Origin of the sequence: Polynucleobacter sp. MG-27-Goln-C1 (assembly GCF_018881905.1) — a bacterium.
Classification (GTDB): Bacteria; Pseudomonadota; Gammaproteobacteria; order Burkholderiales; family Burkholderiaceae; genus Polynucleobacter.
In genome coordinates, this window is sequence record NZ_JACVPM010000001.1 from 625,096 (window position 1) to 682,766 (window position 57,671).

Below are 57,671 nucleotides of genomic sequence, written 5' to 3' on the forward strand. Positions count from 1 at the left end.
CATTTCATGTAGATACTTTCTAAGAGGTTGAGCTAAGGGTTAATATAAACCTGATGCTCTTGCCGACTGGGAAATACCCAAAAAGCAAGCAATAGAAATGCCAGTCCAGCGCAAGACCCTGAAAACAAAAAAGCATAGCTAGGGTTAAAGGATTCGTAAAGCCACCCAAAGATCAGCGACGCTGGTAGCAACATCAATCCCGAGATGAGATTGAACCAACCAAAAGCAGTTCCTGCCATCCCTTTTGGAGCGAGATCTGCCACTAAAGCTTTCTCTACACCTTCGGTTGCGGCTTTAAACAATCCGTAAATGGCAAATAGCCCACAAAGCATCCATAGAGTGATGCCAGAAAAACTCATTGCAATATAAAAGAATGCAAATGCAGCCCAAGCAATCAGAATAAAGTTTTTACGACTGAATCGATCCGAGAGTGCAGATAGCGGCGTTCCAAAAATAGTTGTGATCAAGGAGATGGCAGCCCACAGCAAAGGAATTTGCTCTTGAGGAACCCCTAACTCTCTCGCCCTTAACAATAAGAACATGTCAGATGAATTTGCTAAAGCAAAAATTCCAGCAACCAAAATATAGCGCTTGAACTGAGGCGGCAGGCCTATGAGTGACCACGAGAATGGTTTCACCACTGCTTGCTCGCGAGCTGGCTCTTTAAGGCAGAGAGCCAAAGTCACAGTAATAATGCCAGGCACTATTGCCCATAGAAAGATATCTCGCAATGGAATTTCCATCCATAACAAGTATGCTGCCATCAGAGGTCCAAAGACTGCGCCTGCGTTATCCATCGAACGATGTAGGCCAAATGTAATGCCACGTTTATTGGGCTCAACGCTCTCCGCTAGCAATGCGTCCCGTGGAGAACTTCTCAATCCCTTACCAAGGCGGTCGGTAAAACGGATACATAAAACCCAAGCCCAAGAATTAGCCAGGGCAATTAAGGGTCTACCAATTCCTGCTAAAAAATAGCCAATCACAATCCAAGGCTTGGTCTTTTTTGTACGATCAACTATCACACCAGAAACCAATTTAAAGATGCTAGAGCTAGCCTCAGCAATCCCCTCAATTAAGCCTAGCGCTTTGGGTCCCGCCATGAGCACAGTAGCGAGATAGAGCGGCATTAAGGGATATAGCATCTCACTTGCAGCATCATTCACAAAACTAATAAGGCCTATAAGCCACACAGTTCTGGGGAGTGAGAATAAAATTTTGAACATACGACTCAATTTAGCATCAAATTAAATACAGCTCAGACTGTCACAATCGCTTGAAACTCACCCCAATAGGACGTAGGATCGATGGGTAGGCGTCAGCCTTTTATCAAGTTTTAACAAATAGCACTCTCTTTAAAGGAATACACCATGAGTCAGAAAAAATTAGTAAAGCAATTATTGAAAAAATTAGACAAGCTGGAAGCCGATAGAGAAAAGTTAATTGATAAGCTAGCAAAGGCCTTGGATAAGATGGAGAAAAAAGCTCCCGCCAAGAAAGCGCCGGCTAAAAAAGCTGTAGCGAAAAAGTCGCCCGCTAAAAAAGTGGTTGCCAAAAAAGTACCTGCTAAGAAAGTTCCAGCGAAAAAAGCGGCTGCCAAGAAAGCGGTGGCCAGAAAAGCTCCAGCTAAAAAAGTTGCTCCAGCAACAACTGCTTAATAAAAGAAGTATTGATAGTAAAGACTGCCCGTGAGCAAATCTTTGGTCCCCGAACATACTTACGAGGCAGATTTACGACTTCTTCAAATTGAATTAGTCAAACTCCAGCGCCACATCATTCAAAAAGGTAAGCGTCTCTTAGTTATTTTCGAGGGGCGTGATACCGCAGGCAAAGATGGAAGCATTAAAAGCGTTACTGAAAATTTAAGTCCGAGAGACACTAAGGTTGTTGCCCTAGCGGCCCCTTCCTCGATTGAGGAGCATGAATGGTACTTTCAACGATACGTTGCGCAGCTACCCTCGGCCGGTGAAATGATCCTCTTTAATCGAAGTTGGTATAACCGTGCCGGCGTTGAAAAAGTAATGGGATTTTGCACTGATGATCAATATAAATTATTCATGGCAACAGTGAATGATTTTGAAGCCTTGCTTGTAAAATCGAATATTCAAATCGTAAAGTACTACCTAGACATCTCCAAAGAAGAGCAAGCTAAAAGACTCAAAGATCGAGAAAAAGATCCGCTGAAGCAGTGGAAGATTAGCCCTATAGATCAGAAAGCTCAGAAGATGTGGGACGCTTACTCAGACGCTCGAGACAAAATGCTCAAGCAAACTAGCTCATCAGATGCACTCTGGACCGTCATTAATGCAAATGACAAAAAGCTTGCACACCTCAATCTGATTGCGGATTTGTTATCAAGATTTTCTTATCCAGAGAAAGACAAGAAAATCCTCAAGATTGACCCAAAGATTGTTTTAACTTGGCCAGTGGGATCCAAAAAACTTCCCAAATTGTTCAAGTGACCCAATCAAATAAAAAATAGTTCCGCCTCAGCAAGAAGCTCTTGAGGCAGCTCCTCGGGAATGTAATGTCCACATGGGACACCTTTTCCAGAGACAGTCTTTGCCACTCTCTTCCAATCTTCAATTGGTGAGAAGCACTTAGCAACTAGGCCATGCTCACCCCAGAGAACTCTTAAGGGCATCGCTAGCATTTTTCCAGCATCCCTATCGGCTCGATCATGAATTAAATCAATGGTGGCTGCAGCACGATAGTCCTCGCACATGGCATGCATGGATTCTGGATTACTTGCACCCGCTAAATACTCTGCCCAAGATTGCGCATCAAAAATTCCAGTCCCGGCATGTCTGCCCATATGATTTCCGATCCAAAACTCGGGATTGGCACCAATGAGCGTTTCTGGAATGGGATGGGGTTGGATTAAGAAAAACCAATGCCAATAGCCCCTGGCAAATTCCATTGTGGTGTTCTCATACATCGTCAGTGTCGGGGAAATATCCAACACCATCAAACGCTCCACACTTTCAGGAAAATCCATCGCCAAGCGATGCGATACCCGACCGCCACGGTCATGACCCAATACAGAAAACTTTTTATGCCCAAGCGCTTGCATCACAGCATGCTGATCAGCAGCCATGGCTCTTTTTGAATAAGTAGAGTGATCAGGTGCACCGGCCGGCTTTGATGAAGCACCATAACCCCGAAGATCGGTTACAACTACTGAGAATCGTTTTGCTAACTCAGGGGCGATATGTCTCCATATGGCTTTGGTTTGAGGGAAACCATGTAGCAATAGCAATGCAGGCCCAGAACCCGCAGTCTGGCAAGCAATATTAATAGGGCCATCTTCAGAGGGAACCGTAATGATGGAATCTTTAAAGCCTTCAATTAGGTACGTCATCATCTACTCCAATAAAAAAGAGCCTCATCTGAGGCTCTTCAATGTAATTAATCATTACCTATTCGCTACCGCCTCAATTTCTGCAACAGTGACATAGCCTTTATTCTGGGAGTCAATCATACTGAAATGATCATAGATGCGAGGCATGCAACCCTTGGCTTCATCAAGAGTTAGTTTGCCATCGCGATTCACGTCACATTGAGCAAAACGCTCCTGAATTTCTTTATTACGCGAGGCATCATCAGCATGCACAGGGACGGCTGCAAATATGAATGCCGCTGATCCAATAAGACTTAAGTATGTAATGAGATTTCGCATAATTATTTAGTAGTGGCAGTTGCTCTTGGGTCAGCAGAAGTTTCCATGGCTACCTTAACCACCTTTTTAGCCATAGCTACAAATGATTCAACTGAGCCGCCACCGGTACGGAATGATTCACCCTGAATGGTTACCAAGCCTTCGCCGAGCACTTCTTTGGATTGACTGTCAGTAATCTTGCTCTCTACCAACATCGCCGGAGTTTTAGAGTTAACACCGCCAGCATAAGCAGCCGCATTCATTGCCAAACCGATTGGCGTGAAATTCCATGGCTGCAAACTGTCAGCTGAGCTTTCTGCACCAGTAATACCAACAGAGATACGCGCTACACCTGGACCAGGTTGATTCACGATCTTAATATTGCCACGGCTCATCACTGCGTTGACCATGGAGTCTTGCAATGCCACCTTGGCCTGATTAATTACCTGTGGAGAAATTTCTTTAGTAGCGTTCTGGTTCAAATAAATTGGATCCAAGATTACCGCAGTGTATGTACCTGGATTCACGCCAGCTTTGCGATATCTCCAAATACGAGTATCGGCTTCTGAAGTCGCCATCGGAACAAGCACAGAGTAATCTGGCAAGAAGCCAGACCTAGGCATTGGTTGACTTGCCAACTTCGGGGTATTGCTACAAGCAGCCAATAAAGTAGCTACAGAGATTGCTGCAACTAAAGCGCCTAATTTGTTCATTTTGTATCCAGTGTGTAGTGTGATTGGCATTAGCTCTTGAGCTAGTTTTAACTGATCATACGCCTCATTCGGCGCTGCAATTCATGCTGCCCTAGGGAGCCGGACAAGGCATCAAGCTTCCCGACTTTTGATGAAGTTGCGGCTTGCACTCAACTGGTGCAACAGTCGCTTTTGGGCTTGATGTTACGCCAGCTGAAGTTGGCGTAGTTGCTACAGCCTGGGTTGCCTTAGGCGCACTCACGTTTAAGGCTGGAATAGATTTATAAAATTGCTTATCAGTCCCAGGGCAAGGCATTAAAGCGCCAGTCTTGGCATTCATAACTGGCTTACATTCTGGGTCAGCTTGAAGTCTTGCCTCGAGCTTATCAACGGAACAGGCGCTTAGCAGAGCAAGCGCGATAGACAGAGCGGCAATGCGCATAGGGGTGATGATTTTCATGGGAATCATTCTAGGCTAAACAACGCTACATGAATAGTGGCAATATATGGAATCCATTCGATATGGCATCACTACAGGAGATCAAGATGAATAAAGAAGCATTTGAAAAAGGCCTAAAAACTCGCCGTGAGGTACTGGGGTCTGAGTATGTAGATAACTCCATCAAGAATGCGGGCGACTTTAATATGCCCATGCAGGAATTAGTCACCGAATACTGCTGGAACGATATCTGGAATCGACCTGGACTAGATCGCCGCTCAAGAAGCATGATCAACTTATCTATGCTGACAGCACTGAACCGCCCTCACGAACTGAAGTTACATCTAAAAGGCGCTATTAATAACGGCCTGACCAAAGACGAGATTCGTGAAATCCTAATGCAGACTGCAATCTACTGTGGCGTACCAGCAGCGATTGATAGCTTTAGATGCGCGAAAGAAGTCTTTGCTGAGATGGGAATTTAAATCAGTGATCTAAAATTTTTGAGAGAAAATCTTTGGCTCTCGGCGATCTAGCTTCGGGATTGCCAAAGAACTCGTCCTTGCTGCAATCCTCAATAATTTTTCCCTGATCCATGAAGATAACGCGGTGACTCACCTTGCGTGCAAAACCCATCTCATGAGTAACGCAACACATCGTCATACCTTCGTTAGCCAGTTTCACCATCACATCGAGCACCTCACCCACCATCTCGGGGTCAAGGGCTGATGTTGGCTCATCAAACAGCATCACAATCGGATCCATACTTAAGGCGCGTGCAATTGCTACCCGTTGCTGCTGACCTCCAGACAACTGTCCTGGGAATTTGTCTTTTTGCGCCATCAAACCCACTCGCTCTAAATACTTCAGACCATGGGCTTTTGCTTCATCAGCAGACCTACCCAAGACCTTCATTTGAGCAAGCGTAAGATTTTCAGTAACACTCAGATGTGGGAACAGCTCAAAGTGTTGGAACACCATACCCACTCGGGAGCGCAATTTAGGTAAGTTGGTTTTGGGGTCATGCAGAGCAATGCCATCAACGGAAATCTCACCCGCCTGGAAAGGCTCAAGGGCATTAATGGTTTTAATCAGGGTGGATTTACCAGAACCTGAAGGTCCGCAAATCACAACAACCTCACCCTTTTTAATCGATGTGGAGCAATCAGTTAATACCTGAAATGAGCCATACCATTTGGAAACATTTTGAAGTTCAATCATGATGATCTATTTAATTTGCACTGGATGGGATTAGCGAATAATGGCGACTTTAGCTTGAATCTTGCGCACCACTTTAGAAAGCGAGAAACAAATTACAAAGTAAGTAGCCGCAGCCAAAATATAGGTTTCGATTGGTCGGCCATAGTTTTTACCGGCAATCTCAAATCCTTTAAGTAAGTCGTAGGCGCCAATTGCATAGACTAAAGAGGTATCTTGAAACAGAACAATCGTCTGCGTCATAAATACTGGAATCATATTTCTGAAGGCTTGGGGTAAAACCACAAGACGCATGTTCTGACCATAGGTCATTCCCAGAGCCTCACCTGCATAGGTTTGACCTTTTGACACTGATTGAATACCGGCACGAACAATCTCCGAGAAGAATGCCGCCTCAAAAGCAATGAAGGTAATCGTGGCCGAAAGGTCTGCTCCAATTGGCCTGCCAATCAACATCGGAATCAATAGGAAGAACCAGAGAATCACCATCACCAAAGGAATGGAGCGCATCGTATTCACATAGAAGGTGGCGGGATACACCAACGCTGGCCGTCCAGACAAACGCATTAAGGCCAAGAATGTGCCAAAGAGGATGCCGCCAACTGTTGCAAAAACTGTCAACTGCACACTGAATAACAAACCCTTCAGAATGTAGTTGGTAAATAATTCCCAATTATAAAAACTCAGATCTAAGCTCAACATATCATCAACCCTATCAACACCTAGTGAGCCAAGCTTGCATCATTGGACACAATGAAACCCGGAATGCGACTACGCTTTTCAATCTGAGACATGACGCGGTTTACCGCGAATGCTGAGAGAGCATATAAGAAAGTAACCGCCAAATAGATTTCGACACCTTTAGATGTTTCTTCCTGAGCTTGCATCGCAAATAAGGTCAACTCCGGCACGGAAACCGCAAAGGCAACAGAGGAGTTTTTAATTAAATTCATACTCTCGGATGTGAGCGGTGGAATGATGATCCGCAATGCCATTGGCAAGATAACGTAACGATAACTTTGGGCAGTGGTTAAGCCTAATGCAGTTGCAGCAGCTGTTTGCCCACTCGGTAATGCCTGAATACCCGCCCTCACCTGCTCAGCTATGCGGGCAGATGCAAAGAAGCCAAGAGCAATACTTACTAACCAGTAAGACGGCAGAGACTTTAAGGGCAATACAAAAGATGGGATGACGTGATACCAAAGAAATACTTGAACCAAGATGGGAATATTTCGAAATAATTCTACCCAAGCAGTAGAAATACGAATGAGCCATCGATTAAGAGAGGTGGTAGTTGGCAAGGTACGAAGAGTACCCATCACCGCCCCCAGAATTAAAGCAATAGTCAAACCAAGACCTGCTACAGCCAAAGTCCAGCCCCAGGCTTTCATCAGCCAGTCTAGGTAACTTGGATCGCTATTTTGGGCTAAGCCAAAAAGAGCGGAGAAGCAGTGATCCACCACTTCTCCATCCAAGGTGTTTTTACAAAAAACACCTAAATCTAAAGACATATTGTTAACTCGTATTTAGTAAATGTGCTGATTACTTCTTGTTGTAATCTTCAGCAGGCTTGTCGTTTAGATTTGCCCAAGCATTTTTAGTTGCTGGAGACAATTCAAGACCTACAACAATATTCTTTGGTGGAATTGGAGCCAAGAACCATTTGTTCCACAATCCAGGCATCTTGCCATTGGCAACAATCTTCGCAATAGCAGCATTTACAGCGGCCTTAAATTCTGGATCATTCTTAGGAACCATGATTGCGATAGGCTCAGTTGCTAGAACCTCACCAACAATCTTATAGTCCTTTGGATTCTTGGAGTTAGCAATATTGCCAGCCAAGATTGAACCATCCATTACAAAAGCATCGGCACGGCCAGACTCGAGCAATAAGAAGCTGTCTGCATGGTCTTTACCAAATACTTCTTCAAAATTTACACCGTTAGCTTTTTCATGTTTGCGTAACAACTGCACTGAAGTAGTACCAGTCGTTGTAGCAACCTTTTTTCCAGCTAACTGAGAGATAGAGGTAATACCAGAGTTCGCCTTCACTGCAATTCGAACTTCTTCAACATAGAGAGTGTTAGCAAAACCAACATCCTTGGCGCGCGCTGTATTGTTAGTGGTTGTACCGCACTCAATATCCACTGTGCCGTTTTGAACTAAAGGCACGCGATTCTGCGATGTAACAGGTTGATAGTTAATGCGCAAAGTGCTCAAACCCAACTTGTCTTTGACGTCAGCCAAAATCATGCGGCAAATCTCAACGTGATAGCCATCAAAGCGACTATCGCCAGTGGTGTATGACATTGGAATAGACGATTCACGAACGCCCATAGTTACAGTACCGGTAGATTTAATTTTATCCATCGTCTGGCTAGCAGCATGGGCATTTACAGCACCCAACAACAATGTTGCAGCGATTAAGCAGTTAGTACTGAGTTTTTTGCTTTTCACGAATATCTCCTATCGTCTATTAACATCAAAATTAACAGCACTAGTATATATATAGATATCAAAATGAATAGTGGAAATATCCCTTAATAGGGCAAAAGAAGCGGGGAAAGATATGGGGGGGTGGCCTGCCCAGCACGATTCGAACGTGCGACCTACGCCTTAGAAGGGCGTTGCTCTATCCAGCTGAGCTATAGGCAGTGTGTACTGGGACTGAAATACGTAAAACTAAGAGAAAGTGGTCGGAGTACAAGGATTCGAACCTTGGACCCCCTGCTCCCAAAGCAGGTGCGCTACCAGGCTGCGCTACACTCCGACGGAATCGATATTCTACACCGAGATGGCCTAGGAGGGCAAATACTGTAAGATTCGGTGCATGGAAGCCTCTTTTTTAAGCAAACTCAGAAAGCAACTCAAAGGCTTTATTGCCCTCAGTTTTCTGCTTGCTAGCTTACTAGGTACCCACTGGATTGGCTTTGCTCATGGCATTTCTCACTCCGGTATCCAGAACCAAAATATCGAGCTTAGCTGTGTCGATCAAGCTCCCACCCTTAGTCATAGCTCTGCTGGCTGCCATCTACTTGATGCGCTTACGCTTGCTGGCTTTATTGCCTCAACACCCAATCCTGTCATTGCTACCCACTTCTCTCATGAAGTGCAGCTGGCATCCAATGATGCCTCACCGGCCCGAACTCACATTGGGCTATATCAATCTAGAGCTCCACCTAGCTTCATTCTGTAAGCCTGAATCACACCAAGCGAATACTTGGTCTACCGATTTACTAGGCACCTCAACTTGAGGGTGCCTTACAGAATGAAAGCTTCACCATGCGTCACCACCATCTTTTTTTAGGCAAGAAAAAACTTCTTTTTATTCTGATCTCAGGATTGTTGAGTTCAGTCAGCACTGCTCAATCAACTGCACCGAGTTTAGAGATTACTGCGACAGGCTCTCAAGAGGCCACCCAGAGTATTTTGACGCCTACCAAGATTTTGCAAGGCGATGAACTGCTCAACAAATTAGGTACGACTTTAGGCGCCACACTTGCGAATGAATTAGGGGTTGCGGCAACAGGCTATGGCGCTGGGTCATCTCGTCCAGTTATTCGTGGGCTTGAAGGCTCTCGCGTTCAAATTTTACAAAATGGTTTATCCGTTGGCGACGTTTCAAACATCTCTCAAGATCATGCTGTTGGAAACAATATGCAGAACGCACATCAAGTGGAGATTTTGCGTGGTGCAGCCGCCCTACTCTATGGCTCCGGCTCAAGCGGTGGACTTGTTAACGTAGTGAATGACCGCATCCTCACTAACCTGCCTGATAGGCCTACGGGTGCAGTCAATACCAGTTACGAAACGGTGAACAATGGCAGGGCTGGTTCAGTTGAATTGGATGGTGCCTTCGGCTCTGTTGCAGTCCACGTGGATACTGCAATTAACAATGCCAATAATTACCGCATACCAGGCAACTCAACACAATCGCAAGGAGAGCCTGCTGCTGGGTGGAGCATCCCTCCAGGCGGTGATGGCGGAAACAATTACAGCGGTAAGTTGCCTAACTCTTTTAGCAATCAGAATAATTTAGGTGTTGGTGTTTCCTATATTGGACAGAAAGGGTATACCGGCGTTTCCGTTGAACGCCTCAATAATAATTACGGTATTCCAACGCCAGAAGGTGGATCGATTAACCAGTCACAAAATCGATATGACCTCCAGCATCAAACTCGAGATCCGTTTGCAGGATTTTCATCTTTCAAATTTAGTGCCGCTAACTCTAATTACAACCACACAGAATTTAATAACGCAGGCGAAGCCGCATCGCAATGGAAAAATATCGCCAATGAGGCTCGCCTTGAATTAGCCCACAATCCGATTGCTGGATGGAAAGGCACCTTTGGAGCGCAATTCTCTGCTGCCTCTCTGAATGCGACCGAAGTTGGTACAGGAAGCTATGCAATTGTTCCGCCAACTAAAACCAATTCCAATGCTTTATTTTGGATTGAAGAAGGCAAATGGAATTCTCTACAGGGCAGCCTAGGCCTTCGGTATAACAACGTTGCGCAGAATCCCAATCTAGGAACGACCTTAGAGCCTCAGCCCACAATTGACCCTACTGGAACAACACCTAGTATTGCCTTGCAGAATCGCAAATTTAATCTGATGTCCTACTCTGCGGGTGGCTTATGGAGCTTTATGCAGGGGTATGGAACTGGCGTTGCGTATACAGTTTCGCAACGAGCTCCAAGTGCTCAAGAACTCTATTCTTATGGCGCCCATGAATCTACTGCAACATTCGACATTGGTAACCCCAACCTCACCAAAGAGACTTCACATAACTTAGAGTTCAACATTCAGAAAACTAGTGGCTTGTTGAGGAGCAAAGCAAGCATCTATGCCAATCGATTCAATAACTATATTTATGGCTATTACACGGGTAGCGTAATCAGTAATGGTGGGCAAGAAGGCAATGGCTTTAACGTAGTCACTTCACAGCAAGCTGCTGCCACCATCAAAGGCATTGAGGGTGAGCTGACTTACAACTGGAATCAAACTGGGCTAGGCGGACGAGTATTTGGCGATGCCTCACAGGGAACATTTGATGCTGGAGGCAACCTACCCTTACAACCGGCGCCCCGCTTAGGCGCAGAGTTAGCACATCAAAAAAATGGTTGGCTTACCAATGCCACTTATATCTACAGCTACCAACAGAATCGCTTGGCAAACTGGGAAATTGGACCTGCCCCGAGCTACAACCTCTTAAATGCTGGGATCTCTTACACCGAGAGAGTCAAGGATGTGAATTGGACCGTATACGCAAACTTAAAGAACTTACTGAATGAGCAGATTCGGTATGCCACTACGCCAATGGCAGTGAGATTGTATGCACCCCAACCCGGAAGAAGTTTAATGGTGGGTCTAAGAGGTACCTTTTAAACCCTGGACTATTTCAGATGCGTCATGAGTAGCGCGCCGAATCCTCCAGATCCTAAAATTACCCATACTGGATTAATTTTGGTTCTGAGGATGAGGTAAAAGCTCACTAAGGCAAGTGCCGCAGTAATGCCACCGACGATCGATGCCTTACCAACGGCATAAACACCAGAAGCCATTAAGCCAATCGAAATCGGCTCCAAGGCATTCTGAATCGCTCTTCGCCATGGACTCTCACCAAACCGATTCCATAACCTGCCCATATAAAAGCACAGCACGCTAGAGGGCAAAAAGAATGACAGTAAAACAATACTTGCTCCCAGAAGGCCCGCCAATTGGTAACCAATCACCAACACCATCAGCATATTAGGCCCCGGTGCTAATTGGCCAAAACTGTAGATGTGAATGAATTGAGTATGGTTAATGCCAAACTGATGTGACAGCAACGACTGCATCTCTGGCAACACTGCTGTTCCCCCGCCTACCGCCAATATTGACAGCAAGGCAAAGCTTAGGGCTAGATGTATCAAAAGACTCATATGCCCTTACCTGGTCGATAAACATAGATCGCAATCGGTGCCATGATGAGGAGAACCAGCGGTAAAGATAATTTCGCAATACTCATCAACAAGAAGGTGGCAATAATGATCAAGAGCGACTTAAGTTGACGCCAGTTATCACCGCCAATTTGATAGGTAACCGCAGCCAGCAGACCACTCGCCGCAGCTGCAATACCAATTAAGATGAGATTAGCTAGAGGATGATCGGACGCCGTTGAATATAAGACACCCATACCCAGCACAAAGAGACTACCAGGCAAAATTAAGCCAATTGTTGCCGCAATGGCACCTAAGGCACCGCGCAGATGGTCTCCAGCTAAGACGGCCATATTGACTGAATTCAGTCCTGGCATGGTTTGGCTAATCGCCAGATAAGCCATGAATTCATCTGGGGAAAGCCACTTACGCTTATCTACCAAAAGAATGCGCTCATAGGCAATAATGCCGCCGCCAAAACTGATGGCGCCAATGATTAAAAACTGAATAAATATATCCCCAAGCTTTGGAGCTTGCGCATTTGACGCTAGCTGATCAGCACCTAGACTCACTCTGGTTTTCCATAAACTAAAGCCGTTTTAGTACTACCGATCTCCAACCAGTTAGCTAGCTCAACTTGTAACTTTTTAAAGAACTTATCTGCGCGCTTGTGCGCTTTTACTTGTGAGCGGTTTTCATCGTTAACGCGATAGGAGAATGCCAACTCTCCAACGATAGGATCCCCTACACTTTTCATCCAAATGGCAATATCGCAGTGTGCTTGAACGCCATCGCCAAATACCAAGTTACCAATCGGCAAGCAAGCCTCCAATATCTTGTTGGTAGTTCCGCCAACAATCCGCAGTGGTAATTTTTTATCAATAGGCAAATGGGACAGGCCAGGGAAAAATTTGATAGCGCTACCTAAGGTTCGATCGAATAAATCATCCAGAGGAACTGCATCTAAAATCGCATTATTTGAATAGATTGATCTCTTTGAACCGACACCATCACCGCGCAATATTTCCTCTTTTAATCGCAACCTCGATTTGATTTTTTTATTGGGGCTAGGATTGAAATTAGAGGACTCTACTAAATCATGCGCTCGGCATTTAAGAGTTACCTCACACCAATCATCGACCCAGACATTTTGGCGAGATTCGCGAACGCGCAAAATAACATTGTTGCGACGAAAATCTTCACCAGGGGTGTCATAAAAGTAAATACTTCTAAGGCCAGTAGTCGCATTATCAAGATGAAAAAAATCCACCTTGCTCTTTTTACAGAACTTGTGAATTTGGTCACTGAGCTCCGTAATTTTGCGACGTCGGTCCAAGCCTTTTGGCTTGATCAGGAGCTTAAACTCCCGATTGGTAATGGATTCGTGTAGCTTCATGTGTTAACCCCTTAATTTCAGTAAGAGATTAACACCCTTTATTAATGCTTAGTACACCTCTGGCACATACATTTCAGGGGGTACCGGACCACGCAAGTAGTCTGGGTTATGAACCCGAGCAGGCAAGGTGATTTCTGGATGATCGATTTCTTTATAGGGGATCTGATCAAGCAAATGCGTAATGCAATTTAAGCGTGCTTTTTTCTTGTCATTAGCAGCTACAACCCACCATGGGGCCTCCGGAATATTCGTCCGCTCCAGCATAGTTTCTTTAGCCTTGGTGTAGGCCTCCCAGTGTCGACGTGCATCCAAATCCATTGGACTTAATTTCCACTGCTTTAACGGATCATGAATACGCATCATGAAACGGTTGTATTGCTCATCATCTGAAATAGAAAACCAATACTTGATCAATATAATTCCTGATCGAATGATCATGCGCTCAAATTCTGGGACCGTACGCAGAAATTCCTCATACTCATCGTCAGTGCAAAAGCCCATCACCTTTTCAACACCAGCACGGTTGTACCAGCTGCGATCAAATAATACAATTTCACCACCAGCAGGTAAATTTGATACATAACGCTGAAAATACCACTGCGTCTTCTCTCGCTCACTTGGCGCAGTTAAGGCAACTACCTTACACACACGAGGATTGAGCCGCTGAGTAATACGCTTAATAGCACCGCCCTTACCAGCAGAGTCGCGACCCTCAAATAGAACCGCAACTTTCAACTTATTCTCTACCACCCAGTCTTGAAGCTTTACTAGCTCACCCTGCAGACGAAAAAGCTCTTTAAAGTAGACGTGGCGTGGGATCACTGAGGCACTTCCACCATCCTGAGAAAGACGGTCATCATCAAGCTCCATTTCGAGCTCTTCATCCATGCTATCTAGAATCTCTTCTTGAGCACGCCGATACCACTCGGCCATCTCGTTATGCTTTGATGTCATTTCTTCCCCTGAGGCGTTACTAGCTTTGTATCCCAAGGATATGACACTTTTATTACAAATGCTGTTTAAAGGGTTTTGGCAATGGATTCTTGGCAGTAAGTAGCCAATCGCTTGCGATCAATATGTGGTCGGTTCAGACTTGAAAATGCGGGTAGAACGGTAATTTGCGCTATGAAATAGCGGTTTTTAATAATATTGGACATTGATTCTAGTAGACCCATATCACCAATAAAAGCAGGCACCTCGCTACGTATCTGCGAGGCCTTTGAAAGATACCGAATGGAAAGTGGATAGATGGGGGCCTGAGCGACGATAGCCGATTCAAAAAGATTAGGCTTAAACGGTAAAACGCCTTCGCCAGCAGTTGAAGTTCCCTCGGGGAAGATGCAGATAGACTCTGTTTGTAATACCTCGGCAATTTGACCAACAACCTGTCTTGCATGGCGCGCACTATCTCTACGAATAAATACAGTTCCCAACTGTTTTGCCATCCAACCGAAAACGGGCCAGCCCGCCACTTCAGACTTAGCAACGAAACGTATAGGCTTAAATGCATTAATCACGTGTATGTCTAACCAAGAAATATGGTTAGATGCCATAAGATATGGGATACCTTTGATCAAATCGGCACCCAGCACAACAAGTTCAATATTAAATATTTTCAGAAGGCGTCTAGACCACTCTTGAATTTTGCGGTCTTTATTAGTGCGTTTAAGAAAAGGAAATACAAAAGAAAGTGTAAAGACACCACAAAGCACATGAATCCAAACCTGAGTCCATACCCAAATCTGCTGGAGTTTTGGCGTCTGGGTTGTCTGACAGTTGGGTGCAAGGTTTTTCATAAACAAACATCAATATAAATCAAGTCATCAAATTGACTTAAAAGCGTCATGAGGATTACATAAAGCTTGTGCTTAATACATACTCATGACGCATTACAGAGCTATTTGGATTTCAGATGTACACCTAGGAACATCAGGGTGTCAGGCAAACTACCTCCTCGATTTCTTAAAACATAATGAAGCCGATCAGTTTTATTTAGTTGGCGACATCATTGACGGGTGGCGACTTAAACAATCTTTTTATTGGCCCCAAGCCCACAATGACGTAGTTCAAAAGCTGCTACGTAAGGCCCGAAAAGGTGCAGAGGTTATTTACATCCCCGGCAATCATGACGAAGCTGCCCGGCAATATTTTGGCATGTCCTTTGGGGATATTAAGGTACAAGAAGAAGTTATCCATACGACCTTAGATGGACGCAAGCTCTGGGTTACTCATGGCGATCTGTTTGATGGCGTAATGCAATATGCAAAGTGGCTGGCATACGTTGGTGACTCTCTGTATTCCTTCATCCTCTACATCAATCGATATTTCAATATGTTGAGAGTCAAGATGGGTCTGCAATATTGGTCCCTCTCTCAATATCTTAAGCATCAAGTGAAAAACGCAGTGAGCTACATCGCAGACTTTGAGCACATTATGGCCAGAGAGGCACGCTTACGTAATTGTGATGGTGTCGTATGCGGGCATATTCATAAAGCTGAGATCCGTGAAATTGATGGCCTGCTCTATTGCAATGACGGTGATTGGGTTGAAAGCCTATCCGCATTAGTTGAAACGACTGAAGGCGAACTCAAAATTATTTACTGGACCCAGATCAAAGGTGATCCAGTTCAAGCTCCTGAAATTACTCTTCAACCCGCTGTTGAATTACTCATCAAAGAGGCTACCGCATGAAAATTATGATCATCACCGATGCATGGGACCCACAAGTGAATGGTGTTGTAAGAACGCTAAAGCAAACTCGCGCTGAACTGATTGCCATGGGCCATGAAGTGGAAATGATTACGCCAAATGGCTTCAAATCAATTCCTTGCCCCACCTATCCTGATATTGCACTCTCACTATTTCCTGGAAAAGAAGTTGCTCGCAGAATTAAAGCATTCGCACCAGATGCGATGCATATCGCTACAGAAGGTCCATTAGGTCTATCAGCCCGCGCTTATGCCGTTAAAAATCATCTGCCCTTCTCCACTGCATATCACACCCGCTTTCCAGAGTATGTCAAAGCGCGAACAGGTATCCCGCTTGCAATTACCTATGCATTCATACGCTGGTTCCATGGCCCATCTATGGCGGTTATGGCGCCAACGATTGTGGTTAAGGATGATTTAGAAAAGTATGGCATTCAGAATGTCGTGTTGTGGTCTAGGGGCGTTGATCTTGATATCTTTAAGATGCAAGATTCCAAAGCACTCAATACTGCTCACCCGATTTTTCTCTATGTTGGTCGCGTTGCGGTTGAAAAGAATATCAATGCATTCCTTGAGATAGATCTTCCGGGCTCCAAATGGGTGGTTGGCGATGGCCCAGCAATGGCTGGAATCAAAGAAAAATACCCCAACATTAACTATCTTGGCGTTTTGCAGCAGCATGAGCTTGCCAAGGTCTACGCTGCAGCTGATGTATTTGTCTTCCCAAGCAAGACGGATACCTTTGGGCTCGTCATATTGGAGGCAATGGCTTGTGGAACGCCAGTAGCTGCTTATCCTGTTACCGGTCCAATTGATGTTTTAGGCAAATCCCAAGCGGGTGCTATGAATGAAGATTTACGAGTAGCCTGCCTACAAGCACTCAAAATTCCGCGTGAATTAGCTAGGGAGCATGCTGAGAAATTCTCTTGGAAAGCTGCATCCGAACAATTTGCCAATCATCTTAAGCCAGTTCCATCGCCTGAAGTCCATGTTACTGCTCTTGCTTAAGGCTGAATTTTGACAACCCCCTACAACATCAATCAAAACCCCCATAAGGGTAATCGAGGGCTTACTAGAGCTTGGCATGCAGCCAAGAACTCTTGGTGTGGAATTGTGTATGCCTTTCAGGAAGAAAGTGCATTTAGACAGGAACTCACTTTGCTGGCAGTGTTGACGCCAGTAGCACTTTTTCTTCCCATCACGCCGATAGAAAAATGTGCACTGGTTAGCTCTCTAATAATGGTCTTGGTTGTTGAGTTATTGAACTCTAGCGTTGAAGCAGCAATTGATCGCATCTCATTTGATCACCATGATTTGTCTAAGCGAGCTAAAGATTTTGGTTCAGCAGCTGTGATGCTGGCCCTCCTAGTTGCTGCACTGCTTTGGATCACGGTCTGTACCCCCCTTGTCATGCATTGGTAACACAAGGCCTATACGATTTAAGTCAGATACTTAAGGATAAATATGTCGGATATTCCAAACCCATTAGCTGCATTTGATATCTTCAACTCACGCTTTGAAGACAGACCAAAAAAGAATAAGAAAAACAAAGCAGATGCCATTAAAAAACTGTTCTCCAAAAAAATAGCGAAGAAACTCTTTGGCAAGAAATTTGCCACTAAAGCACGGGCTGAATTAACAACTCAAGAATTGGTCGCTCCCCAAAAGGCTTTAACTAAAGTAAAACGTCCCGCATTTCAAATTACGTGGGCTAGCAATGCGAGCGAAATTAAAGAAGCTCAACGCCTACGCTATAAAGTCTTTGCAGAAGAAATGGGCGCAAATCTTCCTAAGAATGCAGAAAACTTAGATATTGATGATTTTGATGCCTATTGCGATCACTTACTCATTCGTGATCAAGAATCGCTTAAGGTAGTAGGTACATACCGAGTGCTACCTCCACACAAAGCTATGGAAATTGGTCGCTTATATTCTGATTCTGAATTTGACTTGTCACGCTTAAATCATTTGCGTCCAAAGATGGTTGAATTAGGCAGATCCTGTGTCCACGCAGACTATCGTTCTGGAGCAGTCATCATGGCACTATGGAGCGGTCTTGCCCAATACATGCAAAAGCATAACTATGAAATTATGCTCGGCTGCGCAAGCATTCCGATGGCCGATGGTGGTCACTTTGCAGCTAGCCTCTATAACTCTCTCAGCAACGAACAAATGGCGCCAGTAGAGAATCATGCTTTCCCACGCCTACCACTACCCCTCGATCGCCTTAATGGCGGCTTACAGGTGGAGCCACCTCCATTGATTAAGGGTTACCTGAAATTGGGGGCAAAGATTTGTAGCGCTCCGGCCTGGGATCCAGACTTTAATACTGCGGATGTTCTCACTATGCTCCGCCTATCTGAAATCAATCCACGCTACGCTAAACACTTCTTAGGGCTTTAGGAATTACTTCAAGCTGATGGTGTAAGGCCGGCCGATACGCTCCCATTCGGCCGCTTCCTTTTGTAAGCTAAATTCAGTTAAGGGGTGTTCTTTAGCCCATTCTTTTGAAAGACTGACAAGGTAGGAACCATCATGCTCAGATACTTTCATCTTAGGAAAATTGCCGTCACTACGACCGCGGCAAAGCACTTGGGCTAGACGTAAACAGAACAACATGCGCCAATCAGAGAAGTTTGGATTATTGGCCAGCTTGCCCAATTTTCCGGCATGACCAATTAGTAATGCAGCCAATCTCGCCTGATCATTTTTAGAGAAGCCTGGCATATCAGCATTGCCTGCAATATAGGCTGAATGTTTGTGATAACCGTTGTGAGAAATCGATAAACCAATTTCGTGTAAGTTCGCAGCCCATTGGAGCAAAGCAATATTGTCCGCTCTACTCTCCGAATCTGGCTTAGGCAATTGAGCCAAAAATTCTGCAGCCAGATTGCCGACTCGTTTGGCCTGCTCTCGATCTACGGCATAGCGCTGCATAAATTGCTCAACCGTCACAAAACGCATATCGTCATGCTGAGAACGGCCCAACAAATCGTATAGAACGCCAATGCGCAAGGCGGCATCAGTCACTTCCATACTCTCAATGCCAAGCTCATCAAAGATGGCAATCATGATCGCCAGTCCACCAGGCCAGACAGAACGTCGATCGTCCTTGAGACCATTCAACTCAACCTGACTGATGTGCTCGTACTTTAGAAGGTGCTTCTTCATGGCCCTCAGGCCATCGCGGGTGATTAAACCACTAGAGCCATTCACTCGCCCCATTGTCAAACCATCGGCCTGACCATTAAAGTTATTTTCAGCGATGAGCTCCGCTAAGGCACGGGCAGTACCCGATGATCCTATAACTTGCTTCCAACCTGACTTCAAATATGCCCCAGCGATTACTTGAATCTCTCGACGTGCAGCTAGCTCGGCCTCTTTAAAGGCGTGAGAATCTATATTTCCCTTAGGGAAGAAACGCAGACTATGGGAGACACAGCCAATGTAAAGGCTCTCCATGAGTTTGGGTTCGTAGCCCTTGCCAATAATGAGCTCGGTCGAGCCTCCGCCGATATCCACTACTAGGCGGTTACCATGTACAGCGGGCACCTCATGTGCAGCCCCAATATAGATTAAACGCGCCTCTTCAACGCCCGCAATGATTTCAATCGGGAAACCCAAAGCCTCTTCAGCATCACGAACAAAATTTGCAGCATTTTTTGCTACCCGAAGTGTATTTGTGGCTACGGCACGGACCTTGGAGGGATCAAAGCCTCTAATGCGCTCACCAAAACGGCGTATCGCAGTAATTCCACGCTGATAAGCGTCATTACCGAGTAATTTGTCATCAGTTAAGCCCGCAGCAAGACGGACTGATTCCCGTAAGGTATCAATAGGACGCAGCTGAGTACCGGATGGAGTGTGGACAACTTGGGCAACCAGCATCCGAAAACTATTTGAGCCTAAGTCGACTGCGGCGACTAAGTCTGATGCATTTTTTCCAGAGATGTCTTTATGTAATGCCAAGATGGTTCCAATAGGGCTAGGCTTTAATGAATATGTCTATTTTATGAAATTATCGTGACATATTCGTGAAAAGAACAGCTAGTCTACTAGCTTCCCTATTGAAATCAGGCTATGCGGCTAAATTTTGCTCAGAACTAGAGCAATCTACACTCCCAAAACTACAGAAGACACAACAGTCACCAGACTTAGGCTTCAAAATAGTGCTACAGGATGGGCAACGATATAGGTGTTGAGAAGTTCCGCGAGGAATCTCTAGAATTTCATGACCCTGACAGTTGGGGCAAGTAATTTGGGAATGATGGTTTTGAGCAAGTGTATTCACAGCTGAATATTGCACTGAAAATATTTCAAAATGAAGACAACCCCCAAATTGAATGCAAAGGATCAATCTGTTGTACTAGGACTCCAGAATGCCTGATTTACAAAGTCCATAGAGGCTAATCTTGCAATCAAGGCATCCATTTTTGCACCCTCAACCGCAGAAGCAGTCAACACCGCCTGAATCTCTACGTCATCGACTCCAAATTGATGCACCTCGACATCTTGAGTTTGATAACCAGCAGTTTCAAGGATATCTATAAATTGCTTCAGAGCTATTTTTTGAGAGTGTTTTGGGGTGATGATGTATACAGAATTGGTAACCTCAACCGAGTCCGTATCTAGTGGCTGCTGATTAATTAAGCTAACCACTGGTCGCAATAGCGTATTGGCTGCGAGAACAAACAAGGTTGCGAGCAAGGCCTCCAGAATCAGATCGGCGCCCGCGCATACACCAACGGCAGCCGATCCCCAGAGTGTCGCAGCAGTATTGATGCCCCGAATATTGCCCTCTTCGCGCATGATGACGCCAGCACCCAAAAATCCAATACCAGAAACTACGTAGGCCATCACATGAACAGCGCCTTCATGCCCAACCAAGCGATTGGCCGCATCTACGAAAATAGCGGCGCCAACTGCAACCAAAATATTGGTGCGCAAACCCGCAGTTCTTTGGCGATACTGGCGCTCAAGTCCTATCAAGCCACCGAGTAAAAAGGCCGTGCTTAGGCTAATGGCAGTATCTGCCAAAGAGATGAAATTGATATTGTTTAAAGACTCCATGTAGCGATCATACTCAATTCAAACTAAGATTAAAACTAAGAAGCATGCCCAAGCAGGAGCCATAATCAAACTGTCATATTCTGACTAGACAATGATTGATTAGCTAAACATATCCATTATGTCAAATCCTACTGCACTTAAGCGTCGCTCATTCATCAAAATGGCTGTTGCCACTCCCATGCTGCCAATGGGGTCTGCTGGTCTTTCAGCGCTCTTCAGTAGCTCCCCATTAATTGCTGCCGAAACTGCCTCAGGCTTTAAGTCTGCAGAATTTATTTCTATGGAGGCGCCTTCTCTAGCTAATCCAGAAGCAATGGCTACTACTTCAGTAGGGTCGATGCTCGAAATCACGATGCAGGACGGGAACAAAAAAGTATACAAACTGGCTTATGAACCATTCTTCATCACCGGTGATATGGTCCCAGATGGTAAGAACGGAAAAATATTGGCTGGAGGATATGTTGATATCCACAATAGGCCGATTATGGATAACTCCGTATTAGGCAAAGAACGGCAATTCTTTTCTGATTGTCCGGATGGAATGTCTTTATTGAAGCTTGAAAAGGCGAATGTTAAAGGTGTGCGGGGCAATACGGTATTTGCAGTGGTTCAATTTGAATATACAAATACCAACCAGAGCAATGAAAAAATGTATGGTGTGCTGCCCTCTCAAATTGCCGTCTTAACACTCAACCAAGACCCGGCTAGCGGCAAACTCACCTTAGTCAAATACACTCCTGTAGATACTTCCAGCGCCCAGGGCCTATGGATCACCTGTGGTGCTAGCCTATCACCATGGAATACGCATCTATCCAGCGAAGAATATGAACCAGACGCACCCTTTGCGCATGAGAATCCGCGTTTTAAAGCCTTCAGTAAAAATCTTTATGGCAATGAAACTAGTGCAAATCCATACAACTATGGCCACCTGCCTGAAGTAACCGTAAATCCCGATGGAACGGGCACCCTTGTAAAGCATTATTGCCTCGGGCGTATTTCACATGAATTGGTCGAAGTAATGCCTGACAGAAGAACCGTTTTAATGGGTGATGACTTTACGAATAGCGGTCTATTTCTTTTCATTGCGGATAAAGAAGCTGATCTGTCTTCTGGAACGCTTTATGTAGCCAAACTAGGTCAAGGATTTTCCATAGATCCAAAAGACGAAGGTGCAAAATTATCTTGGATCAAGCTGGGTCATGCCACTAGCGATGAAATCAAGAAACTAGCTCTGACTTTAAAACCATCAGACATCATGACTGTTTTAAAGACCGACCCTAATGACGAGACATTCACCAAAATTTACTATGATGGTGTTGCAAATTGGGTAAAGCTGAAACCCGGAATGGAGAAGGCAGCGGCATTTTTAGAAACTCATCGCTATGCCTATTTAATGGGCGGCAGTATGGGCTTTAGCAAGATGGAGGGAACTAGCGCCAATCTGAAAGATAAAGTTACTTACTTTGCCCTGCAAAATATACAAGACTCCATGATCAAAAGTGGGAAGGGTTGGAATTCACAGAGCATGATTGATCTCGACAAGCCTTTGATCGCAGGCGCCATCATGACTAGCAAGCTTGAAGGCAAGCAATACGATCAAACAGGAAGCCCAATCAAGAGTCTTTGGGTTCCAAGTCAATTATCAGCGCTGATGGTTGGTCGAGATATTACTCAAGATGAACTCGGCAATTTAGCAGATCCCAATACCATCTCCAATCCTGATAACTTAAAGTTTTCTGAAAAGTTAAGGACCCTCTTTATTGGGGAAGATAGCAGCACCCATGTAAATAATTTTATTTGGGCCTATAACGTAGATACCAAGAAACTCAGCAGAATTGCCTCCATGCCGTCTGGCGCAGAAGCAACCGGCTTAAGTGTGGTTGATAACCTCAATGGCTGGACTTATATCACCGCCAACTTCCAACATCCAGGGGATTGGCTAGGAAAATTACATGCAAAGGTTATGCCCATATTGAATCCCTTGATTCAAAAGAATTACAAGAATCGATTTGGTGCTGCGGTAGGCTACATCACCGCCAAGCCTACCGGCATCAAGAGCACCTAACCTCTCTAACTCGATACCAGCAGGATTTATTTCAGAGTTTTCTTCCTGCTGACTTGAATTTTTCCAGCCTTGACTGCCTGACAAAACACTTCATAGTCAGCATGATTCTGCTTTGCATAGGACTGAGCAAAACTGTACATCGCATCATCAAATTCTTGCGTTTCTCCACAATAACCAGAAATCATTGCAGCATCGCCTGAGCGGGCATGGCCCAAAGCAAGAGCCCAGCCAAATAGCTTGGCGTAATCAGGAAAGTTCTTGAGAGAAACGCCGCCAGGACCTACATTAATACCGCCCTTCATATCCCTTAGCTGACGAAGATAAAAGTGCTGATTAAGATTAGCGCCGTCCATAACAAATCCTGAATTTAAGAAAATATCAGGAGCGCCTTGCAACAATCGCTGTCCAGCCACTACGCGGCGACCCATATTAGGATAAATAGATTTACCAAGATAAGGAGTTAATACCGACTCCTGAGCCTCCTTATATTGCAAAAAAAGCGGATCTCTTGGGCTGTTACCTTCAAAATACAGCACCATACAAGTCGTACCCACACTCCCCACACCCACCACCTTTCTAGCGTAATCCTTCAAGGCATAGTGCTGGAATAAGACCTGACGATCAGCCAATAAAGTGCTACTGTAATTTAATAGTGCCCTATCGACCAGATCAACCATCGGCTTACCATCAATTGATTTATCAAAGTGCTCAATGAGCGGTGGCTTATTAATAATTTTGCGATTCTTGCCTACTATTGTTGTGAGCTTTTCCAATATCTGAATATTATTTTGCCCTTTCGTCTCTTTTAAATAGGCATCCAAAGTTTTTTGATGGGCGCTATTAAAGTGCTTACGAACATCTTTCTCTCCAATAAATTGCTGAGCAAGATCAAGATAGGGCATATGAGCATACTGAGCCATACGCTTTCGATACTCAGAGCTGATTCGATGCACTAATTTTTTGCAAATAGCTGGGCTACCACCCAAGGTTTCACAAGCGATGACGGCGCTGGCTACCAAGCGCTTTATGTCCCACTCCCAGCTACCCGGAAGGGTTTCATCAAAATCATTAATGCCAAACACTAAGCGATGCTCGGCCGTTCCAAATAAACCAAAGTTAGAGACATGCATATCCCCACAAAGCTGAACAATGATGTTGGTGCTCGGTTGATTAGCCAAATCTTGCGCCATGATGGCGGCACCACCACGATAAAAGGCAAATGGCGATTGCAACATCCGCCCATAGCGAATGGGAATAAGTGATGCAATCCGCGACTCAGCCTGCTTCTGAAGAATTTCAATCGGACCAACCCGATGCTTTGGAGGGGTATATAGGGCTTGATCGGCAAAGCTAATAATCTTGCGTAAGGCCCTGCCATCTTTTAAACGCCTCTGAATGCTCAACTGCTTACCTTTGTGCGTCTTAACAGGCGTAAGGACAGAAAATTTGCTTACAGATTTTGGTGTGGACTTGGATTGTGCTCTAGGGCTTTTTTTGGTGGCCGACATGCCTGCTCCAATGTGAATGATGAACACATTATTACAGCACCCCGAAGAATCACAAAATAGCTACTGGCTAAACTTAATTCTATGGTGAATACTTTGTAGGCGCTCTCTCAGCTCCAAGCGATCCAACTTAGCTATAGGCAGATCCAAGAGTAATTCAATCCGATTGCGCAAACCAATTTCTACCTGCTTGAACGCATGCACCATTGCCTCATTACCACCTTCGACTGCCGCTGGATCCGGAAACCCCCAATGGGCTGTTGACGGATGGCCTGGCCAGTATGGGCAATCCTCCCCGACTGCGGAATCACATAAGGTGATAATAAAATCCATCTTTGGTGCACTCTGGCGCCCAAATTCATCCCAACTCTTGCTCCTAAGAACTTGCAATGGGTAACTCATCGATTTGATTAACTCTATCGCTATTGGGTGGACCTTCCCAACCGGCTTTGCTCCTGCAGAAAAACCTACAAATCGACCATGACTTAGAGTGGTAGCAAGAGCCTCAGCAAGAATTGATCTGGCAGAATTTCCAGTACACAGAAATAAAATATTGTGGGAATCACTCATCACGATTTATTTTTAAATAATTTCATCTAGCTTCAATGCGAATTTGCTATCTACAACAAAGGTGTTTGCAGCAGTTCGTAATTGAAATAATTCGGATGCAAGTAATTGCTGATTTGGATCACTCTGAGCTAAATTGACTATGGACTCAGGTTGATGAAGAATGCGGGATAAATTGCTTTTCATTTCAAGAGTCATCATGCTCAATCGCTTTCAAATCAGTGTGCGTGGATTCATCCCAATACTAGAGAGCTAATATTTCAGTTTGATTAAAGTAATGTGACAGGATTTTTTCGCTAAGCTTCAATTACTCTAATCTGTCACATTGACACGATAGCTTGAGGGCTTTACTTAAGATAAGTCACTCCAGCAATGCGCTTGGTTGTCCTACCCCTCCTTTTGATCCCCATTCTTAGCTATGCGTTTGAGCCTCTCAATACAGATGATGCAGGAACTGTTGCTATAGATCGAAATCAAATAGAGCAATATTTTTTTAAAACTGCATCGCATGGTGGCGGTAAAAATAATACGATAGATATTCTTACCCCAGGAGAGGAATATTTCGGCGGTGAAAACGCCAAAGCATTTCCACTCACCTACACCCGCGGTATTACGGATAATCTGGAGGCTTCCATAGGAGGCACTTATTTTGCAAATCCGCAAGGCAATTATTCACCAGTAGCAAATAAGGTTATTGCGTTTAAATGGAGATTTGCTCAAGGAGATCAGGGGGAATGGGCACTAGCGATAAAGCCTAGTTTTACATTGCCTGGATCGCAACAGCAGCAGGTGCATGGATTAGATCTTGCTCTCCCCAACTACGGCATTAATCTGATTGGCTCTCGGTATTGGAATGAAGTTGAATTGCACATCAATGCTTCTTATATGAACTCTCCCTACAATACCAATTATCAAATTGGTATGAGCTCTGACCCAAATCGAACTAACATCCTATTCTTTTCAGTCGCACCAGTTTGGACGGTTTTGAAGGGTGTGAGATTGGCGATAGATGTAGGCATTACAACCAATCCACCTAGTAACGAGCAATATTTAACAAGCTACGCGCTATTAGCAGCCATCCTCTCGGCAACAGATGATTTGGATATTGGGCTATCGTATATGCGCAGTGCAACTAATGTGGGAGTAATCCTCTCCCAAAGTGGGGCGAGCTCTTCACGATCTGAAATTGGATTTACCTGGAGATTCTAATGACATCCAAACACCATAAACCTAACGCATTAATCTTGATATTTACAGTTTTGATGTTTTTACCTCTTCAGAGCGCCGAGGCGGAAGTATTTAAGTTTGTCGCACTGGGTGATATGCCCTACTCTCAACCAGCAGACTTTGGTAGATTTGAGCGACTCATCAAAACCATTAATTCTAAAAAACTCGCATTCTCAATTTTTGTAGGGGATACAAAATCTGGCAGTACTCCTTGTAGTAATGAGCATACCCAGAAAATGACAGGCTATTTCAACTCGTTTAAATCCCCTTTGATTTACAGTATTGGCGATAACGAATGGACTGACTGCCATCGCATTTTGGCAGGAGGATATAACCCTCTGGAGCGCTTAGACTATATCCGCGCGACTCAATTTTATTCTGCCAATAGCTTTGGAACAGTGAAATTAAAGCTGCAGCGTCAGGCAGATGTAATGCCAAGTTTTAGTAAATATGTAGAAAATTCCCTGTGGACTAGGGGCGGCTTCTTATTTGTAAACGTCCATATCCCGGGCTCCAACAACAATCTTGGGCGAGATGAAGAATCCAATAAAGAGTACGCATTGCGCAACCAAGCGAACTTAGCATGGATAAATCACGCCTTTGATCTAGCAGCAGCAAAAAAATACATAGGAATCATTTTTGCATTCCAAGCTGATATCTTTTACTCCGTTGAAACGGCTAATGGTGCCAATAGCGGCTATCGCGAGACCGTATCCACCTTACGAGATCGATCTGAGAGCCTACCGATCCCCATGCTCTTGATACATGGCGATAGTCACCAACTAAAAATAGATCAACCCCTACTCAACAGGAATAATAAGCCACTAGAAAATGTATACAGACTCGAGGTGATGGGCGCAGACCAAGTACAAGCGGTCGAAGTGCAAGTGAACCCACAAGAATCCAGCCCTTACAGCTTTCGCCCACTTTTAATTCCCTTGAATGTCATTGGTGATGAAAAATAAATAGCAAGGGCTTGGAATGTAGCTATGGAGTATTAACTCCCAAGGCGATGGTTGAGGTAACGGTTTGCATAGGCCACCCTTGCTTCGCGCCACATCAACAAGGCTTTAATGATTAATTTTTTCATATCAGCAGATCCATTCATGGTTATGGAGAGACTCTTAAGAGGAATATGCCCTCATAAGAAAATTCATCATAGATACACAATGAGTCAGTAGTATGTCAAAGGCTATTTAAATCATGACATCCTTACAATCTTTAGTTCGAATGCCATATCACAATCAAAGCAATCTCCTACCGTGAACCAAAATCTAAATCTCCCCTTCCCAATTAATGGCGTCGTCTTTGCTTGGGCCATGACTAGCTCAGGCAAAAATCATGAAATTCCCCTGTTTGAGATTGCCGAGGCACTAAACAATCCAGACATATCAATCTGGCTTCACCTCAATCTATCCAACTCCCAAGTTCAGCGTTGGCTTAAAAATACCAACTTAGTGCCGGAGCGCGTTGTAGAAATGATTGATGAAGGGGTAACCCGAAGCCGACTAGAGAGAATTGAAAATCTAGATGACTGCTTACTCATGGTGATGAATGATTTTCATCAAGAGTTTGGAGAAAAGGATGGCGATTCAAGTCTGGGCACTTTATGGGCAATTCTCACGCCTCGACTGATGATATCCCTTAGAAATAATCCGCTAAGAACAACGGATAAATTACGCTCAGATTTAAAAAATGGGCAATTAAACCCGTGTTCAGCCATTGAACTATTTCACGAGCTAATTGATTTACGCGCAGAGTATTTAAGAACTCTTCTGATGCGCCTATCCGAAACCATGGATGATTTAGAGGAGATCTTACTTAAGGGCAAGGAATTGCCTGAGCATGAATACTTAGGTCGAATACGCATTCAATGCAGTCGCCTACGTCGCCAGTTCTCACCTGAACTCATCGCCCTGCATCGCCTGCAAAAGCGTCTGCCTTACTGGTTTTCTGATGAGGATAAGTATCGATTGAATGATGACTTAGACCTACTCTCCTATTTGGTTCAGGAAATCTCCAACTTATATGACCGCGCTAAGGTGCTTCAAGATGAACAGTCGGCACACGTTGCTGAATTTAATGCGCGCAATTTGCAGGTTTTGTCTGTGATGACTGTGATCTTCTTGCCTATGACCCTGCTAACCGGCATTATGGGTATGAATATGGAAGACCTTCCGGGACTCAAGGAGTCCTTCTACATTGTGATGACCTTGATGGCTAGTGCTGGTGCTGCCGTATATATTGCGCTTAAAGTTAGAAAAATTATTTAACACCTCGTTTTTTATAGAAGTCCTAGTAAAACTTCAAATGTATAAAAGGGTATATGGAATATTGGAACTTGTATGGTGAGATGGTTATTCGCCTTCTTCTGGCACTATTGGCCGGAATAATTTTGGGCTTAAATCGTTGGTTGCACCACAAATCTGCAGGCATTCGAACCCACTCGCTCGTAGCGATTGGCTCGGCTACGGCCGTACTCTCGATAGGACACCTTGGCTCAACTGATGTTCAAGCCCTAAGTCACGTATTGCAGGGTCTGATCACTGGTTTAGGATTTTTGGGCGCAGGCGTGATTATTAGGGAGCGCAGTTCAAATCGAGTTCATGGTCTGACCACTTCAGCGAGCATCTGGTCTTGCGCCCTAATTGCTGCGGCATTCGGGGCTGGTGAGCTCATTCTAGGTGGTTTAGCGCTGACTGCAATCATTATTACCCTCATCATAGGGGGTCCACTAGAGCAGCTATTGAGCAGACTCACTGGGGTCAAGCGCGAATCAGAAATTTCCCCAGATTCAGACTAAAAACCGCATTTAAAGGCGAAAAAATCAGTTTTGTCATATTACTTTGCTAGCATTTGATCGTTCTGATTACTTTTACCTGGAAAACCCATGAGCGATTACAAATATGAAGATGCTGTAAAACAGCTTCAAGAGTCCGGCGCCATTGGCTTACAAGACTTTAAAAACCTGTCTTATGAAGATTTAAATGAACTTCTTGAGGAAATCAAGGTCTGGTGTCTCTATGCAAACGGTAAGCTAGATAAGCTCCCGAAAGAATCCAAAAAGAAAAAAGACAAGAAGGATAAGAAAGACAAGAAGGATAAAAAGGATTAAGTCAGCTCAGCATTCTTAAGCAACAACACGCTCCTTAGGGAAGCGTAAGGTAAAAGTACTCCCCTTGCCGGGAGTGCTCTCAATAATCAATTGGGCTTGATGGCGATTAGCAATATGTTTGACGATTGCCAATCCAAGCCCAGTTCCCCCAGTATCCCTAGATCTACTTCTATCTACCCTATAGAAACGCTCAGTCAATCGCGAGAGGTGCTCTGAAGCGATTCCGGGGCCGGTATCAGTAACCGAAAACTCGCCCTCTCCAATCTCATTCAAGTGCCAATTGGCAGTAATTGAACCAATGTCTGGAGAATAGCGGATCGCATTGGAAACGAGGTTACCGAATGCCGAGAGAATCTCTCGCTCTTCGCCCATCAAATTACAGGGACTGGAAACCTCAAAATTAAAGGCATGATGCCCCTGAGAAAGCGCCTCAGCATCATTCTTGAGCAAAGCCATTAGGGTTGGAATATTTACTACCTGCATCGGAGCCGGCAAAGTATTGGACTCCAGGTTTGCGAGAGTCAATAAGTCCTCAACCAAACTCTTCATACGCTGAGCCTGAGACATCATCATTTCAAAATATTGACTTTGTTGTGCCTTGTCCAAATCGAGTGATTGCATTGTTTCTAAAAACCCCATCAATACAGTTATTGGGGTCCTCATTTCATGAGATACATTGGCCACGAAATCCCGTCGCATGGCATCCGCTTTTTGCAAATCGGTGACGTCCTGGACAAGCAAGAGATGTCGCTTATCGCCAAACGGGAAAGCTTGCAACATGAGACTGAGGTTTGCGCCCCGCCCCATGCGCTCAAGCAGCAATGGCTCCTCGAATTGACGCTTATAAAGATATTGAACAAATTCTGGACGACGAATGAGAAAGTTGATTCTCTGCAGCGCATCACGTTTAAAGTTCAATCCGAAAAAATGTTCGGCAATCGCATTGCACCATTCAATCTGATCTTGATCATCTAGCATCACAATACCATTTGGCGATGCCTGAAAGGCCTCAATAAAACGATCGTGCTGCTTTTCAATTGATAGGATTTGCTGCTTAAGATTGCGAACTAAACGCTGCAGACGAAAAAAAATCTCTTCCCAGTAACCGCTAGGCAAAGGCATAGTTTCAACGGCATCGGCAACGGTATATTTTCGTAAACGAGCTAAATTTACATACGAATAAATGAGAGGGATTGCCAGCACACAAATTGCGGCCGCAATAGCTGAAAAAGGGCCTAGATTGGCTAATGCTAATGAAGCAGCAATAAATGCCAAGAAAATGAGCAGAGCAAAACGAGTGATAACGGATAACATACGACAATATTAGAGCATCCCGACAATCGGAATAAAAAACCCGATGGGAGCAGCTATCTACCTAGGTTTGAGTGGGTATTTTAGTAATACGGTAACCACTTCCACGCACCGTCTCAATATAACGATCGCAATCCGATGGGGCCAAAGCAGCCCTCAACCTTTTAATATGAACATCAACCGTACGTTCTTCAATATAGACCTCGTTGCCCCACACCTTATCGAGTAAATTTGCTCTTGAATGCACTCTTTCAGGGTTGGCCATCAAGAATTGAAGTAGCCGATACTCTGTTGGCCCTAATGAGACAGTTTGTGGATCCATGTTCGGCCATATAGCTGTCACACGATGCGAGAGAGGGTCGAGTCTTAATGGACCAACGGATAGTGGTCCAGTATCTTCAACTGGAGTTTGGCGGCGCAACAGCGCTTTGACGCGAGCGACCAACTCTTTTGGTGAAAATGGCTTAGTAACGTAATCATCAGCGCCCGAGTCCAAGCCTAAAACCTTGTCAGACTCCTCGCTTTTAGCCGTGAGCATTAAGATTGGTAATGAGCGAGTGCGATCATTGGCCCTGAGTTCGCGAGCAAACTGAACACCTGATTTTCCTGGCAACATCCAGTCTAAAATTAGAAGACTAGGCAGTTCATCTCGCATCATGTTTAAGGCAATATCAGTTTGCATTGCCTTTACAACATCATATCCAGCATGAGTTAAATTAATCGCAATCAGTTCTGCGATAGAGGGCTCATCTTCAACAATCAATATGCGGTGAGTCATCATGAGTTCCGTAGGGATGCTGATTATTCTTTATTTGCCTCGCGCACTAAATCCTCATGCGGAATATGACGCACATCAGAACCTTTGGCAATATAGATTACAAACTCAGCAATATTTTTCGCATGATCGCCAATACGCTCAATCGCTTTAGCGATTGTCAACATATCCAAGCCAGTCGAAATAGTATGTGGATCTTCCATCATGTAGGAAATTAGCTTGCGCACAAAACCTCTGAACTCTTCATCAATTTGGCGATCTTCCTGCACCACATCTGCAGCAGCAATCGTATCCAATCGAGCAAAGGCATCCAAGCTACGACGCAATAATGAAATCGCCATTTGACCCGATAAACGAATTTCAGCAACGTTAATATTGTGGGTTGCACCAGACTCAATCAAACGCTTCGTTCTCTTGGCAACACGCTCTGCTTCATCACCCGCACGTTCAAGATTGGTAATCGCTTTAGAAACTGCCATTACCAAGCGCAGATCTCGCGCTGTCGGTTGGCGGCGTGCAATTAATTCTGTACAAGCCAAGTCGATCTGAATCTCTAGATCGTTAACCATCTTCTCATTTGCAATAACTACATTGCAAGTTTCAATATCCATTTGCGTAAATGCGCGCATCGCTGTTGAAATCTGTGATTCAACAAGGCCGCCCATTTCTAACAAACGACTGGAAAGGGAATTTAAATCTGCATCAAATTGTGATGAAAGGTGTTTATCTGGCATTTGTATCTCCAATTAACCGAAACGACCGGTAATGTAATCTTCTGTTTCTTTACGCTTAGGCTTGATAAAGATTTCATCTGTCTTACCGTACTCAATCAGACTGCCAAGGTACATATATGCAGTGTAATCGGAGACGCGAGCTGCCTGCTGCATATTGTGGGTAACGATGGCAATCGTGTATTCATGCTTTAGTTCATTGATCAACTCTTCGATCTTGCCTGTAGAGATTGGGTCTAAAGCTGAAGTTGGCTCATCGAGCAGGATGACAGATGGTTTTACTGCAACACCACGTGCAATACAAAGACGCTGTTGCTGACCACCAGAGAGGGATAAGCCGCTTTGGTTGAGCTTATCCTTAGCTTCAGTCCATAAAGCGGCTTTATTCAAAGCCCACTCAACGCGCTCATCCATTTCGGAGCGAGAAAGTCTTTCATAGAGACGAACGCCAAAGGCAATATTCTCATAAATAGACATTGGAAACGGTGTTGGTTTTTGAAAAACCATACCGATGCGTGAGCGGAGTAAATTCAGATCCTGCCCAGGCTCTAGGATATTTTGGCCATAGAAGTTAATCTCCCCTTCTGCGCGTTGACCTGGATATAGGTCATACATGCGGTTAAGGGTTCTGAGCAAAGTAGATTTGCCACAGCCAGATGGTCCGATGAAGGCGGTAACTTTACCCTCCTCAATATCCAAATTGATATCTTTCAGACCCTGAAAGGATCCGTAAAAGAAATTGAGGTTACGCACTTCAAGCGCATTCTTCACCTCATGTTGCGTCTCTTGATTTGCATTCATATTTGTTCTCACTCCTTGACTATCGATCTGATTTAAGTCAAACATTGTTTTCATATTGCTCATCATCCTTGGACTTTCTCGCGGAAAACTACTCGAGCCAGGATGTTTAAGCCCAATACAGCAAAAGTAATCAATAAGGCCCCACCCCAGGCAAGCTCAACCCAGTTATCGTATGGACTCATTGCAAACTGGAAGATCACAACCGGTAAGTTCGCCATTGGGGCGTTCATATTGGTAGAGAAGAATTGGTTATTAAGTGCAGTGAACAACAAAGGCGCTGTTTCACCACTCACACGAGCCAGGGCTAACAAAATTCCCGTCATCACACCACTTTGAGCAGCTCTTAGCGTGATCATGAAAGCCACTTTCCACTTTGGCGTACCCAAAGCATAAGCAGCCTCTCGCAAGCTACCAGGCACCAAGCGCAACATATTCTCAGTCGTACGCACAACCACCGGAATCGCAATCAAAGCCAAAGCGATCGTGCCGGCCCATCCTGAGAAGTGACGTACTTGAGCAACTACGAAGGCGTATACAAACAGGCCAATCACAATCGACGGCGCGGAAAGCATGATGTCAGTAACAAAACGGGTAATAGCAGCGATACGGCTGCGATCACCATACTCAGAGAGGTATAGACCAGCCAGAACACCAATCGGTGTGCTGATCAGAGTACAACAGCCCACCAACATCAAACTTCCAACAATCGCGTTAGCCAAGCCGCCGCCATCAGATCCAGGAGCCGGGGTACTTTGGGTAAACAGGGTGATGTCCAGGGCAGAAAAGCCTTTAAAAATCAAAACACTCAGAATCCAAAGCAGAAATACCATACCCAAACCCATGGCAAACATGGATAAAGCTAAGCCAATCTTATTGGCTCGCTTACGTCTCGCAAAAACTGCTGGATCAATATTGGTAGTGCTGTTCATGTTTTTAAGCCCTGCTTCTTCTCCATGTTGTTGAGCATCCATTTAGCGAATGCCAGCACAACAAAGGTGATTATGAAAAGTGCCAAACCTAATGCAAACAAAGAAGACAAGTGATTACCTGCCTCAGCTTCGCCAAACTCATTTGCGAGCGTTGACGCAATTGAGGTTCCTGGAGCAAATAAAGATGGTGATAAACGATGTGCGTTACCAATCACAAAGGTCACGGCCATCGTTTCACCGAGCGCCCTACCCAAGCCAAGCATTACGCCTCCAATGACGCCTGCCTTGGTGTACGGAAGAACAACATTCTTCACCACTTCCCAAGTTGTGCAGCCGATACCATATGCAGACTCTTTTAAAACCGGCGGAACAATTTCAAATACATCACGCATTACGGAGGCTATGAATGGCAGAATCATCATCGCCAGAATCAAACCGGCACAGAGGATGCCAATACCATTGAATGCACCTGAAAATAAGATCCCCAAGCCAGGAATCTGACCCAGTGTTGCAGCTAAGGCTGGCTGAATATATTCGGCAAACAATGGGGCAAAAATAAAGAGGCCAAACATACCGTAAATGATGGATGGAACCGCTGCCAGGAGCTCTACCGCAGTACCCAATGGTCTGCGCAGAGGGCCAGGACAAAGCTCAGTAAGGAATACGGCAATACCAAAACTGAGTGGCACAGCTATCAATAAGGCAATCAAAGAAGTTACTAAGGTACCGTAGATGGCAATCAAGCCACCAAACTCGCCATTAACAATATCCCACTCTTGGGTAAAGAAAAATCCAATGCCAAAGGTACTCAAAGCAGGCCAGGCATTACTTACCAAGGACACCATGATGCCAAGCAAGGCGATTAGCACGGATAAAGCAAAAAATTGCGTGATACCGTGAAATAGAAAATCTTGAATACGCTGCAGCTTAGCAATTCGAAGCGCCTGCGGCGTCGGTGCTGAGTGAGACTGGGTCGTTTCAATCATAAATTAGACTTATTTAGATATTGAAACAGCCCCACATAGTGGAGCTGTTTTTAGTAGCGATTGATCAGAATCAATCCCTAAAATTTACTTAGTTACAACCTTTGAAAATACATTCTTGCGAATGAAATCTGTTGTTACATCAGGCATCGGTACATAGTCCAACTCTTCAGCCATCTTCTTACCGTCCTTGAATGCAAAGTCAAAGAACTTAATCACTTCAGCAGCATTTGCTTTGTTCTCTGGATTCTTGTAAATCAAGATAAAAGATGCGCCAGTGATTGGCCATGATTTAGCACCAGAAGCATTGGTAATGAATGTACCCATACCAGGAATCTTAGACCAGTCTGTACCAGCTGCTGCTGCTGCAAAAGTAAGGTCATCAGGCTGAACAAATTGACCATCTTTATTCTTCAAAGAAACGCTAGTCATTTTATTTTTCTTGGCATATGCATACTCTACATAACCAATTGCACCTTTAACACGTGAAACGTTTGCTGCAACGCCTTCATTGCCTTTACCGCCTACAGATGAAGCTGCTGGCCATTTAACTGCAGCACCCTCACCAACTGCGTCTTTCCAGTTCTGGCTAACCTTGGCTAAGTAGTTTGTAAAAATTGCCGTAGTTCCAGAGCCATCTGCACGATGCACTACAGTAATTGGCAAGTCAGGCATCTTCATACCTGGGTTATTCAACACGATACGCTTGTCATTCCAGTTGACGATAACGCCTTGGAATATGTCAGACAAAGTATCTGGGGATAACTTGAGCTCGTAAGGCTTTACACCTTCAACGTTAATTACTGGAACAACACCACCAATAATTGCTGGAAACTGAACTAAACCGTCTTTTTCTAAATCTTCGAACTTCACTGGATTGTCGGTTGCACCGAAATCAACAGTCTTCGCTTTAATTTGCTTGATACCACCAGAAGAGCCAATAGATTGATAGTTCATATTTGAACCAGTTTTTGCTTTGAAAGCTTCAGCCCATTTGGCGTAGATTGGGTATGGGAATGTTGCGCCAGCACCGGTCATATCGGCTGCGAATGCAACTGGTGCAAATGAAATCGCGCTGATAACAAGCGCTTTTTTCAAGAATGAGTTCATATGGATCGTTCCTCAGATAAATAACGCAACATTGCGATAACTGAACGATACGTTTTGAGTATGACTCTTTTATGACAAGTGTCACAAAAGAAATAAATCCAATAAAATCAATGCTTTAGATAGTTGGCACTAAATCAGCAATACTCTTAGCAGAGCTCATAGCTACGTTGCCGTCTTGGGCCTCGACCATGACCCGCAGGACGGGCTCTGTACCTGATGCGCGGATAAGTACCCTGCCAGCGCCCTTGAGGTCACTTTCGACCTGGCTTATCTTGGATTTGAGGGCGCCATCTGCCTTCCAGTCATAACCTGCCTTGAATTTGATATTCAGGAGCACTTGGGGGAAGATTTTTACGGAATCTAGCAATTGAACCAGGCTCTTCTTGGCCTGACTCATGGCGGCAAGGACTTGCAATGCAGCAATGGTGCCATCACCGGTTGAATGCTGATCTAAGCACAGCAGGTGACCCGAACCTTCGCCGCCAATAATCCAGCCTTTTTGTTTGAGCAATTCCAAGACATAGCGATCGCCTACATTAGCGCGCTCAAATCCGATACCCAAACCTTTGATAGCGTTTTCTACCGCGAGGTTGGTCATCAAAGTGCCAACCACCCCACCCATTGCTTGACCACGTTCGATGCGGTCTTTTGCGAGTACGTATAAAAGTTCGTCGCCATTGAACAATCGACCCGAAGCATCGACCATTTGCAAACGATCGGCGTCACCATCCAAGGCAATACCCAGATCCGCTTTGGTTTCTTTAACTTTAGCAATTAATGCTTCAGGTGATGTTGCACCAAAGCCATCATTGATATTGCGGCCATCGGGTTGAACACCAATGGAGATGACTTCTGCGCCAAGCTCATGGAAAACATGGGGTGCGGTATGGTACGCAGCGCCATGCGCGCAATCCACAACTAACTTCATTCCTTTGAGATTGAGCTCACCGGGAAAGGTAGATTTACAAAACTCAATATAACGACCAGCGGCATCATCTAAACGAAATGCCTTACCCAACTCTTTTGAACTAACGCAACCCATCGGTTTTGCTAGCTCAGCCTCAATCGCCAACTCAAACTCATCACTTAACTTTCCACCTTCAGCGGAGAAGAATTTAATGCCGTTATCTTGATAGGCATTGTGTGATGCTGAAATCACTACTCCTGCAGATAGGCGCAATGCTTTAGTAAGGTAAGCAACACCAGGAGTCGGCATTGGGCCACACAACATCACATCAACACCGGCAGCTGCAAAGCCAGCCTCTAAAGCAGCTTCCAATAAATAACCGGAAACACGCGTATCTTTACCAATCAAAATCTTGCAACGCTCACCAGGCTTTGCCTGGCTACTCAGTACTTTGCCGGCAGCATAGCCGAGGCGAGTGATGAACTCCGGAACAATCGGAAATTGCCCTACTTCACCGCGAATGCCATCAGTACCAAAGTATTGTTTTTTCATGGGCTTGATTATAAAACTTGTGTGTATCTAGCCAACCAAGTTAGCTCTTGACCGCTTCCCAGAGCTTTAAGGAGTCAACCGTCTCCTGGACGTCATGGACGCGGATGATTCGAGCACCCCGATCAGCAGCCAAAATAGCGGCGGCAACACTGGGTGCTACGCGATCATTGGTATCACGACCCGTTAACTTACCCAACATCGATTTACGAGAGATCCCTGCCAATACGGGATAGCCCAGCTGCGAGAATTGATCAAAATCGGCCAGCATCTTGAGGTTGTGCTCAAGACTTTTTCCAAATCCAAATCCAGGATCAATGGCGACTCTATTTTTAGCAACGCCTTTATCCTCAAGCAAGGTAGCGCGCTCCTGTAGAAACGCTTTTACCTCTAAGATGACATCTTGATAGTCAGGATCAAATTGCATGGTTTGCGGGTCACGCTGCATATGCATTAAAACAATGCCGCACTGTTTATCTGAATTGCTTTTATCGCTCTCGATGACAGCCTCTACTGCGCCCTCTTGTCGTAATGCCCAGATGTCATTAACGCAATCCACTCCAGCATTGAGTGCCTGACGCATAGTCTCGGCTTTATAGGTATCAATAGATAAGGCTAGGCCACAATCTTTCAGAGCCTCTATGACTGGCAGGACGCGATCTAATTCTTCTTGTAGAGAGACTGGTTCAGCACCGGGGCGAGTAGATTCGCCACCGATATCAATCATGTCTGCACCATCAGCAATCATGCGCTCTGCTTGAGCAATAGCATCACTTGGGGTTCTGAACTTGCCACCATCCGAAAATGAATCTGGTGTGGCATTCAGAATGCCCATGACTAATGGACGTTGACGTTTACTAAAGTCAAAAAGAAAACGCCCGCAACGCCATGTTGCGGGCAGTGTTTGCTTCATCACCTTGCTATTAGCTTGAAGCTAATTAAGCAGTCGCCGGAGCAGCGCCCGCAGCAGGACCTGGTGTACCAGCAGAATTACCAAACTGGGTTGCTGGTGGTGGCTTAGGAGCACGTGGTGGACGACCTTCCATGATGTCGGTGATCTGCTCAGCATCGATGGTTTCCCATTCAAGCAAAGCAGCAACCATCGCTTCAACCTTGTCACGGTTTTGCTCAAGGATAGATCTTGCCAATGCGTATTGACTATCGACCAATGCACGAATCTCAGCATCCACCTTTTGTTGGGTCAGCTCAGAAACTGTCTTAGAGCTAGTGCGACCGAACATGCTTTCAGATTCGGTATCGACGTAGACCATCGTACCCAAGCTATCGCTCATGCCGTAACGCGTCACCATATCGCGCGCCATTTTGGTAGCACGTTCAAAGTCATTGGATGCGCCTGTACTCATGGAATGCAAGAACACTTCTTCAGCAGCGCGACCGCCAAACAAAATGGCCAACTCTTCCATCATGCGATCTTTGTACAAGTTCACACGATCAAACTCAGGAAGCTGCCAAGTAACACCAAGTGCCATACCACGCGGCATGATGGTGACCTTGTGCACTGGATCCGCTTTAGGCAATACCTTCGCAACCACTGCGTGACCAGACTCGTGATACGCCGTATTACGACGCTCTTCTTCACGCATCACTGCAGACTTGCGCTCTGGGCCCATATAGATCTTGTCTTTAGCATCTTCAAAGTCTTTCATATCTACCGCACGCTTATTACGACGTGCTGCAAACAATGCTGACTCATTTACCAAGTTCGCTAAATCCGCACCTGAGAAACCAGGAGTGCCGCGTGCCAATACAGCCGCGTCCACATCTGGATCAATTGGAACTTTGCGCATATGCACTTGAAGAATTTGCTCACGACCACGAATGTCTGGCAAGCCAACGTGTACCTGACGGTCAAAACGACCAGGACGCAATAAGGCGCGATCCAATACATCAGAACGGTTGGTTGCTGCAACAACGATTACACCGCTATTGCTTTCAAAACCATCCATCTCTACGAGCATTTGATTCAAGGTCTGCTCACGCTCATCATTACCGCCGCCCATACCAGCACCACGATGGCGACCAACCGCATCGATCTCATCAATAAAGATGATGCAAGGAGAATTTTTCTTGGCGTTCTCAAACATGTCGCGCACGCGTGATGCACCAACACCAACAAACATCTCCACGAAGTCTGAACCAGAGATGGAGAAGAATGGAACTTTCGCTTCGCCCGCAATCGCACGAGCCAGCAAGGTCTTACCAGTTCCCGGAGGGCCTACTAGTAATACGCCATGCGGAATGCGGCCACCAAGCTTTTGAAACTTTTGCGGATCCTTCAGGAAGTCGACAATCTCAAAGACTTCTTCTTTAGCTTCATCGCAACCAGCAACATCAGCAAAAGTGACAGTGTTGCTGTTCTCATCAATCAAACGCGCTTTGGATTTGCCGAAAGAGAATGCTCCGCCCTTACCGCCGCCTTGCATCTGACGCATCATGAAGAACCAGAAACCAATAATCAATAAAGTCGGTCCGAGGTAGTACAAAGCAGAAACCAACATATTGGGCTCGTCATCTGCTTTGCCAGTCACCTGGACGCCGTATTTCATGAGATCGCCAACCATCCAAATATCTCCTGGGGAGATGATGGAATATTTGTTGCCGTCGTTTGGAGTGACTTGCAGTGTGCGACCTTGCACATCAACTCGTTTAACTTTGCCAGCTTTGGCATCGTCCATGAATTGAGAATACGTGACCTGATTCTGATCTTTAGGCTTGTCAAACTGTTTAAAAACAGTAAACAGCACTAGACCCACAATGAGCCACACACCGATTTTTTGCAACATATTGCTATTCAAAAGGAGACCTTTGCCGGATTAATCCGGGAGTTAAAGCGGATTGCTATACCTAAGTATTTGATTCTACTACCAGCCTTTTTCAAGGGCTGAGAGCTGATTTATTTAATAAACCCCTTCTTTTAGGGGGTTATTTAGGTGGTTTGAGGTCTCGACCAAGTAAAAAGATTTCAGAAGACTTCGCTCTAGACGCTTTTGGCTTTCTGGAGGCTACTGTTTTAAAGACCTTTTTAAAGGATTCCACGATTTGGCTATAGCCGCTACCGTTGAAACACTTAATCAATAAGGCGCCCTCAGGCTTGAGGTGCTGCACCGAGAAATCCAGGGCAATTTCCGCCAAGAAGGCCATACGAGCAGCGTCTGCTACCCCAACCCCAGATAGATTAGGAGCCATATCCGACATCACGAGATCGACTTTTCCGTCTGCATTGGCTGGCAAAAGCGCCTCTAAGGCCTTTAGACCTTCATCCTCACGGGAGTCTCCCTGAATAAAGGAAACGTCCGCAATATCCTCCATCGGCAGAATATCGATCGCAATGATGATCCCATCGGGCTTGCCAGATTCAATATTGGGATTGTTTTTACCAAGCTCAGTCAGGCGATTACGAGCGTACTGAGACCAGCTCCCAGGAGCGCTCCCAAGATCCACAATAGTCATGCCTGCTTTGATCAGTCGGTCTTGCTCATCTATTTCGCTCAGCTTATAGACAGCTCGTGCGCGATAGCCCTCTTTTTGAGCCATCTTCACGTACGGATCATTCAGATGATCCTGCAACCAACTTTTATTAAATTTATTCTTTGCCACAACTTACCCACTTTCGGCGTCCATTTTCCTTGTTTATGCCCTACAAGGCAAAAGGAATCGACGTAAAACATCTTGATATAAGCCTATATGAGGCCGAAAGCCCTGTTTTACAAGCCCTAATGCTCTATCATCGAGCCCATGACTGCACTTACTATTACCCCTACACAACGCAAATCCCTCAAAGCTGACGCTCATGGACTGAGCCCAGTCGTCATGATTGGTGGCGATGGCCTGACCCCTGCGGTCATAAAAGAGGCTAAGTTAGCTATTTCTCATCACGGCCTGATTAAAGTACGTGTCTTTGGTGATGATCGCGATGCACGCGTTGCGATCTATGAGGAGCTTTGCGACAAACTTGGCGCAGCTCCGGTTCAGCACATCGGAAAGTTACTCGTACTTTGGAAGCCAATTGATATTGTTGATGCGGCCCTCTCCAATTTAGGAAGATCTAGCAAGCAAACCAAGAAATCATTGCAAGCGCCTCGCACTAAGCGTCAACCGAATCGGGTTGTCGCAAAAGCTGGTGTACGCACTAGTACCTCCGAGAGATCGGATAGACGTTCTGCAGCTAGCAAGTCACCTTTTGAAAGAGTTGCAGCTGCAAAGAGCGCCACTCCGAAGAAACGCGTTTTACGCGCTGATGCTGCCGAGTCAAAGATTGGTTGGTCATCTCCTGGCTACCGCAAAGCTGTTGCAGCACCTGCGCCAATTAAGAAACGCAAAGTACGTATGAGCAGCACGAAGAAGAAATCCTTAGGTTCTTGATGCAGAGAGCATCAAAGAGTTTTAAAAAACGCCGCTAGTCGGCGTTTTTTATTGCTTACTTATTTTTATTACCACTGACCTTACCTCTTAGTTAGTCGCCAAACTAAGCTGATACCCAAAAGACTCTGCAACATAAACAGAATGCTGGAGACTCCGTGTAGCCTGCCAAACAAAGTGGCTGATGGAGAAAGCATGACTGGCATGCCTTGAGCTAAAGCATTATCTCTGAGGGTATTCATCCAAGGGATGAAGATAAAGGCGGCTGCAATCGAGCACAGGAGCATTGCTAATAAGAGCCAACGAATGAGTCTGAATTGATTGAGGCCGCGATTAACCAAAAGATTGGCCAACACCATCAATCCGATACATACAATTAAGCTGAGGTAAGCCTCTAACTTGAAAATACTGCCAGCCACCATGCCGGCAGCTTGACGATCAGTCATCGTGCTGAAGATAGCTGGAGCAACTAAGTAGCCCACAGCAAGGAGACTGCCCACCCATAAACCCGCAATCAAAATAAAGAGTCTTTGAGCCCCCATATGATTTGGAGCCTCTAGAGTCTGCATATTAATTTGGGTTTATTAGATGTAACGAACCGCGAGAATTTCTACTTCGCGATTACCACCAGGAGCCTGGACAGCCACGACATCACCCTCTTCTTTGCTGATTAAAGCACGGGCTATTGGGGAGCTAATGGAGATCTTATTAAATTCAATATCGGCTTCGTCGTCACCAACGATCTGATATGTGAGCTTAGTGCCATCTTCTAAATCTTCAAGATCCACAGTCGCACCGAATACGATGCGGCCATTAACGTCTAACGTTGCTGGATCAATGATTTGCGCTGCAGACAGCTTGCCTTCAAGCTCCTGAATACGACCTTCAATAAAGCCCTGCTTCTCTTTAGCAGCATCGTACTCAGCGTTCTCAGAAAGATCGCCCTGCGCACGCGCCTCAGAGATTGCATTAATCACTGATGGACGCTCTACATGCTTTAAGCGATGCAACTCTTCTTTGAGGAGCTCTGCGCCACGCTTAGTAATAGGGATTGTGTTCATGCTTCTTACCTAACTTAATTTAATTGAGAGTCTTATGCAGATTCTGCAATGAATACACTTCAAGAGACTCTTTATTGCCATTTTGCGATGTCATCAAACCATCCATTACGGCACGTGCTGCACTAATCGTGGTGTAGTAGGTCACGTTATTGGCTTGAGCGCTTGTACGAATAGATCGGGAATCTGCAATCGCAGTACGGGTCTCATCAACGGTAGTAAAGACCAGTGAGATCTCACCATTCTTGATCAAGTCAACAATGTGAGGGCGACCATCTTTCACTTTATTGACTACGCGCACTGGCAACCCGGCAGCTTCAATCGCTGCAGCAGTTCCTTTGGTAGCCACCATTGGGAAGCCCAACTGATGCAAGAGCTTAGCTACTTCAACTGCTTTTGGCTTATCGCTATCTTTGACTGTTAACACCACAGTACCGCTCTTAGGCAATTTAATGCCAGCGCCTAGCTGAGATTTAAATAAGGCTTCACCGAAAGTTTTACCTACGCCCATCACTTCACCAGTAGAACGCATCTCTGGCCCGAGAATTGGATCAATGCCTGGGAACTTGTTGAATGGGAACACCGCTTCTTTAACGGAGAAATACCCTGGCTTCACTTCAGCTTTAATGCCCTGCTGCTCTAAGGTCTGACCCACCATGCAGCGTGCTGCAATTTTGGCTAACTGCAAGCCGGTTGCCTTAGATACAAATGGCACCGTGCGAGAAGCGCGTGGGTTTACCTCAAGAACATAAATCACATCTTTGCCATCCACGTTCTGGATCGCAAACTGCACGTTCATCAAGCCCACTACGTTTAGGCCTTTAGCCATTGCCGCTGTTTGACGCTTAATTTCTGCAATCGTCTCATCAGAGAGGGAGTACGGTGGCAATGAACAGGCAGAGTCGCCAGAGTGAACGCCGGCTTGCTCAATATGCTCCATCACACCACCAATGAATACATTCTGACCATCGCTAATACAGTCCACATCGCACTCAATCGCATCGTTTAAGAAGCGATCTAGCAAAACTGGTGAGTCATGAGATACCTTAACCGCTTCACGCATATAACGCTCGAGATCACGACCGTCATGAACGATTTCCATGGCGCGACCACCTAATACATAGGAAGGACGAACTACCAATGGGTAACCAATTTCTTCAGCAAGTTTCAATGCCTCATCTTCCGCACGAGCGGTACGGTTAGGCGGCTGACGTAAGTTCAATTCATGCAATAACTTCTGGAAGCGCTCGCGATCTTCAGCTGCATCGATCATGTCTGGTGATGTGCCGATAATTGGAACGCCATTTGCCTCGAGATCTAATGCCAACTTCAAAGGTGTCTGACCGCCGTACTGAACGATCACACCCTTTGGCTTTTCAATTGCAACAATCTCTAAAACATCTTCCAGAGTCAATGGCTCAAAATACAAGCGATCGGATGTGTCGTAGTCAGTGGAAACCGTTTCTGGGTTGCAGTTCACCATGATGGTTTCGTAACCATCTTCACGCATTGCTAAGGCAGCATGAACGCAACAATAGTCAAACTCAATACCCTGACCAATACGGTTTGGACCACCACCCAGCACCATGATCTTGTCTTTAGTGGTTGGCTGTGATTCGCACTCGCCATGCTCTGCTTCGTAAGTAGAATACAAATAAGCAGTGTTTGTAGAGAACTCAGCCGCACAGGTATCTACACGCTTGTATACAGGCACTACTTTGAGGCGATGACGTGCTGCACGAACAGAGGAAGCATCCACTCCCAATAACTTCGCTAAGCGACGATCTGAAAAACCTTTTTGTTTGATGAAACGCAACTCTGGCGCTGACAAGCTATCGATCTTGCGCTGCTTGAGCTCGGTTTCCATGGTGATGAGTTCTTCAATCTGCTCCAAGAACCAAGGGTCTATCTTGGTCTCGTTGAAAATCTCATCTAATCCCATGCCCATACGGAAAGCATCTGCCAAATACCAAATACGATCTGGGCCTGGCTCGCCGATTTCTTGAATGATGTCATCTAGATCTGTAGAAACTTCATCTAGACCGTCAACGCCAACCTCTAAACCGCGCAATGCTTTTTGGAATGATTCTTGGAAAGTGCGGCCAATGGCCATCACCTCACCTACAGACTTCATTTGCGTTGTCAGACGAGAGTCTGCTTGCGGAAATTTCTCAAACGCAAAGCGAGGAATCTTTGTGACAACATAGTCGATCGATGGCTCAAAGGATGCTGGAGTAGCGCCACCAGTGATGTCGTTCTTCAACTCATCCAAGGTATAGCCAACCGCGAGCTTTGCAGCAATCTTAGCGATTGGGAAACCAGTCGCCTTAGAAGCCAAGGCAGATGAGCGTGAAACGCGGGGGTTCATCTCGATGACGATCATGCGACCATCAACTGGGTTAATGGAGAACTGAACGTTTGAACCACCAGTATCTACACCAATCTCACGCAATACCGCAATTGAGGCGTTTCGGAGAATTTGATACTCTTTATCCGTCAATGTTTGCGCTGGGGCAACAGTGATTGAGTCGCCGGTATGCACACCCATTGGATCTAAGTTTTCGATTGAGCAAACGATGATGCAGTTATCGGCACGGTCACGCACCACTTCCATCTCGAACTCTTTCCAACCCAAGAGAGACTCTTCAATCAAGAGCTCACGTGTTGGTGATAAATCTAAACCGCGTTTGCAAATCTCTTCAAACTCTTCGCGGTTATATGCAATACCACCGCCAGATCCACCCATAGTGAAAGAAGGACGAATCACGACTGGGAAACCTAGGCTGCCAGTTTCCTTCTGAATACGTTGCTGAACTTCATGCGCCTCATCCATTGAGTGCGCAATGCCAGACTTCGCAGAACCGAGACCAATCTTGGTCATCGCATCTTTAAACTTTTGACGGTCCTCTGCTTTATCAATCGCCTCTGGTGAAGCGCCAATCAATTCACAACCGTATTTCTCGAGAACACCATGGCGATGCAAATCAAGCGCGCAATTCAAGGCAGTTTGACCACCCATCGTTGGCAAAATCGCATCCGGTTTCTCAGTAGCAATAATGCGCTCTACTACTTCCCAAGTAATTGGCTCGATGTAAGTCACATCCGCCATCTCTGGGTCAGTCATGATGGTCGCAGGATTGCTGTTCACCAAAATGACTTTGTAGCCTTCATCACGCAAAGCTTTACAAGCTTGCGCGCCGGAATAGTCAAACTCACAAGCCTGTCCAATGACAATCGGGCCTGCACCAATAATCAGGATGCTCTTAATGTCGCTACGCTTAGGCATTATTTGCCTCCCTTATTGCTAACAGCGGCAGCATTCATTAGCTCCACAAAACGATCAAATAAATAGGCGATGTCATGAGGACCAGGTGAGGCCTCAGGGTGACCTTGGAAACACAAAGCAGGCTTATCTTTCCAAGCCAGGCCTTGTAGCGATCCATCAAACAAAGAAACATGCGTGACACGAATATTGTCTGGCAAAGTTTTAGCATCCACTGCGAAACCATGGTTCTGAGAGGTAATCGCTACGCGCCCAGTATCCAAATCTTTTACAGGATGGTTTGCACCGTGGTGACCAAACTTCATCTTCAAAGTTTTAGCGCCAGCAGCCAAGCCCATGATCTGGTGGCCCAAACAAATACCGAATGTTGGAACACCCTTTTCAATGATTTCTTTTGCAGCAGCAATCGCGTAATCGCAAGGACCAGGATCTCCAGGGCCGTTTGAGAAGAACACGCCATCTGGGTTCATCGCTAACACTTCAGCGGCGCTAGTTTGTGCAGGCACAACCGTGAGTTCACAGCCACGCTCTGTGAGCATGCGCAAAATATTGCGCTTCACACCAAAGTCATAAGCGACGACTTTCTTGATTGGCTTGCTGGCGTCTAAGGTTCTATAAGTAGGCTTACCGTCGGGGCCATGAAGATCCCACTCGGCTTCGCGCCATTGGTATGGAGATTTAGTCGTAACCACTTTAGCTAGATCCAAACCTGACATACCGGGGAAGGCTTTAGCTAGCTCCAAGGCTTTCTTACTGAGAGTCTCTACATCATCACCCATCTTGCCAGCGACGATTGCACCTGACTGAGCACCTTTATCTCGCAGAATGCGAGTGAGCTTGCGGGTATCGATACCAGAGATACCCACTACGCCCGCCTTAGTCAGGTAGCTATCGAGAGTTTCTTCAGAGCGGAAATTGGATACACGCTTAGAAAGGTCTTTTACGACCAAGCCAGCAGCATGAATTTGATCCGACTCAGCATCTTGACCATTCACACCGACGTTGCCGATGTGAGGATAAGTCAAGGTCACGATTTGGCGTGAGTAACTAGGATCAGTAATGATCTCTTGATAGCCAGTAAGTGCGGTATTGAAAACGACTTCGCCGGTAGTTTCGCCAGGGGCGCCAATACTAAGACCGGGAAATACGGTGCCGTCGGCTAGAGCCAACACGGCGGGAGGAAAAGAAGGAAGCAAGGGTGACAAACCATCTCCAGTCCCTGCTCCATCCGACGCTCAACACCCCAAAAAGACCAACCCAGGACTGTTTGTGCGGGAGGTGAGTGTCTTTAAGCGCTAGGGTAATTTATTAAGTTTTGAACCTAGTAATGATACCAGTTTTGCGTATAAACCCTTGGATTCCCAGCCAATTGGGCTTGGAAGGTAATAAGCCACCAAGTCATGCGACCGAGGGGCTTATTTTGACTAAAACTACCCTAGATTTAGGACTTTGCGCTTTGCTCGATGATGGTCTTAATTTGAGCCAAAACGCCTTGATCTTCCATGGTGCTGATATCACCAGGATCGCGCCCTTCAGCCACAGCCTGGAGCGCACGACGGACAATCTTGCCGGAACGGGTCTTGGGCAAAGCGGTAACCACATAAACACGGCCTGGGCGGGCAATCGCGCCTAATGTGGTGTCTACAGTCTTCATGCACTCTGCTTCTAAGGTGGCTGTATTTGAGGAGTCCTTTGGGATTACAAAGGCAATCGCTGCCTGACCCTTGAGTTTGTCCTCAATACCCACCACTGCCACTTCTGAGATATTGGGGTGGCTAGAAATACTCTCCTCGATTTCACGAGTGCCTAAGCGATGGCCTGCAACGTTGATCACGTCATCAGTACGGCCTAAGATGAAGAAGTAACCATCTTTGTCTTTAATACCCCAGTCAAAAGTGGAGTAAATGGTCTTGCCCGGGATAGTTTCCCAATAAGTGCTAACAAAGCGTTTGTCATCACCCCAAACAGTTTGCATGCAGCCTGGAGGTAAAGGGCCTTCAATTGCAATAACGCCCTTCTGATCTGGACCCAACTCCTCTGAAGTTGCATCATCAAGCAACTTCATGTTGTAGCCGAATGAAGGGACGCCTGGTGAACCAAACTTATGCGGCATCACTTCTACGCCACGCTGAATTGCCAGCATTGGCCAACCTGTTTCGGTCTGCCAGTAGTTATCCACGATTGGCTTCTTGATCGCATCATGAATCCATGTTGCTGTTGGCTCATCCAAAGGCTCGCCTGCCAAGAACAAGGCGCGTAAGCTCGAGAGATCGTATTTAGTTAAGAAAGCGGGATCTTGTTTCTTGAGAACACGAACTGCCGTGGGCGCAGAGAACATCACTGACACTTTGTACTTCTCAACCAATTCCCACCAGATACCCGCATCCGGACGCAATGGCGTTCCCTCATACATGATGGTTGCCATGCCATTGAGCAATGGCGCATAAATGATGTAGCTATGACCCACAACCCAACCAATATCTGATGTGCAGAACATGGTTTCGCCAGGATTCCCGCAGAAAATGTGCTTCATAGTTGCAGCCAAGGCAACCGCATAACCACCAGTGTCGCGTTGAACACCCTTCGGCTTACCAGTAGTGCCGGAGGTATACAAGATGTATGAAGTATGAGTTGCATCAACCCACTCGATTGGCACCAAATCATTGAGATGCTTCTGGCGCTCAGTCGCGTAATCTAAATCACGGCCAGCAACCGTTGCGAACTCAGTCAGACCGCGGTTCACAATCAATACTTTCTCAGGTTTATAGCTCGCAAGCGTAATTGCCTCGTCGAGTAAAGGCTTATAAGGGACCGCTTTACCGCCACGTGCGCCTGCTTCTGCAGTCACAATCATTTTTGGTTTTGCATCGTCAATACGTGATGCCAGGCTGTGGGAAGCAAAGCCTCCAAAGACCACAGAATGAATTGCACCAATGCGTGCGCAAGCGAGCATTGCGAAGCAAGCTTCAGCAATCATCGGCATGTAGATCAATACACGATCGCCCTTGTTGACGCCATTAGCTTTGTAGATAGCGGCCATACGATTGACTTCTTCGTAGAGCTCTTTAAATGTGTAAGCTTTTTCTAAATTGGTTTCTGTTGAAACAGCAACCAGTGCAATTTGATCAGGGCGATCTTTGAGATGACGATCGACTGCGTTGTAGCAAAGATTAGTTAGGCCGCCTTCAAACCATTTCGCAAATGGGGGATTTGCATAATCCAGAACTTTATTGAATGGCTTTTCCCAGTGAATGAGTTTTGCCTGCTCTCCCCAGAATCCATCTGGGTCTTTAATGGAGCGTTCGTGTTCTGATTTGTAGGACATGGTTAACCTAAATAAGTAAATAAAGTGTCTGGACTTACTGAATCTTGCTAGCCCCTTTGCTATTGGAAACCTTGGCAGTTGAGCTAGATGCATTCGCAGACCCATTTTTCGCAGATTTTGCAAGCCCTGTCGATGCGGATTTATGCTGAGATGCAGCATTATTTGCAGAAGAATTACCCTTAGAAGCCCCTTTTACAGGTTTTGCTACCGGGCATTTGGCCCCTTTTGCACATTTTTTAGGCGCTGGTGGCGCTGGCTTGTCGAGGCTAAGGCTGCCATTCTCAGCCATCGCCAGAGAAATATCGCCAGGTCTACGGCTGGTCTTTGGCACTAGAACGGTAGATCCAGAGCGAATGCGCATCCCCTTTGGAATGCCATTTACCTCTCGCAGAGTGTCAGCATCCACACCCAGAGTTTTGGCAGCCTGGTCAACTGACTCTGTCTTAGTGACCTGAACGGCAGCCCAAGATGAAAGCGGTTTGTTGTACTGCTTGAGGTTTGCTTGGAAGATTTCCGCATGACCGAACGGCAGCAAAATCTGCTGGTTAGCATTACTCAAGATGACTGGCTTATTAAAAGATGGATTCAGACTATGAAACTCATCTGGTGGAATCTCGGCCAACTTAATCGCCAGATCAACGTCGATATCACTACCAACATCTACCGCTACAAAGTAAGGATGGTTTTCTAGTTCAGGCAAGACAATGCCGTATGCCTGAGGATCCAACACAATCTGTCGATAGGCCATCAACTTAGGCACATAGTTACGTGTCTCATTCGGCATCTTGAGACTTAGATAATCCGTCGGCAGTCCTGCCGCTAAATTACGTTTCTGCGCTTTAGAGACATTGCCCGCGCCCCAGTTGTAAGCGGCTAATGCAAGCTCCCAACTGCCAAACTGCTTATACAAACGTTGCAAGTAATCCAAGGCAGCATCGGTTGACTGCAATACATCTCTGCGCTCATCTCTAAAGACGTTTTGCGTTAAACGAAAATCTTTGCCAGTCGCCGGCATAAATTGCCACAAACCCATTGCCTTAGCGCTGGACTTTGCATTGGTGACAAAGGCACTCTCCACAAAAGGCAGTAAAGCGATCTCCGTTGGCATATTGCGCGCATTGACTTCCTGCACGATATAAAACAAGTAACGAGATGAACGCGTCATCGAGCGATTCACATAATCAGGACGAGCGCTAAGCCAACGTACTTGTTCGATTTCTAGAGGCGTATTCATCGGCTCCATCTCAAAGCCATCCCGAATACGAATCCAGAGATTGCTTGAAGGAGCGTATAAGTCACTGACCGATTGATTCTTAAGATTGACGCGCTTTGCTTTGGAGGCACGCGGATCCTGACGCGTCGGCGTATCAGAAGACCAATCTCCAGTACTTGCACAACCCGAGAGTGCGGCAATCAGCAAGATCGCCGCATAGCGCCACAACATCAGAACCGATCCTTCCAAGCCCTGATCACCGCCAAGACATGCGCGGGCGTGGGCAATGATTTCTCACCAGAGACTTCAAGTGCGGCATCAATGACGGCCTGTTGATCACAACGCATGAATGGATTGACTTGCAGCTCTTGTCCGATAGTCGTAGGCAAGGTTGGGAGATGTTGATCCCGCAGAGCCTTGGCAGTCTCCGCCCAAGTAATGAGGTTCGCATTATTTGGCTCAACCGCTAATGCGAAGCGAATATTGGATAAGGTGTATTCATGAGTGCAATACACCAGGGTATTTTTTGGCAAGGCAATAAATTTAGCCAGGGACTGGCTCATCTGTGTTGGGGTGCCCTCAAACAAACGACCACAACCTGATGCGAATAAGGTATCGCCACAGAACAGCATGGGCTCAACCACGTTGGCCTGCATGTTTGCAAAGTAAGCAATGTGAGTCAAGGTATGGCCTGGCACTTCGTACACCTCAAGGCTAATACGTGGTGCAGCTACCTCAATCTTGTCGCCTTCCATCATGATATTCGTGCGACCAGGAATCTCAATATTGGCGGGACCGTAAACTGGGACTGATCCCAGTGCCTGCAATAGATTGAGGATGCCACCCGTATGGTCAGCATGGTGATGGGTAATTAAAATACCGGTCAGAGTGAGATTTTTCTGCTCAAGGTATTGCAGTACTGGGGCAGCATCACCTGGATCCACAATCAAGGCGGATTGCCCATCATGGATGCACCAGATGTAGTTGTCGTCAAAGGCCGGTATCGGCCAAACCTGCAATAAAGTATTCTTCACCATAGACCGATGATACCAACCCCACCCTCCCCATCTCAGATGCCTGCACCACCATGGAGTTCATGGGAAAAGTGGCTGCAATCGCCTCCTGGACGCTATGTGCTTGCCTGGGAGCAGAAATGCTTCAATCAAATCGTGGCCGATGTCTTTGGTTTTTACGCTGTACAGATCGGTTTGCCACAAATCAATACCCTGGCAGAAAATCGCATGCCTTTGCATGCCCTGCTGATTCATTCAAATGATCGCCAAAAACACGCTAGTGAATTTAACTGGCATCAAGTAGAAGGTAATGCAAACGAGCTACCTTTTGCATCGGAAACCATCGACCTATTAGTACTCCCACATGTCTTGGAATTTGCCGCTGATCCCCATCAAATTCTGCGAGAGGCTGAGCGCGTGCTTCGCCCGGAGGGTCGTTTGATTATTTCAGGCTTTAACCCAGCCAGCCTTTGGGGAATGCGCCAATATCTCAGCCGACTCATCGGCAGCCCCTACTTACCGAGGGATGGCCAATTTATTGGTCTCCTGAGAATTAAAGATTGGTTGCAACTGTTGAACTTTTCATTAGATCGCGGTCATTTTGGATGCTACAAACTCCCCTTAAGCGGTGAGTCCGGCATGGGCAGAATGGACTTTATGGAGCCTGCTGGTAATCGCTGGTGGCCTATTTTTGGGGCCGTCTTCTTGGTTTCCGCCATCAAACGCCAACAAGGCATCCGCCTCATTGGGCAGGTCCAGGGATTGCGTATTCCAGCAATTACCCAACTAAGCCCAGCCGCTGAAAGTCGGCAGAACCTAGCAAATCACCAAGACCAAGTAAATTAACGATATGCCACACACCAAATCACTCCCACATATCGTCATTTATACCGACGGAGCCTGCAAAGGTAATCCCGGTCCAGGGGGTTGGGGTGCCGTTCTACGCTCCGGGGGGCATGAAAAGCATTTGCACGGGGGTGCTGAGCACACCACCAATAACCGCATGGAAATCAGTGCAGTCATTCATGCATTACGGGCTCTGAAACAAACCAGCTCGGTTGAGCTATGGACTGACTCCCAATACGTCCAAAAAGGCGTTACAGAATGGCTGGAAGGTTGGAAAAAAAGAGGTTGGAAGACGGCCAGCAAGGATCCGGTCAAAAATGCCGATTTATGGCAAGAATTGGATGCCCTCATCCCTGATCACAAGATCTCTTGGCATTGGGTGCGTGGTCATAATGGCCACCCCGGAAATGAGCTCGCAGACCTCCTGGCAAACAAAGGCGTTGAGGAATTTCTGCCTTAAGCTGGATGGGTGTTGGCAAGCCCGTTTTTGACGGTCTTATGAGAGAATGAGTGCATTCAGAGCTGGTACAGAATTCACCGCTAAACCCATATAGAACCAAGAAAAACGCCGAGACCGTGTCCAAAATTGAATCAGCCTTAGATAAAGCCGTTGCCAAATTACCCGCACTGAAAAATTCGGTAAAGGCGCGCCTATGCAAGCTTTGGCAAAAGCTATCCCCCTACATCGATAAAGTCAAAAAAATAGACTACGCGACAGCGAAAGAATTCACCCTTAAATACAAGTGGCGCATTTTGATGGTGTTGGTTGTTTTGTATGCCGGCTCTAAGGCAATTGATTATTTTTTCCCTGCCGCAGACAAGGCCGGTGGCCCTGTGACCGTAAGCACAATCGTGGTGGACAAAAAAGAGATACCTTTGGTGATTGAAGCCACAGGCACGATTGTGAGCAACAGCATCGTGGATATTCGTCCGATGGTGACCAATACGGTGGCGAAGATTCATATTAAGGACGGAGAGGAAGTAAAGCAAGGTCAACTCCTATTTACTCTCGATGATCGCAATGACAAGGCGAACTATGAGAAATTAAAAGCCCTGGCTGATGATTCTCAAAAGCAGTATTTGCGTGCCAAAGAGTTAGTCGCAAAAAACTTTATCTCTAAAGCAGGCCTAGAGACTTCTCTTGCGAATGCTAAATCAGCTCAAGCAGCAGCCCGCTCTGCTGAAGTGCAACTGTCATTTGATTCGATCCGCTCACCAATTGACGGTCGAGCCGGAATCATTAACGTATTCCCGGGATCCTTGGTGCAGGCCAGCAACGTAGTCACAACAGCTACCAGCTCTACCGCCACCTCGAGCGTTGGTTCGATGGTAACCATTACCCAGCTCAACCCTATTAATGTTCAATTCGTCATTCCAGAAAAAGATATCCCCGTCTTGCTGGAGAATCAATTGGATGGTGAACCACTCACAGTAAAAGTAACTGTTGGTGATGCCAGCAAAAGAACCTATGAAGGCAAAGTCCTAGTTATCGACAACCAGGTAGACCCCTCAATTGCAGCTGTTCGCGTTAAGGCGCAAATTCCAAATGATGCGATGACACTTCTACCCGGACAATTTGCGCGCGTGTCACTTGTCGCCAATAACTTGAAAGATGCACTAGCTGTTCCATCCCAGGCCATTGTGATTAGTCCACGCGGCAAGCTGGTCTACACGGTAGATAAAGATGGCAAAGCAGTTTCAAAACCAGTTAAGGTTGTTTATGAATACCAAGGCTCTTCAGTCATCACTGGGATTGAGTCTGGTGATCGTGTAGTGGTTGAAGGTAAGCAGAATTTACGTCCAGGTAGCAAAACCAAAGAGGCTAAAGAAGTTAAAGGTGCAGCTCCAACAGCTGCACCCGCAACTCCCGCAGCACCAACTGCAGCAGCGGCCCCCACACCAGCAACCCCTTCTGCAGTAGACAAGAAATGACCTTATCCGAATTATGTATACGCCGCCCGGTAATGACGGTGCTGCTTTCTGTGGCAACTGTCATTGCGGGAACTGTTGCTTACCTCAATATTCCAGTTGCGGCTCTTCCTAGCTTTAATACGCCAGTTATCTCTGTTAGTGCATCTCTTCCAGGCGCATCACCAGAAAATATGGCATCAGCAGTTGCCCTGCCCTTAGAAAAAGAGTTCTCCACCATTGATGGTGTGAAGATTATTAGCTCCACCAACTCCTTGGGTAGTACTAGCATTACCTTGGAGTTCAATAATGATCGCGATATTGATAAGGCAGCCGTAGACGTTCAAGCAGCCTTACTACGAGCACAGAAACGACTCCCAATTGAAATGACGGTGCCGCCGTCCTACCGCAAAATTAATCCAGCTGACACGCCAGTTCTGGTTGTAAGAATGCAGTCGCCTTCGATTAGCCTGTCTGAGCTCAATGCTTATGCTGAAAATTTACTATCGCCAAACTTATCCACCATTAGTGGTGTGGCGCAGGTTCTAGTCTATGGCGCCAAACGATATGCCGTGCGAGTTCGCGTTCATCCTGATGCACTAGGTAATCGCAATTTGACGATGGATGACGTTGCTACAGCAATCAATAAAGCAAACTCGAATAGTCCAGTAGGCGTGTTAGATGGTCCCCGCCAGTCGATCACTATTTATGCCAACCCCCAGTTAGTTCGCCCAGAAGAATTTGGCAATCTCATCATTAGCCAGAAAAATGGTTTGCCAATCTACCTCAAGGATGTAGCTGAGGTTGTTGAGAGTTATGAAGATGTGAAGACCTTAGCCAGCGCTAATGGTGAAAGATCAATCGCGATTGCCGTACTGCGTCAGCCAAATGCAAATACGGTTGAGGTAGTAAAGTCAGTCAAAGAATTACTTCCCCAACTTCAGAAGCAAATGCCTGACTCCATCAAGCTACAGCTTTTGAATGACCGATCCCTTTCCATTATTGAAGCGATCCATGATGTCAATATCACTCTAGCTTTAACTGTATTACTCGTTGTTTTAGTGATCTTCCTGTTCCTCAAGCACATTTCAGCAACTATCATTCCCTCGATCAGCTTGCCGATCTCTTTGATTGGCGCGTTCTTTTTACTGTATTTCTTAGGCTATAGCCTAGATAACATTTCCCTATTGGGAATTACGCTTGCAGTGGGCTTGGTAGTTGATGATGCGATCGTAGTCTTAGAAAACATCATGCGCTATGTCGAGCAAGGCATGGATCCACTCAAAGCCTCGCTAAAGGGAAGCAAGGAGGTTGGCTTTACGATTATCTCGATCTCAATCTCTTTGGTAGCCGTCTTCATCCCGCTCTTCTTTATGCCAGGGCCTATCGGCCTCCTCTTTAGAGAATTTGCAGTAGTCGTGTCCTTGTCAATTCTGGTTTCAGCGCTCGTATCACTCACAGTGGTGCCGATGTTATGCAGTCGCTTCCTACCAAAGCCTGGGCAGCACGCAAAAGAATATGCGATCAATAAAAAGTTTGATATCTTTTTTGATTGGATGCTCAAGACCTATATTCATTATTTAGACTTGGCGCTACTGAACCGCAAAAAAGTATTGTGGGGTGCCCTATCTACCTTTGTTATTACAGTTGTTCTGTTTGTTAATAGTCCTAAAGGATTTTTTCCAGAGGAAGATATTGGGCAAATCCTCGCAACAACCGAAGCCTCCGAAGATATTTCTTTCAAGGCAATGTTGACACTCCAGGATCAAGCTGCAGCACTAGTCAACACAGATCCCAATGTGGCCAGCTCCATCTCAATAGTAGGTGGTGGCAATAGCTCGGGCAGCAATACCGGTCGAATCTTCATCATTCTGAAACCCAAGAGTGATAGAGCAAAGATGGCGAAGATTATGGAAGGTCTTCGGGCTAAGTTCAAAGAAATCCCAGGCCTCCAGGTTTACATGCGCCCCGTACAGAACTTACAGCTTGGCGGCAGAAGCAGCAAGAGTCGCTATCAATTTACATTGCAAAGCGTTGGCTTTGAAGGCGTAAATGAATGGGCAGATAAGCTGATGCAAAAGCTACGTGCAGACCCTATGTTCCGCGACGTCACCAGCGATTCTCAATTAAAAGGCTTGAATGTCAAAATTGATATCGACCGCGAGAAAGCTGCGAGCGCCGGTATCACCATTACCGATATTCGTTCTGCCTTGTACAACTCCTTTGGAGAAAAACAAGTCTCCACAATCTACACGCCAGTAAATACCTACTACGTAATTCTTGAGGCAGCAGAAGAAGACCGACAATATGAAACCGATCTCAACAAGATTTTTGTGCGTGGTCGCGCTACTGATAAGCTTATTCCGCTCTCCAATGTGGCCAGCTTCACACGAACTATCGGCCCTACTGCAGTAAACCATCAAGGACAGATTCCGGCTGTAACGCTGTCATTTAACTTGGCGCCGGATGTCTTCTTGGGAGATGCAACCAAAAAGATTGAAGCCTATACCAAAGAAATTAACCTGCCATCCTCCATCATCACTAGTTACGGTGGTGATGCGGCCGTCTTTAAGAGCAATCAATCGGGTCAGTTGATTCTGATTTTTGCTGCACTGGGTGTAATTTATATTCTTCTGGGGGTTCTGTACGAGAGTTATATTCACCCGCTGACTATTCTTGCGGGTCTTCCATCGGCTGCGATTGGTGCCATCCTGGCGCTACGCATCTTTGGGTTTGAACTCACCATCATTGCTTCGATTGGCATCTTGCTGTTAATTGGTATTGTGAAGAAGAATGCGATTTTGATGATCGACTTCGCTTTGGATGCACAGCGCAATCAAGGCATGTCACCAGAGAAAGCGATTCGTGAAGCCTGTATCTTGCGCTTCCGCCCCATCATGATGACTACCTTTGCCGCTTTAATGGGGGCACTTCCTATTGCATTCGGAATTGGTGCTGGCGCAGAACT

The 57,671-nt window shown here is 45.8% G+C and carries 59 protein-coding genes and 2 tRNA genes (2 of these 61 only partly in view); 20 read left to right on the plus strand and 41 right to left on the minus strand.

Translation table 11 applies throughout. From position 1 onward, the window contains the following. Positions 1-8: the 5' end (the start) of a sulfurtransferase gene (locus ICN14_RS03210; RefSeq protein WP_216224735.1), read on the minus strand. The gene continues 994 nt to the left of window position 1, outside the view; the window shows 8 of its 1,002 coding nt (coding positions 1-8); its start codon is at positions 6-8; its stop codon lies off the left edge, out of view. Positions 9-32: 24 nt separating this feature from the next. Continuing rightward, positions 33-1,226, minus strand: coding sequence for an MFS transporter (locus ICN14_RS03215; RefSeq protein WP_216224737.1), 1,194 nt, complete (start codon positions 1,224-1,226; stop codon positions 33-35). A gap of 144 nt (positions 1,227-1,370) precedes the next feature. Between ICN14_RS03215 and ICN14_RS03220 the strand changes: the two genes are divergently transcribed. Together ICN14_RS03220 and ppk2 (ICN14_RS03225) are read left to right on the plus strand one after the other, a co-directional pair. Further along, positions 1,371-1,658: a serine/threonine protein kinase gene (locus ICN14_RS03220; protein WP_216224738.1), complete on the plus strand. Its 288-nt coding sequence runs from the start codon at positions 1,371-1,373 to the stop codon at positions 1,656-1,658. Positions 1,659-1,688: 30 nt separating this feature from the next. Then, entirely contained in the window at positions 1,689-2,462 is a 774-nt protein-coding gene (gene ppk2 / locus ICN14_RS03225) for a polyphosphate kinase 2 (protein WP_370624800.1), read from the plus strand. Between the two features lie 5 nt (positions 2,463-2,467). On the opposite strand, the gene ICN14_RS03230 is transcribed toward ppk2 (ICN14_RS03225), so the two are convergent. The 4 genes from ICN14_RS03230 to ICN14_RS03245 form a co-directional block, all read right to left on the minus strand. Continuing rightward, on the minus strand, positions 2,468-3,364 hold the full coding sequence (locus tag ICN14_RS03230) for an alpha/beta fold hydrolase (RefSeq protein WP_216224740.1): 897 nt from the start codon (positions 3,362-3,364) through the stop codon (positions 2,468-2,470). 51 nt (positions 3,365-3,415) lie between these two features. After that, the gene (locus ICN14_RS03235) at positions 3,416-3,679 is read right to left on the minus strand and encodes an EF-hand domain-containing protein (protein WP_216863204.1); all 264 of its coding nucleotides are present in this window, start codon (positions 3,677-3,679) and stop codon (positions 3,416-3,418) included. Positions 3,680-3,681: 2 nt separating this feature from the next. After that, on the minus strand, positions 3,682-4,371 hold the full coding sequence (locus tag ICN14_RS03240; protein WP_216224741.1) for a DUF3313 domain-containing protein: 690 nt from the start codon (positions 4,369-4,371) through the stop codon (positions 3,682-3,684). Between the two features lie 91 nt (positions 4,372-4,462). Continuing rightward, positions 4,463-4,810: a hypothetical protein gene (locus ICN14_RS03245; protein WP_255535937.1), complete on the minus strand. Its 348-nt coding sequence runs from the start codon at positions 4,808-4,810 to the stop codon at positions 4,463-4,465. A gap of 86 nt (positions 4,811-4,896) precedes the next feature. On the opposite strand from ICN14_RS03245, the gene ICN14_RS03250 reads away from it, so the two are divergent. After that, positions 4,897-5,274: a carboxymuconolactone decarboxylase family protein gene (locus tag ICN14_RS03250; RefSeq protein ID WP_216225020.1), complete on the plus strand. Its 378-nt coding sequence runs from the start codon at positions 4,897-4,899 to the stop codon at positions 5,272-5,274. Position 5,275: 1 nt separating this feature from the next. Here ICN14_RS03250 and ICN14_RS03255 read toward each other — a convergent pair whose 3' ends face one another. The 6 genes from ICN14_RS03255 to ICN14_RS03280 form a co-directional block, all read right to left on the minus strand. Next, positions 5,276-6,010 (minus strand): amino acid ABC transporter ATP-binding protein, encoded by a 735-nt coding sequence (locus ICN14_RS03255; protein WP_216224742.1) that lies wholly within the window; start codon positions 6,008-6,010, stop codon positions 5,276-5,278. Between the two features lie 30 nt (positions 6,011-6,040). Continuing rightward, positions 6,041-6,709, minus strand: coding sequence for an amino acid ABC transporter permease (locus ICN14_RS03260; RefSeq protein ID WP_216224743.1), 669 nt, complete (start codon positions 6,707-6,709; stop codon positions 6,041-6,043). A gap of 20 nt (positions 6,710-6,729) precedes the next feature. Continuing rightward, complete coding sequence (locus ICN14_RS03265; protein WP_216224744.1) at positions 6,730-7,518, minus strand: amino acid ABC transporter permease; 789 nt, start codon at positions 7,516-7,518, stop codon at positions 6,730-6,732. Between the two features lie 31 nt (positions 7,519-7,549). Continuing rightward, complete coding sequence (locus tag ICN14_RS03270) at positions 7,550-8,464, minus strand: amino acid ABC transporter substrate-binding protein (protein WP_370624801.1); 915 nt, start codon at positions 8,462-8,464, stop codon at positions 7,550-7,552. 121 nt (positions 8,465-8,585) lie between these two features. Continuing rightward, positions 8,586-8,662 (minus strand) — tRNA-Arg (locus ICN14_RS03275). A gap of 38 nt (positions 8,663-8,700) precedes the next feature. After that, positions 8,701-8,777 (minus strand) — tRNA-Pro (locus tag ICN14_RS03280). 60 nt (positions 8,778-8,837) lie between these two features. On the opposite strand from ICN14_RS03280, the gene ICN14_RS03285 reads away from it, so the two are divergent. Together ICN14_RS03285 and ICN14_RS03290 are read left to right on the plus strand one after the other, a co-directional pair. After that, entirely contained in the window at positions 8,838-9,203 is a 366-nt protein-coding gene (locus ICN14_RS03285) for a hypothetical protein (RefSeq protein WP_216224745.1), read from the plus strand. A gap of 86 nt (positions 9,204-9,289) precedes the next feature. Next, positions 9,290-11,395, plus strand: coding sequence for a TonB-dependent receptor (locus tag ICN14_RS03290; protein ID WP_216224747.1), 2,106 nt, complete (start codon positions 9,290-9,292; stop codon positions 11,393-11,395). An 8-nt stretch (positions 11,396-11,403) separates the two neighbouring features. On the opposite strand, the gene ICN14_RS03295 is transcribed toward ICN14_RS03290, so the two are convergent. The 5 genes from ICN14_RS03295 to ICN14_RS03315 all read right to left on the minus strand — a co-directional run bounded on the left by ICN14_RS03295 (position 11,404) and on the right by ICN14_RS03315 (position 15,120). After that, positions 11,404-11,931 carry a chromate transporter gene (locus ICN14_RS03295; protein WP_216224749.1) on the minus strand — a complete coding sequence of 176 codons (528 nt, stop codon included), beginning with the start codon at positions 11,929-11,931 and terminating at the stop codon, positions 11,404-11,406. Then, a complete protein-coding gene (locus ICN14_RS03300) occupies positions 11,928-12,500 on the minus strand; it encodes a chromate transporter (protein WP_216224751.1) in 573 nt (190 codons plus the stop codon). The genes ICN14_RS03295 and ICN14_RS03300 overlap by 4 nt, the downstream gene beginning before the upstream one ends. Beyond that, the gene (locus ICN14_RS03305) at positions 12,497-13,324 is read right to left on the minus strand and encodes a hypothetical protein (protein WP_216224753.1); all 828 of its coding nucleotides are present in this window, start codon (positions 13,322-13,324) and stop codon (positions 12,497-12,499) included. Before ICN14_RS03305 ends, ICN14_RS03300 begins: the two co-directional genes overlap by 4 nt. A 48-nt stretch (positions 13,325-13,372) precedes the next feature. Further along, positions 13,373-14,278, minus strand: coding sequence for a polyphosphate kinase 2 (ppk2, locus tag ICN14_RS03310; RefSeq protein WP_216224755.1), 906 nt, complete (start codon positions 14,276-14,278; stop codon positions 13,373-13,375). Between the two features lie 65 nt (positions 14,279-14,343). Then, on the minus strand, positions 14,344-15,120 hold the full coding sequence (locus ICN14_RS03315) for a 1-acyl-sn-glycerol-3-phosphate acyltransferase (protein WP_216224757.1): 777 nt from the start codon (positions 15,118-15,120) through the stop codon (positions 14,344-14,346). An 85-nt stretch (positions 15,121-15,205) separates the two neighbouring features. Here ICN14_RS03315 and ICN14_RS03320 point away from each other — a divergent pair, with 85 nt between their 5' ends. The 4 genes from ICN14_RS03320 to ICN14_RS03335 are packed head-to-tail and all read left to right on the plus strand — an operon-like array spanning position 15,206 to position 18,435. Beyond that, positions 15,206-16,015 carry a UDP-2,3-diacylglucosamine diphosphatase gene (locus tag ICN14_RS03320; protein WP_216224759.1) on the plus strand — a complete coding sequence of 270 codons (810 nt, stop codon included), beginning with the start codon at positions 15,206-15,208 and terminating at the stop codon, positions 16,013-16,015. Then, entirely contained in the window at positions 16,012-17,040 is a 1,029-nt protein-coding gene (locus ICN14_RS03325; RefSeq protein ID WP_216224761.1) for a glycosyltransferase family 1 protein, read from the plus strand. The genes ICN14_RS03320 and ICN14_RS03325 overlap by 4 nt, the downstream gene beginning before the upstream one ends. Before the next feature lie 9 nt (positions 17,041-17,049). Next, entirely contained in the window at positions 17,050-17,454 is a 405-nt protein-coding gene (locus ICN14_RS03330) for a diacylglycerol kinase (RefSeq protein WP_216224763.1), read from the plus strand. A gap of 42 nt (positions 17,455-17,496) precedes the next feature. Further along, a complete protein-coding gene (locus tag ICN14_RS03335) occupies positions 17,497-18,435 on the plus strand; it encodes a GNAT family N-acetyltransferase (protein WP_255535938.1) in 939 nt (312 codons plus the stop codon). A 3-nt stretch (positions 18,436-18,438) separates the two neighbouring features. Here ICN14_RS03335 and ppx read toward each other — a convergent pair whose 3' ends face one another. The 3 genes from ppx to ICN14_RS03345 form a co-directional block, all read right to left on the minus strand. Then, positions 18,439-20,001 carry an exopolyphosphatase gene (ppx, locus tag ICN14_RS03340; RefSeq protein WP_255535939.1) on the minus strand — a complete coding sequence of 521 codons (1,563 nt, stop codon included), beginning with the start codon at positions 19,999-20,001 and terminating at the stop codon, positions 18,439-18,441. Between the two features lie 109 nt (positions 20,002-20,110). Further along, positions 20,111-20,323, minus strand: coding sequence for a GDCCVxC domain-containing (seleno)protein (locus ICN14_RS10410; RefSeq protein ID WP_370624809.1), 213 nt, complete (start codon positions 20,321-20,323; stop codon positions 20,111-20,113). Between the two features lie 62 nt (positions 20,324-20,385). Further along, complete coding sequence (locus tag ICN14_RS03345) at positions 20,386-21,102, minus strand: MgtC/SapB family protein (RefSeq protein ID WP_216224765.1); 717 nt, start codon at positions 21,100-21,102, stop codon at positions 20,386-20,388. Between the two features lie 115 nt (positions 21,103-21,217). On the opposite strand from ICN14_RS03345, the gene ICN14_RS03350 reads away from it, so the two are divergent. Next, the gene (locus ICN14_RS03350; protein ID WP_370624810.1) at positions 21,218-23,167 is read left to right on the plus strand and encodes a PhoX family phosphatase; all 1,950 of its coding nucleotides are present in this window, start codon (positions 21,218-21,220) and stop codon (positions 23,165-23,167) included. A 26-nt stretch (positions 23,168-23,193) separates the two neighbouring features. On the opposite strand, the gene ICN14_RS03355 is transcribed toward ICN14_RS03350, so the two are convergent. Genes ICN14_RS03355 through ICN14_RS03365 form a run of 3 tightly spaced genes read right to left on the minus strand, consistent with a single transcriptional unit; the run spans position 23,194 to position 25,425 of the window. Next, positions 23,194-24,675, minus strand: a complete 1,482-nt coding sequence (locus tag ICN14_RS03355; protein WP_216224767.1) for a DUF2252 domain-containing protein — start codon at positions 24,673-24,675, stop codon at positions 23,194-23,196. A gap of 60 nt (positions 24,676-24,735) precedes the next feature. Then, positions 24,736-25,242, minus strand: coding sequence for an arsenate reductase ArsC (locus ICN14_RS03360; protein WP_216224768.1), 507 nt, complete (start codon positions 25,240-25,242; stop codon positions 24,736-24,738). Positions 25,243-25,254: 12 nt separating this feature from the next. Further along, a complete protein-coding gene (locus ICN14_RS03365; RefSeq protein ID WP_216224769.1) occupies positions 25,255-25,425 on the minus strand; it encodes a hypothetical protein in 171 nt (56 codons plus the stop codon). Positions 25,426-25,611: 186 nt separating this feature from the next. On the opposite strand from ICN14_RS03365, the gene ICN14_RS03370 reads away from it, so the two are divergent. From ICN14_RS03370 to ICN14_RS03390, 5 genes are all read left to right on the plus strand, one after another. Further along, the gene (locus ICN14_RS03370; protein ID WP_216224770.1) at positions 25,612-26,448 is read left to right on the plus strand and encodes a hypothetical protein; all 837 of its coding nucleotides are present in this window, start codon (positions 25,612-25,614) and stop codon (positions 26,446-26,448) included. Further along, on the plus strand, positions 26,448-27,431 hold the full coding sequence (locus ICN14_RS03375) for a hypothetical protein (protein WP_216224771.1): 984 nt from the start codon (positions 26,448-26,450) through the stop codon (positions 27,429-27,431). The genes ICN14_RS03370 and ICN14_RS03375 overlap by 1 nt, the downstream gene beginning before the upstream one ends. Positions 27,432-27,728: 297 nt before the next feature. Continuing rightward, a complete protein-coding gene (locus ICN14_RS03380; protein ID WP_370624802.1) occupies positions 27,729-28,739 on the plus strand; it encodes a CorA family divalent cation transporter in 1,011 nt (336 codons plus the stop codon). Between the two features lie 53 nt (positions 28,740-28,792). Further along, positions 28,793-29,269, plus strand: coding sequence for an MgtC/SapB family protein (locus tag ICN14_RS03385; protein ID WP_216224772.1), 477 nt, complete (start codon positions 28,793-28,795; stop codon positions 29,267-29,269). Between the two features lie 87 nt (positions 29,270-29,356). After that, positions 29,357-29,581: a hypothetical protein gene (locus tag ICN14_RS03390; RefSeq protein WP_216224774.1), complete on the plus strand. Its 225-nt coding sequence runs from the start codon at positions 29,357-29,359 to the stop codon at positions 29,579-29,581. A gap of 15 nt (positions 29,582-29,596) precedes the next feature. Here the strand turns inward: ICN14_RS03390 and phoR are convergent, their stop codons facing one another. The 11 genes from phoR to ICN14_RS03445 form a co-directional block, all read right to left on the minus strand. Further along, positions 29,597-30,895 carry a phosphate regulon sensor histidine kinase PhoR gene (gene phoR / locus ICN14_RS03395; protein WP_216224775.1) on the minus strand — a complete coding sequence of 433 codons (1,299 nt, stop codon included), beginning with the start codon at positions 30,893-30,895 and terminating at the stop codon, positions 29,597-29,599. Positions 30,896-30,956: 61 nt separating this feature from the next. Beyond that, positions 30,957-31,670, minus strand: a complete 714-nt coding sequence (gene phoB / locus ICN14_RS03400) for a phosphate regulon transcriptional regulator PhoB (protein WP_216224776.1) — start codon at positions 31,668-31,670, stop codon at positions 30,957-30,959. 23 nt (positions 31,671-31,693) lie between these two features. Next, positions 31,694-32,401 carry a phosphate signaling complex protein PhoU gene (gene phoU, locus ICN14_RS03405; protein ID WP_216224777.1) on the minus strand — a complete coding sequence of 236 codons (708 nt, stop codon included), beginning with the start codon at positions 32,399-32,401 and terminating at the stop codon, positions 31,694-31,696. Between the two features lie 12 nt (positions 32,402-32,413). Beyond that, positions 32,414-33,199: a phosphate ABC transporter ATP-binding protein PstB gene (gene pstB / locus ICN14_RS03410; protein WP_216225030.1), complete on the minus strand. Its 786-nt coding sequence runs from the start codon at positions 33,197-33,199 to the stop codon at positions 32,414-32,416. A gap of 62 nt (positions 33,200-33,261) precedes the next feature. Then, a complete protein-coding gene (gene pstA / locus ICN14_RS03415) occupies positions 33,262-34,128 on the minus strand; it encodes a phosphate ABC transporter permease PstA (protein ID WP_216225032.1) in 867 nt (288 codons plus the stop codon). Further along, entirely contained in the window at positions 34,125-35,114 is a 990-nt protein-coding gene (pstC, locus tag ICN14_RS03420; RefSeq protein ID WP_216224778.1) for a phosphate ABC transporter permease subunit PstC, read from the minus strand. The genes pstA and pstC overlap by 4 nt, the downstream gene beginning before the upstream one ends. A gap of 84 nt (positions 35,115-35,198) precedes the next feature. After that, on the minus strand, positions 35,199-36,221 hold the full coding sequence (gene pstS / locus ICN14_RS03425) for a phosphate ABC transporter substrate-binding protein PstS (RefSeq protein ID WP_216224779.1): 1,023 nt from the start codon (positions 36,219-36,221) through the stop codon (positions 35,199-35,201). Between the two features lie 115 nt (positions 36,222-36,336). Beyond that, positions 36,337-37,680 carry a phosphoglucosamine mutase gene (glmM, locus tag ICN14_RS03430; RefSeq protein ID WP_216224780.1) on the minus strand — a complete coding sequence of 448 codons (1,344 nt, stop codon included), beginning with the start codon at positions 37,678-37,680 and terminating at the stop codon, positions 36,337-36,339. 40 nt (positions 37,681-37,720) lie between these two features. Continuing rightward, positions 37,721-38,590, minus strand: a complete 870-nt coding sequence (gene folP, locus ICN14_RS03435; RefSeq protein WP_216225034.1) for a dihydropteroate synthase — start codon at positions 38,588-38,590, stop codon at positions 37,721-37,723. A 25-nt stretch (positions 38,591-38,615) separates the two neighbouring features. Beyond that, entirely contained in the window at positions 38,616-40,493 is a 1,878-nt protein-coding gene (gene ftsH / locus ICN14_RS03440) for an ATP-dependent zinc metalloprotease FtsH (RefSeq protein ID WP_216181820.1), read from the minus strand. Between the two features lie 127 nt (positions 40,494-40,620). Next, positions 40,621-41,295 carry an RlmE family RNA methyltransferase gene (locus ICN14_RS03445; RefSeq protein ID WP_216224781.1) on the minus strand — a complete coding sequence of 225 codons (675 nt, stop codon included), beginning with the start codon at positions 41,293-41,295 and terminating at the stop codon, positions 40,621-40,623. 138 nt (positions 41,296-41,433) lie between these two features. On the opposite strand from ICN14_RS03445, the gene ICN14_RS03450 reads away from it, so the two are divergent. Further along, on the plus strand, positions 41,434-42,060 hold the full coding sequence (locus ICN14_RS03450) for a YhbY family RNA-binding protein (protein WP_216224784.1): 627 nt from the start codon (positions 41,434-41,436) through the stop codon (positions 42,058-42,060). A gap of 80 nt (positions 42,061-42,140) precedes the next feature. On the opposite strand, the gene ICN14_RS03455 is transcribed toward ICN14_RS03450, so the two are convergent. The 7 genes from ICN14_RS03455 to gloB all read right to left on the minus strand — a co-directional run bounded on the left by ICN14_RS03455 (position 42,141) and on the right by gloB (position 51,973). After that, on the minus strand, positions 42,141-42,599 hold the full coding sequence (locus ICN14_RS03455) for a DUF4149 domain-containing protein (protein WP_216224786.1): 459 nt from the start codon (positions 42,597-42,599) through the stop codon (positions 42,141-42,143). Between the two features lie 42 nt (positions 42,600-42,641). Next, the gene (gene greA / locus ICN14_RS03460) at positions 42,642-43,118 is read right to left on the minus strand and encodes a transcription elongation factor GreA (RefSeq protein ID WP_216224787.1); all 477 of its coding nucleotides are present in this window, start codon (positions 43,116-43,118) and stop codon (positions 42,642-42,644) included. Between the two features lie 19 nt (positions 43,119-43,137). Further along, the gene (gene carB, locus ICN14_RS03465) at positions 43,138-46,401 is read right to left on the minus strand and encodes a carbamoyl-phosphate synthase large subunit (protein ID WP_216224788.1); all 3,264 of its coding nucleotides are present in this window, start codon (positions 46,399-46,401) and stop codon (positions 43,138-43,140) included. After that, positions 46,401-47,594, minus strand: a complete 1,194-nt coding sequence (gene carA, locus ICN14_RS03470; protein ID WP_216225036.1) for a glutamine-hydrolyzing carbamoyl-phosphate synthase small subunit — start codon at positions 47,592-47,594, stop codon at positions 46,401-46,403. Before carA ends, carB begins: the two co-directional genes overlap by 1 nt. Before the next feature lie 245 nt (positions 47,595-47,839). Next, the gene (locus ICN14_RS03475) at positions 47,840-49,723 is read right to left on the minus strand and encodes a propionate--CoA ligase (protein WP_216224789.1); all 1,884 of its coding nucleotides are present in this window, start codon (positions 49,721-49,723) and stop codon (positions 47,840-47,842) included. 34 nt (positions 49,724-49,757) lie between these two features. After that, a complete protein-coding gene (locus ICN14_RS03480) occupies positions 49,758-51,167 on the minus strand; it encodes a transglycosylase SLT domain-containing protein (protein ID WP_216224790.1) in 1,410 nt (469 codons plus the stop codon). Next, entirely contained in the window at positions 51,167-51,973 is an 807-nt protein-coding gene (gloB, locus tag ICN14_RS03485; protein WP_216224791.1) for a hydroxyacylglutathione hydrolase, read from the minus strand. Before gloB ends, ICN14_RS03480 begins: the two co-directional genes overlap by 1 nt. A 36-nt stretch (positions 51,974-52,009) precedes the next feature. Here gloB and ICN14_RS03490 point away from each other — a divergent pair, with 36 nt between their 5' ends. The 4 genes from ICN14_RS03490 to ICN14_RS03505 all read left to right on the plus strand — a co-directional run. Then, a complete protein-coding gene (locus ICN14_RS03490; RefSeq protein ID WP_255535940.1) occupies positions 52,010-52,795 on the plus strand; it encodes a class I SAM-dependent methyltransferase in 786 nt (261 codons plus the stop codon). A gap of 4 nt (positions 52,796-52,799) precedes the next feature. Further along, positions 52,800-53,255, plus strand: a complete 456-nt coding sequence (gene rnhA, locus ICN14_RS03495) for a ribonuclease HI (protein WP_215334807.1) — start codon at positions 52,800-52,802, stop codon at positions 53,253-53,255. 116 nt (positions 53,256-53,371) lie between these two features. Next, the gene (locus ICN14_RS03500; RefSeq protein WP_216224794.1) at positions 53,372-54,727 is read left to right on the plus strand and encodes an efflux RND transporter periplasmic adaptor subunit; all 1,356 of its coding nucleotides are present in this window, start codon (positions 53,372-53,374) and stop codon (positions 54,725-54,727) included. After that, positions 54,724-57,671, plus strand: the 5' portion of a protein-coding gene (locus ICN14_RS03505) for an efflux RND transporter permease subunit (RefSeq protein WP_216224796.1). The gene runs 151 nt beyond the window's last position; 2,948 of the gene's 3,099 nt are visible here — the first part of the coding sequence; the start codon lies at positions 54,724-54,726; its stop codon lies off the right edge, out of view. The genes ICN14_RS03500 and ICN14_RS03505 overlap by 4 nt, the downstream gene beginning before the upstream one ends.

Excerpts from the sequence above, each read along its gene's own strand:
- ICN14_RS03320 (WP_216224759.1), top strand. The coding sequence starts at position 15,206 with ATGACGCATTACAGAGCTATTTGGATTTCAGATGTACACCTAGGAACA.
- ICN14_RS03390 (WP_216224774.1), top strand. The coding sequence starts at position 29,357 with ATGAGCGATTACAAATATGAAGATGCTGTAAAACAGCTTCAAGAGTCC.
- rnhA (WP_215334807.1), top strand. The coding sequence starts at position 52,800 with ATGCCACACACCAAATCACTCCCACATATCGTCATTTATACCGACGGA.
- ICN14_RS03355 (WP_216224767.1), bottom strand. The coding sequence starts at position 24,675 with ATGTCGGCCACCAAAAAAAGCCCTAGAGCACAATCCAAGTCCACACCA.
- folP (WP_216225034.1), bottom strand. The coding sequence starts at position 38,590 with ATGAAGCAAACACTGCCCGCAACATGGCGTTGCGGGCGTTTTCTTTTT.
- ICN14_RS03455 (WP_216224786.1), bottom strand. The coding sequence starts at position 42,599 with ATGGGGGCTCAAAGACTCTTTATTTTGATTGCGGGTTTATGGGTGGGC.
- ICN14_RS03450 (WP_216224784.1), top strand. The coding sequence starts at position 41,434 with ATGACTGCACTTACTATTACCCCTACACAACGCAAATCCCTCAAAGCT.
- gloB (WP_216224791.1), bottom strand. The coding sequence starts at position 51,973 with ATGGTGAAGAATACTTTATTGCAGGTTTGGCCGATACCGGCCTTTGAC.
- ICN14_RS03235 (WP_216863204.1), bottom strand. The coding sequence starts at position 3,679 with ATGCGAAATCTCATTACATACTTAAGTCTTATTGGATCAGCGGCATTC.
- ICN14_RS03365 (WP_216224769.1), bottom strand. The coding sequence starts at position 25,425 with ATGAAAAGCAATTTATCCCGCATTCTTCATCAACCTGAGTCCATAGTC.
- ICN14_RS03375 (WP_216224771.1), top strand. The coding sequence starts at position 26,448 with ATGACATCCAAACACCATAAACCTAACGCATTAATCTTGATATTTACA.
- phoR (WP_216224775.1), bottom strand. The coding sequence starts at position 30,895 with ATGTTATCCGTTATCACTCGTTTTGCTCTGCTCATTTTCTTGGCATTT.
- ICN14_RS03335 (WP_255535938.1), top strand. The coding sequence starts at position 17,497 with ATGTCGGATATTCCAAACCCATTAGCTGCATTTGATATCTTCAACTCA.
- carB (WP_216224788.1), bottom strand. The coding sequence starts at position 46,401 with ATGCCTAAGCGTAGCGACATTAAGAGCATCCTGATTATTGGTGCAGGC.
- ICN14_RS03475 (WP_216224789.1), bottom strand. The coding sequence starts at position 49,723 with ATGTCCTACAAATCAGAACACGAACGCTCCATTAAAGACCCAGATGGA.
- pstS (WP_216224779.1), bottom strand. The coding sequence starts at position 36,221 with ATGAACTCATTCTTGAAAAAAGCGCTTGTTATCAGCGCGATTTCATTT.
- ICN14_RS03325 (WP_216224761.1), top strand. The coding sequence starts at position 16,012 with ATGAAAATTATGATCATCACCGATGCATGGGACCCACAAGTGAATGGT.
- ICN14_RS03255 (WP_216224742.1), bottom strand. The coding sequence starts at position 6,010 with ATGATTGAACTTCAAAATGTTTCCAAATGGTATGGCTCATTTCAGGTA.
- glmM (WP_216224780.1), bottom strand. The coding sequence starts at position 37,680 with ATGAAAAAACAATACTTTGGTACTGATGGCATTCGCGGTGAAGTAGGG.
- ICN14_RS03260 (WP_216224743.1), bottom strand. The coding sequence starts at position 6,709 with ATGTTGAGCTTAGATCTGAGTTTTTATAATTGGGAATTATTTACCAAC.
- ICN14_RS03285 (WP_216224745.1), top strand. The coding sequence starts at position 8,838 with ATGGAAGCCTCTTTTTTAAGCAAACTCAGAAAGCAACTCAAAGGCTTT.
- ICN14_RS03385 (WP_216224772.1), top strand. The coding sequence starts at position 28,793 with ATGGAATATTGGAACTTGTATGGTGAGATGGTTATTCGCCTTCTTCTG.
- ICN14_RS03315 (WP_216224757.1), bottom strand. The coding sequence starts at position 15,120 with ATGAAAAACCTTGCACCCAACTGTCAGACAACCCAGACGCCAAAACTC.
- ICN14_RS03305 (WP_216224753.1), bottom strand. The coding sequence starts at position 13,324 with ATGAAGCTACACGAATCCATTACCAATCGGGAGTTTAAGCTCCTGATC.
- greA (WP_216224787.1), bottom strand. The coding sequence starts at position 43,118 with ATGAACACAATCCCTATTACTAAGCGTGGCGCAGAGCTCCTCAAAGAA.
- ICN14_RS03240 (WP_216224741.1), bottom strand. The coding sequence starts at position 4,371 with ATGAACAAATTAGGCGCTTTAGTTGCAGCAATCTCTGTAGCTACTTTA.
- ICN14_RS03250 (WP_216225020.1), top strand. The coding sequence starts at position 4,897 with ATGAATAAAGAAGCATTTGAAAAAGGCCTAAAAACTCGCCGTGAGGTA.
- pstC (WP_216224778.1), bottom strand. The coding sequence starts at position 35,114 with ATGATTGAAACGACCCAGTCTCACTCAGCACCGACGCCGCAGGCGCTT.
- ICN14_RS03265 (WP_216224744.1), bottom strand. The coding sequence starts at position 7,518 with ATGTCTTTAGATTTAGGTGTTTTTTGTAAAAACACCTTGGATGGAGAA.
- ICN14_RS03295 (WP_216224749.1), bottom strand. The coding sequence starts at position 11,931 with ATGAGTCTTTTGATACATCTAGCCCTAAGCTTTGCCTTGCTGTCAATA.
- ICN14_RS03480 (WP_216224790.1), bottom strand. The coding sequence starts at position 51,167 with ATGTTGTGGCGCTATGCGGCGATCTTGCTGATTGCCGCACTCTCGGGT.
- phoB (WP_216224776.1), bottom strand. The coding sequence starts at position 31,670 with ATGACTCACCGCATATTGATTGTTGAAGATGAGCCCTCTATCGCAGAA.
- ICN14_RS03215 (WP_216224737.1), bottom strand. The coding sequence starts at position 1,226 with ATGTTCAAAATTTTATTCTCACTCCCCAGAACTGTGTGGCTTATAGGC.
- ICN14_RS03290 (WP_216224747.1), top strand. The coding sequence starts at position 9,290 with ATGCGTCACCACCATCTTTTTTTAGGCAAGAAAAAACTTCTTTTTATT.
- ppk2 (WP_216224755.1), bottom strand. The coding sequence starts at position 14,278 with ATGACATCAAAGCATAACGAGATGGCCGAGTGGTATCGGCGTGCTCAA.
- ICN14_RS03230 (WP_216224740.1), bottom strand. The coding sequence starts at position 3,364 with ATGATGACGTACCTAATTGAAGGCTTTAAAGATTCCATCATTACGGTT.
- ICN14_RS03370 (WP_216224770.1), top strand. The coding sequence starts at position 25,612 with ATGCGCTTGGTTGTCCTACCCCTCCTTTTGATCCCCATTCTTAGCTAT.
- phoU (WP_216224777.1), bottom strand. The coding sequence starts at position 32,401 with ATGCCAGATAAACACCTTTCATCACAATTTGATGCAGATTTAAATTCC.
- ICN14_RS03490 (WP_255535940.1), top strand. The coding sequence starts at position 52,010 with ATGCCTGCACCACCATGGAGTTCATGGGAAAAGTGGCTGCAATCGCCT.
- ICN14_RS03345 (WP_216224765.1), bottom strand. The coding sequence starts at position 21,102 with ATGGAGTCTTTAAACAATATCAATTTCATCTCTTTGGCAGATACTGCC.
- pstA (WP_216225032.1), bottom strand. The coding sequence starts at position 34,128 with ATGAACAGCACTACCAATATTGATCCAGCAGTTTTTGCGAGACGTAAG.
- ICN14_RS03220 (WP_216224738.1), top strand. The coding sequence starts at position 1,371 with ATGAGTCAGAAAAAATTAGTAAAGCAATTATTGAAAAAATTAGACAAG.
- pstB (WP_216225030.1), bottom strand. The coding sequence starts at position 33,199 with ATGAATGCAAATCAAGAGACGCAACATGAGGTGAAGAATGCGCTTGAA.
- ICN14_RS03245 (WP_255535937.1), bottom strand. The coding sequence starts at position 4,810 with ATGAAAATCATCACCCCTATGCGCATTGCCGCTCTGTCTATCGCGCTT.
- ICN14_RS03360 (WP_216224768.1), bottom strand. The coding sequence starts at position 25,242 with ATGAGTGATTCCCACAATATTTTATTTCTGTGTACTGGAAATTCTGCC.